Source organism: Caulobacter sp. (genome assembly GCF_017744445.1).
In the GTDB taxonomy this organism is placed as follows: Bacteria; Pseudomonadota; Alphaproteobacteria; order Caulobacterales; family Caulobacteraceae; genus Caulobacter.
Genome location: NZ_JAGIBH010000002.1, coordinates 223,510 through 281,180 on the forward strand (window position 1 = coordinate 223,510; position 57,671 = coordinate 281,180).

Genomic DNA, 57,671 nt, shown 5'->3' on the forward strand with positions numbered 1-57,671 from the left:
CCCAGGCCGCCGCCGCCCAGACCGCCGCCGCCGTGGCCGTCCAGAAGGCCAACCTGGACAACGCCCGCATCAACCTGAACTACACCAAGGTCGCCGCCCCGATCTCGGGCAAGATCGGCAAAAGCTCGGTCACGCCGGGCGCGCTGGTCACCGCCAGCCAGGCCCAGGCCCTGGCCACGGTGCAGGACCTGTCCAGCATCTATGTCGACCTGACCCAGTCCTCGGCCGAGATGCTGAAGCTGCAGCAGCAGTTCGCCAGCGGCAAGCTGGGCCGCTCGGCCTCGGCCCAGGTGAACCTGAAGCTGGAAGACGGCTCGACCTATCCGGTCCCGGGGCGCCTGGAGTTCTCGGACGTCACCGTCGACCCGACCACGGGCTCGGTGGTGCTGCGCGCCATCTTCCCGAACCCGAACGGCGTGCTGCTGCCGGGCATGTATGTCCGCGCTCAACTGAGCAAGGGCACGGCCAATGACGGCATGCTGATCCCGCAGGCCGCGGTCAGCCGCGACCCGAAGGGCAACGCCACCGTGATGGTGGTCGACGCCAAGGGCGGCGTCGCGCCGCGTCCGGTCGTCGCCGCCCAGACCGTCGGCGACAAGTGGCTGGTGACCTCGGGCCTGCAGCCCGGCGAGAAGGTCATTGTCGAGGGCCTGCAGAAGGTGCGTCCCGGCGCGCCCGTGAAGCCCGTCGTCCTCACCGCGCAAGCGCAACGCTAAGGGCGGCCCGTCATGCTTTCCCGCTTCTTCATCGACAGGCCCATCTTCGCGTGGGTCGTCGCCATCGTCATCATGCTGGCCGGCGCCCTGGCCATCCGCGGCCTGCCGGTCGCCCAGTATCCCGACATCGCCCTGCCCCAGGTCTCGATCAGCGCCGTCTATCCTGGCGCCTCGGCCAAGACCGTCGAGGACAGCGTCACCCAGGTCATCGAACAGAAGATGAAGGGCCTGGACGGCCTGGACTACATGTCGTCGACCAGCGACAGCTCCGGCGCGGCCACGACCACGCTCAGCTTCAAGGCCGGCACCAACATCGACATCGCCCAGGTGCAGGTCCAGAACAAGCTGCAGACGGCCACCGCGCTGCTGCCGCAAGAAGTGCAACAGCAGGGCCTGACCGTCGCCAAGTCGGCGCGGAACTTCCTGCTGATCGTCGGCATGTACTCGGACGATCCCAAGACCACCAACACCGACCTGGCCGACTACATCGCCAGCAACCTGCAGGACCCCCTGAGCCGCGTCGACGGCGTGGGCGAAGTGCAGCTGTTCGGCGCCCAGTACGCCATGCGCATCTGGCTGAACCCCAACCAGCTGGCCAGCTACAACCTGACCCCCGCCGACGTCATCGCCGCCATCCGGGCCCAGAACGCTCAGGTCTCGGCCGGTCAGCTGGGCGGCGTGCCCAACCTGCCGGGCATCGGCCTGAACGCCACGATCACGGCGCAATCGCGCCTGACCACGCCCGCTCAGTTCCAGGAGATCATCGTCAAGAACAGCCCCGGCGGCGCCATCGTCCACCTGCGTGACGTGGCTCGCGTGGAGCTGGGCGCGGAAAGCTACGGCTTTGGCGCCAAGTACAACGGCAAGCCGGCCGCGGGTCTGGCCATCCGTCTGGCGCCGGGCGCGAACGCGCTGAACACCGCCGACGCCATCAAGGCGCGGATGACCCAGCTGGAAAAGAACTTCCCGGCCAACTTCCGCTACGTGATCCCCTACGACTCGACGCCGTTCGTGAAGCTGTCGATCGAGGAAGTGGTCAAGACGCTGATCGAAGCCATCGTGCTGGTCTTCATCGTCATGTTCCTGTTCCTGCAGAACTGGCGCGCGACCCTGATCCCGACCATCGCCGTGCCGGTCGTCCTCTTGGGCACCTTCGGCGTGCTGGCGGTCTTCGGCTACTCGATCAACACCCTGACCATGTTCGGCCTGGTGCTGGCCATCGGCCTCTTGGTCGACGACGCCATCGTCGTGGTCGAGAACGTCGAGCGCGTGATGGAGGAAGAGGGCCTCAGCCCCGTCGAGGCCACCCGCAAGTCGATGAACGAGATCACCGGCGCCCTGATCGGCATCGCGCTGGTGCTGGCCGCGGTGTTCGTGCCCATGGCCTTCTTCGGCGGCTCGCAAGGCGTGATCTACCGTCAGTTCTCGATCACCATCGTCTCGGCCATGGCCCTGTCGGTGATCGTGGCCCTGGTCCTGACCCCGGCCCTGTGCGCCACCCTGCTCAAGCCCGTCGAGAAGGGCCACAAGGAGCACAAGACCGGCTTCTTCGGCTGGTTCAACCGCAGCTTCGACGATGTCAGCGGCCGCTATCAAGGCGTGGTCCGTGGCCTGCTCGGCAAGAGCGGTCGCTGGATGGTCGCCTATGGCGTGGTCATCCTGGTGATGGGCTTCCTGTTCATCCGCCTGCCCAGCGCCTTCCTGCCGGAGGAAGACCAGGGGACGATGTTCACCATCGTCCAGCTGCCGCCCGGCGCGCCGGAAGAACGTACGCAAGCCGTGCTGGACACCGTCCGCAACCACTTCCTGGTCGACGAGAAGGAGTCGGTGAAAGCCGTCTTCACCGTCGCCGGCTTCAGCTTCGCCGGCGCCGGCCAGAACGCGGGCCTGGCCTTCGTTCGCCTGAAGGACTTCGAGGAGCGCAAGGCCGCCAACCTCAAGGCTCCGGCCATCGCCGGTCGCGCCATGGGCAAGTTCATGCAGATCCGTGACGCCATGGTCTTCGCGATCGTGCCGCCGGCCGTGCCGGAACTGGGCACCTCGTCGGGCTTCGACTTCCAGCTGCAGGACATCGGCGGCGTGGGCCACGAGGCCCTGGTCGCCGCGCGCAACCAGGTGCTGGGCATGGCCGCCAAGGATCCGACCCTGGTCGGCGTCCGTCCCAACGGCCAGGACGACACCCCGCAGCTGAAGATCGAGATCGACCAGGCCAAGGCCGGAGCGATGGGCCTGACCACCGCCGACATCAACGCCGCGCTCAGCGCCGCGTGGGGCGGGGCCTATGTCAACGACTTCATCGACCGTGGCCGCGTGAAGAAGGTCTATGTCCAGGCCGATGCGCCCTACCGCATGCGTCCGGAAGACCTGAACAACTGGTACGTCCGCACCAGCAGCGGCACGATGGCCCCGTTCTCGTCGTTCGCGACGACGCACTGGATCTACGGCTCGCCGCGTCTGGAGCGCTATAACGGTCTGTCGTCACTGAACATCCAGGGCTCGCCGGCCCCGGGCAAGAGCTCGGGCGACGCGATCAAGGCCATGGAAAAGATCGCCGCCCAACTGCCCCCGGGCATCGGCTACGAGTGGACCGGCCTGTCGGCCCAGGAACTGGAGTCTGGCAACCAGGCCCCCGCCCTGTACGGCATCTCGATCCTGGTCGTGTTCCTGCTGCTGGCGGCCCTGTACGAGAGCTGGTCGATCCCGCTGTCGGTGATCATGGTCATCCCGCTGGGCATTGTCGGCGCCCTGCTGGCCACCACCCTGCGCGGCCTGTCCAACGACATCTACTTCCAGGTCGGCCTGCTGACGACCATGGGCCTGGCGTCCAAGAACGCCATCCTGATCGTCGAGTTCGCCAAGGACCTGTACGAGAAGGGCATGGGCCTGATCGAGGCGACGGTGGAAGCGGTCCGCATCCGTCTGCGCCCGATCATCATGACCTCGCTGGCCTTCGTGTTCGGCGTGCTGCCCCTGGCCATCTCCAACGGCGCGGGCTCGGGCAGCCAGCACGCCATCGGCACCGGCGTGATCGGCGGCATGCTGTCGGCCACCATCCTGGCGATCTTCTTCGTCCCGCTGTTCTTCGTGATCGTCGAACGGGTCTTCAAACCCAAGCACAAAGGCCACGACGAGGCGGTTGCGCATAGCGACTCGGCTCCGGAGGCGCACTGATCATGTTCCGAAATCTCACCCTGATCCTGCTGGCCTCCACGGCGGTCAGCGCCTGCACCATGGCCCCGAAGTACGAGCGGCCGACCCTGCCGGTCGCCCAGACCTGGTCCACGCCCAGCGCCGAGCCTGCCACCACGGTCTCGGCCGCCGACCTCGACTGGCGCCAGGTGCTGGTCGATCCGCGCCTGCAAGGCGTGGTCGACCTGGCTCTCAAGCAGAACCGCGACCTGCGCGTGGCGGTGCTCAACATCGAGAAGGCCCGCGGCCAGTACGGCATCCAGCGCGCCAACCTGTTCCCGGGCATCAACGGGACGCTAAGCGAACAGCGTACCCACACCCCGGCCAGCGCCACCCAGTTCGGCCAGGTCCCCGGCGCCGCCGGCGGCGCGATCGACGCCGAGATCTACAGCGCCACGATCGGCTTCACGGCCTATGAGCTGGACCTGTTCGGCCGCGTCCGCAGCCTGAACAACCAGGCCCTGCAGGCCTTCCTGGCCCAGCAGGACACCGCCCGCTCGGTGCGCGTCAGCCTGATCGCCGAGACGGCCAATGCCTGGCTGACCCTGGCCGCCGACCAGGAGCGCCTGGCCCTGGCCAAGAGCACCCTGGGCACGCGGGAAGACACCCTGCGCCTGACCCAGCAGCAGGTCGACGGCGGCGTCGGCTCGCTGGCCACCTTGCGCAACGCCCAGGTCCAGGCCGAGACGGCCCGCAGCGACGTGGCGGTCTACACCGCCCAGGTCGCCCAGGACCTGAACGCCATGACCCTGCTGACCGGCGGCAACGTGCCTGACAGCCTGCTGCCCTCGGCCGACCTGGCCAAGGCGCAGATCCTGGCCGACCTGCCGGCGGGCGTGCCCTCGGACGTGCTGACGCGTCGTCCCGACGTGCTGGCCGCCGAGCACCAGCTGCAAGGCGCCAACGCCAATATCGGCGCGGCCCGCGCGGCCTTCTTCCCGCGCATCGCCCTGACCACGTCGTATGGTTCGGCCAGCGGCGAGCTGGACGGCCTGTTCAAGGGCGGCACCAAGGCCTGGAGCTTCACGCCCTCGATCACCCTGCCGATCTTCGCCGGCGGCGCGAACGTGGCCAATCTGAATGTCTCCAAGGCCAACCGCGACATCGCCGTGGCGACCTACGAGAAGACGGTGCAGACCGCGTTCCGCGAGGTCTCCGACGCCCTGTCGGTGCGCCAGACGGTCGTCGACCGCCTGACCTCGCAGGAGCGCCTGGTTACCGCCGCCACCGACAGCCAGCGCCTGTCGCAGCAGCGCGCCGACGCCGGCCTCGACAGCGCCCTGACCCTGCTCGACAGCCAGCGCACGCTGTATTCGGCCCAGCAGGGCCTGATCACCGCGCGCCTGGCGCGCGCCACCAACCTGGTGACCCTCTACAAGACCCTCGGCGGCGGCGCGCCCGTCACCCAGAACTAACAGAGCTCCCCGGCGCGAGCCGGGGCGGTTCGCTGGCCATCATCCCCCACCCCCGATGGTCTCGCGAACGGAAGGGCGTCCTCCTCCCCCCATCCCTGGAGGCGCCCTTCCACCCGTTTTCAGACTTTACAGCCGCCCACCCATGCGCGACCGAAGGTCGATCATGTCGTTGAGGGGCGCCCCCTCCATACCCTTCTCCCCTTGCGGGAGAAGGTGTCGGCGAAGCCGACGGATGAGGGGTTGAAAGGCCTGTCCGGATAACGGAGTGCAACCCCTCACCCGGCCCTGCGGGCCACCCTCTCCCGCAGGGGGAGAGGGACAAGAGACCTACCGCTCCCGCTTCCACTCCGAGATCGGCACATTGCCGTCCGGGGCCTTGGGCACGCGCCAGCTCAGCGCGTCGCCGTTCAGCGCGTACGCCCGCCGCTGCGTCGTCCCCTCCCAGTTCTTGAACGACGCGCCTTCGATCTTGAAGACCAGTTGGTGGGTGGCTGCGTCGATCGAGATCTCGCCGTAGTGGGTCGAGGAGCCCAGGGCGGCGTCGGCATATTCTTCCGACGTGCCGCGCTTCTTGTCGCCGGAGGCGAAGCCTGTCCGCTCGGACTTGAAGATCTGCAGGCTGTAGCGACCGGTCGCGTCGACGATCAGCCGACCCTTGGGCGCGGCGCCATAGTCGTGCTCGCGCACCCCCGCCGGGGTGAGCCGGTCGGCGGCCGTCAGAGTCCAGGTCCCGGCCAGGGGGAAGTCGGCGGCCAGTAGGGCCAGCACCGTCATGGTCGTCAGCATATCGAAACCCCATGTAACTTATTTAACAGGTTACTGGCGCAAATTCGGCGAACGCCGCTAACCTGTCAATCCGGTTTCCAATGAGCGTGTCGTGACCCCCAAACCCGAAGAGACCCGCGACGGCTTCCGCTTCCGGGGCGGCCGCCTGCCCTTGGACCTGCCGGCGACCTTGGCGGGGCGGGTCAGCGGCAACCACCGCGACGCCCTGGCCGCGCCGGGCGACCTCGACCGCTGGCTGGTCGCCGCCGGACTGGCTGAAGGCTTGGCCGGCGCTTCGGCCGAAGATCTTTCGGCCGCCCGCGAGCTTCGCGAGACGCTCTACGCCCTGGCCCTGGCTCGCGCCGAAGACCGCCCGCTGCCCGATGCGCCGCGCGAGGCCCTCAACGCCTTCGCCGCCCGTCCTGCCGCCGCGCCGTGGCTGGACGCCTCGGGGACCCCACGCCTGAAAGGTACGGCCCGCGACCTGCTGACCAGCGTAGCCCGCGAGGCCATCGAGCTGCTGGGCGGCCCCGACGGCGCGCGCATCCGCCAGTGCCAGGGCCCGACCTGCGCCATCCTGTTCCTGGACACATCGCGCAAGGGCGACCGCCGCTGGTGCTCGATGAGCGCCTGCGGGAATAGGGCCAAGGTGGCGGCGTTTCGGGAGCGGGAGAAGGGCTAGAGCGGCAGCTGCACCGTGCTTTTGACCTCTTCCAGCACCGCATAGGTCCGCGTCTCGCGCACGCCCGGCATCTTGACCAGGATGTCGCCCAGGAAGCTGCGATAGGCCTCCATGTCGCGCACGCGGGCCTTGATCAGGTAATCGAAGCCGCCGGCCACCATGTGGCACTCCAGCACCTCGGGCGCGCGGCGGACGGCGGCGGCGAAGTGCTCGAAGGTCTCGCCCGTGGTGCGCTCCAGCACGACTTCCACGAAGATCAGCAGGGCTCGATCGACCTTGGCCGGATCCAGCAAAGCCGCGTAGCCGGTGATGTAGCCACGCTCGCGCAGGCGGCGCACGCGGTCGAAGGTGGCAGCCGGCGAGAGGTTGCAGCGCTTGGCCAGCTCGGCGTTGGTGATGCGGCCGTCGACCTGCAGAACCTTCAACAGCCTGCGATCGGTGTCATCTAGAGCAGAAATGGACATGGGGCGATTTCACCGAAGAAGCTTCGAAAATTAGCGCTCACAAACGGAGCACCTTCGGCAAGCTTAGCGTTACACCTCCGATCGTTCCAGCGCCGCTTGCGCTCCCCTCCTCCTGAAGGCGTGAGCGGACCGGTCAGCCACCGGCAGTCTGGAACCTACGCGACGCCCGCTCCCCCCAATAGGGCGTCGCGCAAGAGAGGAAGGGGCGTGAGCGCTCCCCCCAATAGCCGCGCCCCTTCCTCCCTCCCCACTTTCAAAGCATGCTGCCCACGCGCCGCCGCGCGCTGGAGCGGACGAACGTTTTCGGCGACTTTTCCGAAGAAGATACGGATCCGCCGATCAACAAACGAAGCACCTTCTGTCGAAGCCAAGTTAGACCGACGATATTCTAACGAAGGACCGACCATGACCGATTGGGACTCGCTCGACGCCGGCAAGTACCGCGACGAAGCCGCCGTGATCGCCGACCTGCTGGCCGCCAAGCCCTTGTCGAGCGAAGACCGCGCCGCCGTCCGCGCCGAGGCCGAGGCCCTGGTCCGCGGCGCGCGCCGCAGCGTCCGCAAGCAGGGCGTGGTCGAAAGCTTCCTGCAGGAATTCAGCCTGGGCACCCGCGAGGGCCTGGCCCTGATGTGCCTGGCCGAGGCCCTGCTGCGCACCCCCGACGACGAAACTCGCGACCGTTTGATCGCCGAAAAGATCGGCTCGGCCGACTGGGCCAGCCACCTGGGCGGCAGCGACAGCCTGTTCGTCAACGCCTCGACCTGGGGCCTGATGCTGACCGGCAAGATCGTCGAGCCCGACACCGAGGCCCAGAAGGACCTGCCCGGCTTCATCAAGAAGCTGGCCGGCCGCATCGGCGAGCCGGTGATCCGTGCCGCCGTCGGCCAGGCGATCCGCATCATGGGCGAGCAGTTCGTCCTGGGTCGGACGATCGAAGCCGCCATCAAGCGCGCCGCCAACGAAGGCGACATGTGCAGCTTCGACATGCTGGGCGAAGGCGCCCGCACCGCCGCCGACGCCGAGCGCTACGAGAAGTCCTACGCCGACGCGATTCAGACGGTCGGCAAGCTGTCCAAGGCCGCCGGCCCGGAGACCGGCCACGGCGTGTCGGTCAAGCTGTCGGCCCTGTGCCCGCGCTACGAGGCCACGCACGAGGACCGCGTGTGGGAAGAGCTCTATCCCCGCACCCTGCGCCTGGCCAAGATCGCCGCCCGCCACAACCTCAACTTCACGATCGACGCCGAAGAGGCTGACCGCCTGGCCCTGTCGCTGAAGCTGCTAGACCGCCTGTGCCGCGAGCCCGAGCTCGCCGACTGGACCGGCCTTGGCCTGGCCGTGCAGGCCTATCAGAAGCGTTGCGGCGAGGTGATCGCCCGCTTGAAGGCCCTCTCCGAGGAGACCGGCCGTCGCCTGATGGTCCGCCTGGTCAAGGGCGCCTATTGGGACAGCGAAATCAAGCGCGCCCAGGTCGCCGGCCGCCCGGACTATCCGGTCTACACGACCAAGCCGGCCACGGATCTCTCGTACCTGGTCAACGCCAAGGCCCTGATCGAGGCCGCGCCGCACCTCTACGCCCAGTTCGCCACCCACAACGCCCACACCCTGGCGGCCGTGGTGCGCATGGCCAAGAACGCCGGCGTCAAGATCGAGCACCAGCGCCTGCACGGCATGGGCGAGGCGCTCTACAAGGCCGCCGACGACCTCTATGACGGCATCACCCTGCGGGCCTACGCCCCGGTGGGCGGTCACGAGGACCTGCTGCCCTACCTGGTCCGCCGCCTGCTGGAGAACGGCGCCAACACCAGCTTCGTCCACGCCCTGCTGGACGAGCGCGTGCCGGTCGAAAAGGTCGTCACCGACCCGATCGACACCGTGGAAGCCCACCCCGACCGCCACGCCAAGATCCCGACGCCGATCGACGTCTATGGCCCGCGTCGCCAGAACAGCGCCGGCCTGGATCTCTCGGTGAAGGCCGATCGCGAGCGCCTGGACGCCGCCGTCGCCGCGCTGGACGCCGTCACCCTGTCGGCCGGCCCGCTGGTCGGCGGCAAGGTCACCGCCGGCGGCCCGCCGCTGCCGGTCGTCGCCCCCGCCGACGAGGCCAAGGTGGTCGGCGCGGTCTCGGAAGCTCAGATCCCGCAGATCGACGAAGCCTTCCGCCTGGCCCGCGCGGCGCAACCCGCCTGGGACCAGGCCGGGGGCCCAGCCCGCGCCAAGACCCTGCGCGCCATGGCCGATGCGCTGGAAAGCAATATCGACCGCCTGATCGCCATCCTGGCGCGCGAGGCCGGCAAGACCCTGTCGGACGGCATCGCCGAGGTCCGCGAGGCCGTCGACTTCTGCCGCTACTACGCGATGCTGGCCGAGGATCAGTTCGGCGCGGGTGAAGTCCTGAAGGGGCCGGTCGGCGAGACCAACACCCTGCGCCTGGCCGGGCGCGGCGTCTTCGTCTGCATCAGCCCGTGGAACTTCCCGCTGGCCATCTTCACTGGCCAGATCGCCGCCGCCCTGGCCGCCGGCAACGCCGTGCTGGCCAAGCCCGCCGAGCAAACCCCGCTGATCGCCTTCGAGGCCGTGAAGCTGTACCACGCCGCCGGCCTGGACCCGCGCCTGCTGGCCCTGCTGCCCGGCCGCGGCGAGACCGTCGGCGCGGCCCTGACCAGCCATGAAGGCCTGGACGGCGTCGCCTTCACCGGCGGTACCGACACCGCCTGGCGGATCAACCAGACCCTGGCTCAGCGCCAAGGCCCGATCGTGCCGTTCATCGCCGAGACCGGCGGCCTCAACGGCATGTTCGTCGACACGACGGCGCAGCGCGAGCAGGTCATCGACGACGTCATCGTCAGCGCCTTCGGTTCGGCCGGCCAGCGCTGCTCGGCCCTGCGCCTGCTGTTCCTGCCCGAGGACACCGCCGAGCACATCATCGACGGCCTGAAGGGCGCCATGGACGCCCTGGTCGTCGGCGATCCGGCCCTGGCCGTCACCGACGTCGGCCCGGTCATCGACACCGAGGCCAAGGACGCTCTGGAGAAGCACCAAGTCCGCCTCAAGAAGGAAGCCAAACTCCTTCACGCCCTGACGGCGCCCGCCGGCGGGACCTTCTTCGCCCCGGTCCTGGCCGAGATCCCCGCCGCCGACTTCCTGGAGCGCGAGGTGTTCGGCCCGATCCTGCACGTGGTCCGCTACAAGCCCGAGCACCTCGAAGAGGTGGCCGGCGCCCTGGCGGCCCGTCGCTACGGCCTCACCCTGGGCATCCACTCGCGGATCGAGAGCTTTGCCGCCGACGTCCAGCGCCTGGTCCCGGCCGGCAACGCCTATGTCAACCGCTCGATGACCGGCGCCGTCGTGGGCGTCCAGCCCTTCGGCGGCGAAGGCCTGTCGGGCACCGGCCCCAAGGCCGGCGGGCCGCATGCCCTGCTCCGCTTTGCCGTGGAGCGCGCGGTCAGCGTCAACATCACGGCCCAGGGCGGGGATCCGGCGCTGCTGAATCTGTGATTTGACTTAGTCGGCCGTAGGCGAGACTCTTCGCCTATGGCCGATGGCTTCGACCTTCATATCGATCACGAACAGGCTGCCCAACTGAAGGTCGCGGCGGACAGGTTCGGCATGTCCGTGTCCGAATATACGCGAGCTCTGATCGACGCGGGTCTGACCAGGACGCTTCCTAGGATCATCGATCCGGATCCCGCCATCGACGAGGCGATCGCCGACGCCGTCGAGCGCGGCGAGGAGCCAACCATCACCCTCGACGAATTCCGCGCTCATGTGCGCCGTGTGAGCGCGGCCCTGGATTGACCTTCACGGTCTCGCTCACGGTCCGCGCCAAAAGGGACTTCAACCGTCTCGTCGTCTGGCTTTCCGTCCGCGACGCCCGTGCCGCAGCCAGACTTGGCCCTCTCTTAGAAGAAGCTGTGAGCAGCTTGGTAGAGTCGCCATTGCGAGGGCGCTCCGCCGGTTCAGCGGTTCGCGAGATCAACCTTCCCTTCGGCCAGCATGCCTACATCGTCCGCTATCGCGTGCATGGCTCGCAAGTGACCGTCGTCCGTTTCCTGCACAGCTTGCAGCAACACTAGCCCTTCGCTGAATCCCGAATGGTCTACCTTCACAACAATCACGCGTAGACCCTAAACTCCCCGGCGACATCGGGGAGTCCACATGCGTTTCCTGCCTCGCGCGGTCGTCGCCGCCGCTCTGCTCGCGCCGGCCATCGCCATGGCCCAGGTCGCACCCATCGCCGGCGACTGGTACGGAACCCTCGACGTCGGGGTGAAGCTGCCGCTGGTCTTCCACCTGCAAGCGGACGGGACCGCCAGTGTCGACAGCCCGGCCCAGAAGGCGACCGGCCTGAAGGCCACCGCCACCCTGGCTGGCGATCAGCTGACCGTCACCCTGACCGCGCCGGCCGCCGCCTACGAGGGCAAGGTCGCCGCCGACCGCAAGTCGATCACCGGCCAGTGGGTGCAGAACGGCGGCCGCCTGCCGCTGACGCTGGAGCGCGCCCCGCAGGCCGTCGTGGCGCCCAAGCGCCCGCAGACGCCCAAGCCGCCGTTCCCCTATCGCGCCGAAGACGTCACCTACACGAACCCGGCGTCCGGCCTGACCCTGGCCGGGACCCTGACCCTGCCGCCGGGCGACGGGCCGTTCCCGGTCGCCCTGCTGATCAGCGGCTCGGGCCCGCAGGACCGCGACGAGACCCTCTACGACCACAAGCCGTTCCTGGTGCTGGCCGACGCCCTGACCCGGCGCGGCGTGGCGGTGCTGCGGGTGGACGATCGCGGCGTCGGCGGCTCGCAGCCCGGCGACGTCCTCAACGCGACAACCCTCGACTTCGCGACCGACGTCGCAGCCGGGGTCGCCTATCTGCGCGGCCGCAAGGACATCGACCCGGCGCGCGTCGGCCTGATCGGCCACAGCGAGGGCGGGGTCATCGCACCGCTGGTCGCCGCCAAGGATCCGCGCATCGCCTTCCTGGTGCTGATGGCCGGAACGGGCGTGCCCGGCGACCAGGTCCTGCCCCTGCAGTACCACGACATCTACATCGCCTCGGGCGCCAGCGAGAAGGCCGCCGCCCAGCAGGCTCAGCGCATCGAGGCCGCCAACGCCATCGTCCTGGCCGAGCCGGACCAGATCAAGGCCAACCCTCAGCTGCTGGCGCTGCTCAAGGCTGATCCCCAGACCGCAGCGGGCCTGACCGCCCTGATCAACTCGACCTGGTACCGCACCTTCCTGACCGTGGATCCCGCTCGGAGCCTGGCTCAGGTCCGCGCGCCGGTCCTGGCGATCAACGGCGCCAAGGACACCCAGGTCTCGGCGGCGGTGAACATCCCGGCGATCAAGGCCGCCCTGGCCGGCAATGCCGATACGACCACCCTGGTGCTGCCGGACCTGAACCACCTGTTCCAGACGGCCCGCACCGGCGCCCCGGCGGAGTACGCCAATATCGAGGAAACGATCGCCCCGTCAGCGCTCGCGACCGTCGTCGACTGGACCGTGGCGCATTCGAAGCCGCGCTGAGACCAGCATTTCTTTCATCATCTTTATTTAATCGCCTTCCCCGTCGGCGCGTGCTCGGCTAGGCTCCCGCAAAACAAGGTTACGGGGGACTCCAGGATGATCAGCAGACGCTTTCTCTTGGGCGGCGCGGCCGCCGGCCTGATCGCTGCCCCGGCCCTGGGCGCGACCAAGAAGACCCCCGCCCCGCCGAAGGGCTTCGTCACCGTCAAGGACGGCCGGCTGATGCTGGACGGCAAGCGCTATCGCTTCACCGGGGCGAACCTGTGGTACGGGGCCTGGCTGGGCTCGCCCGGGGCCACGGGCGACCATGAGCGGCTCAAGCGCGAGCTCGACAGGCTCAAGGCCCTGGGCGTCACCAACCTGCGGGTCCTGGGCGCGGGCGAGCGCTCGCCGGCCAAGGCCGCCGTCGCCCCGACCTTCCAGGAAAAGCCCGGCGTCTACGACCAGGACCTGCTGAAGGGCCTGGACGTCCTGCTGGCCGAGATGGCCAAGCGCGACATGAAGGCGGTGATCTACGTCAACAACTTCTGGGATTGGTCGGGCGGCATGCCGGCCTATCTGAACTGGGTCGGCAACGGCCCCTGGTTCCAGCAGGGCGACCCGGCCCATCCGTGGCCGGAATTCCCCGACTATTCCGGCCGCTTCTACGGCGACGAGAAGGCCAACTCCCTCTTCCGCCGCTACCTGATCGGCCTGGTCGGCCGCCAGAACAGCGTCACCGGCAAGGCCTATCGCGACGACCCGACGATCATGGCCTGGCAACTGGCCAACGAGCCGCGCCCCGGCGGCACCGAGGACTTCGGCAACAAGAACCTGCCGACCTACTACAAGTGGATCCGCGACGTGTCGGCGATCATCAAGACGCTGGACACCCGCCACCTGGTCAGCACCGGCAGCGAGGGCAGCATGGGCTGCCTGCACAGCGAGACCTGCGTGGTCGAGGCCCACAAGCCCGACACCATCGACTACCTGACCCTGCACGTGTGGCCCAACAACTGGGGCTGGATCGACGTCAAGAACCAGCCGGCGACCTATGCCGACGGCGAGGCCAAGTGCCGCGAGTACGTCACCCGCCACATAGCCCTGGCCAGGTCGCTGAACAAGCCGCTGGTCATCGAGGAATTCGGCCTGATCCGCGAGGCGCGCTCGTTCGTCCCCGGCTCGGCCACGGCCGACAAGGACCGCTTCTACAAGACCATCTACGACCTGGCCCTGGACGACATGAAGGCCGGCGGCCCGGTGGCCGGCACCAACTTCTGGGCCTGGAACGGCGAAGGCCGCGCCCAGCACGCCGACGCCTGGTTCGTGCACGGCGACAAGAGCTTCGTCGGCGACCCGCCCCAGGAGGAGCAGGGGCTGTACGGGGTGTTCGATGCGGATGTGTCGACCAAGGCCGTGATCGCGCAGCACGCGGCGGCGGTGGCGGGGCTGTAGGGAGGGCTAAATTCCCTCTCTCTTAGAGAGAGGGAGGGGCCCGCGCGTAGCGTGGGAGGGTGAGTGGTTTCACCCTCAACCGGCGTGCCGGCACATCGCTCACAACAGCGCCCATATCACTCACCGGCTCCGCCTACCCACTCACCCTCCCACCGCTTCGCGGCGGGCCCCTCCCTCTCTCCATGAGAGAGGGTGATTTCCGGCCGCTTGACGCCCACGATGACAAGTGTCAACGTTCGACTCGTTGACACTTGTCATCGATGAGACGTGACCCATGGCAGGCATGAAGATCAGCGCGGCGGAAAGCGTGGTGATGGAGGCGCTGTGGCGACACAGCCCGCTGACCTCCGAGGCCATCATGGGCGAGGTCTGCGAGCCCAACGCCTGGACCGAGGGCACCGTGAAGGTGCTGATCAGCCGCCTCCTGAAGAAGAAGGCCATCGGCGCGACCGCCGAGGGCCGGCGCTATCTCTATTCGCCGCTGGTCAGCCGCGAGGCCTATGTCGGCAGCGAGAGCCAGGGCCTGCTGGACCGGCTGTTCGACGGCCGGCTGGCGCCGCTGGTGGCGCACTTTTCCGACAGCGACAAGCTGAGCGACCAGGACGTCGCCGACCTCAAGGCCTTGATCGAGAAGATCGGCAAATGAACGACGCCCTGCTCACCCTGCTGATCCGAGGCGAACTGGCCCTGACGGTCGGCGTGCTGCTGGCCCTGGTCCTGCGCCGGCCCGTCCGTCGGGCGCTCGGCCCGCTGGCCGCCTACGCCCTGTGGCTGGTCGCGCCGCTGTGCGTAATCGCGGCGCTGCTGCCCGCGGCCGCCCCGACCGGCGCCATGGCCCCGGTGGTCACCCTGGCCGCCGACGCCGCCTGGTCGGTGCGGCCGGTCTCGCGCCAGGTGCACAAGGTCTCCGAGATCCTGACCGCGCTCTGGGTCCTCGGCGCGCTCGGCGCGGCCTCACTGTTCGCCTTGCGCCAGGCGCGGTTCGTGCGGAGCCTGGGGCGTCTCGCGCCCTCGCCCACCGATCGCGCCTTGCTGCTGGGCCAGCACACGGGAGCTGGGCCAATGCTGCTGGGCGCCCTGCGGCCACGCATCGTCGCGCCGGCCGATTTCGAGGCCCGCTTCCAAGGCTCGGCGCGGGAGCTGGTCCTGGCCCATGAGCGCGTCCACCTGGCGCGCGGCGACGCGGCCGTGAACGCCCTGGTCGTCGTCGTGCGGTGCCTCGCCTGGTTCAACCCGCTGGTCCACCACGCCGCCCGCGCCTTGCGCATCGACCAGGAGATCGCCTGCGACGCCGCCGTCGTCGAGCGTCATCCCGACGCCGCGCGCCTCTATGCCGAGACCCTGCTCGGCAGCGCCCTGACCCCCATGTCCGCACCATTCGGCTGCCACTGGCCGGCCGTCGGCGCCCATCCCCTGAAGGAGAGACTGACCATGCTGCAGACCGCCTCCACGAGCCCAGCCCGCAAGACCCTGGGCGCCCTGCTGGTCGGGACCCTGGCCCTGGCCGCCGCCGGCGCGGTGTGGGCCGCCAATGCGCCGCCCGAGCCGACCGTGCGCAATCCGCTCTGGGTCCAGCGCCCCGGCCTCGAGGACATGACCCGCTACTATCCGGAGATCGCCCACGAGGCCGGCGTCACCGCCGCTCGCGTCACCGTCGACTGCTCGATCACCGCCGAGGGCCGGCTGGAGAACTGCCTGGTCCGCCAGGAGGACCCGGCCCAGTACGGCTTCGGCGAGGCCACCATCAAGCTGGTCCGCCACTTCCAGATGGCCCCCGAGGACCGCGACGGAAAGCCGACCGTCGGCGGGGTGATCCGCATCCCGATCGTGTTCCAGGACCCGAAGGCGTAGGGCGCATGCTCGTCGCCCTCGCCCTGGCCGCCGCGCTGGCCGTGTCCTGCGCCGGCGCGCGCGACCTCGTGGCCGACGAGACCGAGATGGCCCGCGTCGTCGCGCCGGTCGTCGCCGCTCACGATGCCCGGATGAAGGCCCTGGACCAGGGCGCGGCGGGCGAGACCTTCCTGTCGTTGCAACGCCGCTATCACCAGGACCGCTTCGCTGCCCTGAAGCCCCTGGCCGAGCACGGCAATGTCGCCGCCATCTTCGCCATCGCCCGGCAATATCAGTCGGCCGACTCCGGCTTCGCCGATCCCGTCCAGTGGACCCGGCTGATGCACTGCGCCGCCGCCCAGGGCGACCCCGGCGCGCAGCTGGAGCTGATGATGGAGACCTGGCACGACAAGGGCGACGGCAGCTTTGCAGCCATCCAGCGCAACCGCGCCAGGACCCTGGACCTGATCGAGCAGGCCGCCGCGCGCGGCGAGGTCGGCGGCCTCTCGATGCTGGCCACCTACATCCGAGGCGGCCAGCATCAGTATCCGATCGACCCGGACTTGGGCCGGCGGCTGGCGCTGTTGTGCCTGCGGGTCAGCGGCACGGGCTGTCGCGAAGAACTGCTCACGAGCCTGCCAGACCCTGTGGATAACTACGCGCTGCTGGCGGACCTGGCCCGCACCCAGCCGGTCCGCTTCGCCGCGCGTCGCGACGCGGCCTGGACCAGGCTGACGCCTGAGCAGCAGACCCGCACCGAGGCGGCGGCGAATGCCTTGCGCCGTGCGCCATGGGCTGAGCTGGCGCCGGAATGGGCCACCTTGTGCGCCCGGATCGTCGCCCAGGGCGATCCCGCCTCGGTCAGTTGCCTGCGCGGACACCTCTGCCCAGCGGCTTGAATTAGTGGATTGTCACCGGTGTCACCCGTGCTACCGCTACCGGCAAATCGTGCGTTAGACGCGCCGGAGGAAGCCTCGTGGACACCGTTCAGACTCGCCGCACCCTGATCACCGGGGCCGCCGCCCTGGCCGCCTTCGCCGCCCTGCCGGGCGCCAGCTACGCGGCGGCCGAGAAGCGCTCGCCGGTGATCAAGACCACCGCCGGCAAGGTGCGCGGCTATGTCGATGGCGAGGTCAGCGTGTTCAAGGGCCTGCGCTACGGCCAGGACACCGGCGGCGCCCGCCGCTTCATGCCGCCGATCAAGCCCGAGCCCTGGACCGACGTGAAGGACGCCCTGACCTACGGCGCCTCATGCCCGCAGGGTAAGGGCGAGGACGAGGTCCAGTCCGAGGACTGCCTGTTCCTGAACGTCTGGACCCCCGCGAAGGCCAAAAAGGACAGCCTCGCCGACGGCGGCAAGCGGCCGGTGATGTTCTACATCCACGGCGGCGCCTACAACACCGGCTCCGGCAGCCATCCCTGGTACGAGGGGACCAAGCTGGCCAAGCGCAGCGACGTGGTCGTGGTGACCGTGAACCACCGCCTGAACGCCTTCGGCTACCTGTACCTGGCCCGCCTGTTCAACGACCCATCGGTGGCCGACAGCGGCAACAACGGCCAGCTGGACCTGGTCCTGGCCCTGCAGTGGGTGCGGGACAACATCGCGCAGTTCGGCGGCGATCCGGACCGAGTGCTGTGCTTCGGCCAATCGGGCGGCGGCGCCAAGATCGCCACCCTGCTGGCCATGCCGTCGGCCAAGGGCCTGCTGCATCGCGCCGTCACCATGAGCGGCCAGCAGGTCACCGCCGGCGGTCCGTTCAATGCGACCAAACGCGCGAAAGCGTTCATGGACAAAACCGGCGCCAAGGACCTGGCCGCCCTGCGCGCCCTGCCGGCCGACAAGATGGTCGAGGGCCTGCGCGCCACCGACCCGATCGCCGGCCAGGGCAGCGTCTATATGGGCCCGGTGCTGGACCAGCGCAGCCTGAACCGCCACCCGTTCTTCCCTGACGCCTCGCCGGTCGGCCTGTCGGTGCCGATGATGTGCGGCAACACCCACGACGAGACCAAGGGCTTCATCGGCTTCGACGCCAAGGTGTTCCCCAAGACCTGGGACGAGGTGCTGGCCAAGCTGCCCGGCCAGTTCGCCGGCCGCATCGACATCGATCCCGAGACGGTGATCGCCTTCTACCGCCAGACCTATCCGAACTATTCGCCGTCGGACGTCTATTTCGCCGCCTCGACGGCCGGTCGCTCGTGGAAGGCCGCGATCATCCAGGACGAGGAACGCGCCCGCGCCGGCGCGCCCGCCTATGCCTACCAGATCAATTGGAAGTCGCCCAAGGACGGCGGGATCTTCGGCGCGCCGCACACCATCGACATCGGCCTGGTGTTCGGCACGCTGGACGCCAAGGGCTCGATCGTCGGCACGGGTCCGGAGTCGGTGGCGATGTCCAACACCATGAGCGACGCCTTCGTGAACTTCGCCCGCACCGGCGACCCGAACGGCGGCGCCCTGTCCAAGTGGGAGCCCTACACCCTGCCCCGCCGCCAGACGATGGTGTTCGACACCGTCTCGCGCATGGAAGACGACCCGCGCGGCGCCGAGCGCGAGTTCTTCAACCAGGTGCCGTTCACTCAGTTCGGGACGTGAGTTCGTAGGGGAGCGTGGGCGGCAGGTGCTCGACCAGGATCCTCGCGGTCACGTCGGGCGCGGCCTCGATGGGCGGCGGCTCGCCGAACACCGCCTCCCACAAACCGATCCATGCCTGACGCTCTTCGAAGGTCACTGAAACGCTCCTGACTGAGAGCGGAATGGTCAGTGCTAACAAGAGGTTGCTGGTTAACGGCGGGGTAACCACGAAAATTGTTGTGCAGCTTTTAACCTTCACCGTCATCTCGGCCGCAGCGAAGCGGAGAGCCGGGACCCAGGGGTTGCCGCACTGCGCTTGGCCCTGGGTCCCGGGTCGGCTACGCCGCCCGGGATGACGAGCGCTATTGGACGGGAAGCTCGAACGGCGTCGCCGGCAGGCCCGTCGCGCCGAACAGATTGATGATCGGACTGTCGGCCCAGGCATAGCGTATCTTGGTCGCGTTGGCGGCTCCGAAGAGGCGCACGGTCGCCCCCTCCACCGTTGCATCGACGAAGCGGCACGCCGCCTCGCAGACCTCGAACCCGATCGGCCGCGCGGCGCCATAGACCACCGCCGGCTGGTCCAGCGTCACCACCACGTCCGCACCGTCGCGGTGAACCGAAACCGGCGCCGGACCCGCCGCCAGCACGGCTTCGCCATAGGCGATCTTGCGCGCCAGCAAGGCCAGGCGTTGCCCGACCCGCGTCTTGTCGGCCGGGTGGATGTCGTACGGCGAGCCGATGTCGACCGCGCTGGCCATGCCGACCTGCGGATCAGCCGCCTCCACCCGGCGCTGGACGTCGCGCAATGCGGCCCAGTCGGAGTTGGCCACGCCTGGCTTCTGCGCCCCGAACGCCGCCAGTTGCACCAGCAGGAACGGCTGCGCCCCGAACGCCTTGCGCCAGTCGGCGATCATCGCCGGCATCAGGCGGGCGTACTCCGCCGCCTCGGTGACATTGGCCTCGCCCTGGTACCAGGCGAAGCCCTTCAGGCCGTATGGGACCAGCGGCGCGATCATGCCGTTGCGCAGGGTCGAAAGGCCGCTGGCGCCGAGCCACGGCGCGTTGGGCGGGACGGCGGTCTGCGACAGGGGCGCGGCGATCTTGTAGCGCCAGGTTCCGCTGAGCGGCACGACACTGCCGTCGTCAAAGCGCAGCCCCTTCTCCGCCGCCTCGCCCCAGGTCCCACCGCCGCCGCCGGTGTCGATCGCCCGCACGGCCAGGACGTTGCGGCCAGCCTTCAGCACGCCCGGCGCGATGCGGTAATTGCGCGAGCCGTTCCAGCTTTGGGTCGCGCCCACTTCGCGGCCGTTGACGAAGGTGGTGTCCATGTCGTCGACCGACCCCAGCGCCAGGATCGCGCCTTGCGCTGCCTGGGCCTTGGCCAGGGTGATCTCCGTGCGCAACCAAACGGTCCCGTCGAAGCCCTCCAGGCCGGGATAGCTTTCCCAGAAGTTCTCCATCGGCCCGGTCTTCCAGGCCCGGTCGTCCAGGTCGGGCTTCATGCCATCGTTGGCCGCACCCAGCTTGGCGGCCGCCCAGCGGTCCAGCATGGCCGCCCACTTGGCCTGGCCCACGGCTGGGTCGCGGGCGTAGTCGTCGAGGACGCTAAGGCCGTCGTCATAGGTCTTCAGCGCCGAGAGCCCCTCGCGGCTGATCCAGTCCTGGATCACCGAGCCGCCCCAGGTGGCGTCGATCAAACCGATCGGGACGTTCGCGGACTTGCGCAGATCCTTGCCCATGAGGAAGCAGGCGGCGCTAAACTCGGCCACGCTCGTGGGCGTGGCGGCCTTCCAGACGACGCTGGCCGGCAGGGCCTCCTGCGGCGCGGGCATGCTGATCTTGCCGGTCTGCAGCAGGCGGATATTGGGGTCGGCGGCCGCGGCCATCTCGCTGTCGCCGGCCAGGGTGCGGCGCAGCGGATATTCCATGTTCGACTGGCCCGAGCACAGCCAGACATCGCCCATGACGAGGTCGGAGACGACTTGGCGCTCACTCTCCGCCTGGACCGTCAGCGTCAGGGCCGGACCGCCGCCCGGACGGGCCGGCAGCTCGGCGCTCCAGCGGCCGTCCGTACCGGTGGTGGCGCTGACGGACGCGCCGGACAGATCGACGGCCACCGAAGCGTTCGGCGCCGCGCGGCCCCAGACCCGGATGGGCTGGTCGCGCTGCAGCACCGCATGATCGCTGAAGACGGAGGCCAGCGGCCCAGCGAGAGCCGGACTGGAAAGGCCCAATGCGGTGGCCAGGACGAGAGCTTTCAGCCGCACAGGTTCTCTCCTTATCTCCCCCACCACCGTCTCCCCGGCGAAAGCCGGGGCCCAGATTCAGCCTGAGCTTCGATCCAGTCCGGAACCGCTCAGCCTTGCGATCTGGGTCCCGGCTTTCGCCGGGAAAACGGGGGCGTGGGTTATTCCTATTGCGTGGCCTTGGGCGGACAGACCGCTCCGGCCGGGTCGGCCGTCAGCTTCACGTTGGCGATCGAGACCTGGAAGGTCCCGGCGGTTCCCAGGTCGAACGGGGCGACCACCTTGGTCACATCGGTCCCGGCGGCCTGGAAGCACTTCAGCGGGATCTTGACGCTGGCCCACTGGCCGGTCGGCGCGCCGGCCGGCGGGGTGACGTCCAGCTTGCCCGCGCCGATGGCCAGGATCACCGGCTTGGTCGCCGGGGCGTCGATCCGGTACTCGAAGCTCAAGGCCATCTCGGCATTGGTCTGGAACGACAGATCCAGCGGCTTTTCGCCGACGATCGTCGCGCGGCCCATCTTATCGCCGGCATAGGTGATCTGGCGGCCGGCTTCCTGGACGTTGCCGGCGTCGACCGGCGCGATCTGCACCGACGACGAGGGCGAGGCCTTGAACTCGAACGGCGGCGGGGTCTTGCCGCCGATGAAGTAGTTGACGGCGTTGTCGGCCACCGGCTTCACGCCCGAGACCTCCGACAGCTTCCCGACCTTGCCTGGACGGGCGTAGCTCAGGCCATAGCCATAGGCGAACTGCGGGTCGTAACCCTTGTCGCCCTTGTTCAGGCTGAACTGGGCGGCGGTCTTGGGCCAACTGAACGACAGCTTGCCCCGGAAGTCGTTGCGAGCCTTGCCGGCCTTGTCGCCCACCAGCACGTCGGCGATCCCGCCGCCTTCCGAGCCCGGCAGCCAGGCGGCGACGAAGGCGTCCGAGGCGTTGATCTCGGGGTTCACCCACAGCGGACGGCCCGACAGGAACACGACCACCACCGGCACGCCCTTGGCCTTCAGGCTCTTGAGCAGGGCCAGGTCGGTCTTGGCGCCAGGCTGGTACTCCAGCGTGGTCTTCAGGTCGCCGACACCTTCCGCATACGGATTTTCTCCGAAGACGACGATGGCGACGTCGGGTTTCTTGTCGAACGAACCATCGACCGACAGCGCCGCCGAACCGCCGCCGGCCTCGACCGCCGTCTTGATGCCGGCATAGATCGACTCCGCATTGGGGAAGTCGGCATTGGTGTTGCCTGTGCCCTGCCACGACAGGGTCCAGCCGCCCGACTGCTTGCCGATATCGTCCGCGCCCGAGCCGGCGACCAGCACGTTCGCGCTGGCCTTGACCGGCAGGACGCCGTTGTTCTTCAGCAGCACCAGCGACTTGCGCACCGCCTCGCGGGCGACGGCGCGGTGCTCGGCATTGCCGATCACGCCCTCGCGGCCCTCATAGGGACGGGCGGCCTGGAACAGGCCCATCTTGGCCTTCACGCGCAGGATGCGGCGGACGGCATCGTCCAGGCGGGCCATCGGGATCACGCCCGACTTCACCTCGGCCAGGGTGTTGGCGTACAGGGCCTTCCAGCTGTCGGGGGCCATGAACATGTCGAGGCCCGCATTGATCGACTGCGGGCAGTCGGTCGGCTTGCAGCCCGTGACCTGGCCGTGGCCGTTCCAGTCGCCGACGACGAAGCCGTCGAAGCCCATCTTGCCCTTGAGCACATCCGTCAGCAGGCTCTTGTTGCCGTGCATCTTGACGCCGTTCCAGCTGTTGAACGAGGCCATGATCGTCAGGGTCCCGGCATTGATCGCCGGCACATAACCCTGGGCGTGCAGGCGGACGAGGTCCGCCTCCGACACCTTGGTGTTCCCCTGGTCGACGCCGTTTTCGGTGCCGCCATCGCCCAGGAAGTGCTTGGCGCTGGCCGCAACGTGGCCCTGCTGGATCACGCCGCCTTGGGAGACAGCCCCTTGCAGGCCCAGGATCATCTCGCCGGCATATTGCCGGATGATGGCGGGGTCCTCGGAGTAACCCTCGTAAGTGCGGCCCCAGCGGTCGTCGCGGGGCGCGGCCAGGGTCGGGCCGAACGCCCAGTCGAAGCCGGCGGCCGAGGTCTCGTAGGCCGTGGCCTTGCCGATGCGGCGGATCAGCTCGGGATCGTGCGCCGCGCCCAGGGCGATGTTGTGCGGGAAGAGGGTCGCGCCGACGACGTTGTTGTTGCCGTGCACGGCGTCGATGCCGAACATCAGCGGAATGTGCGTCCCGCCCGGGCGCTGCGCCGCGCCCTCGCGGAAGGCTTTCGCGGTATCGACCCACGGCTTTTGCGGCGAGCGGTCGGGCGCGCCGATCGGCGGCGAGCTGCCCCCGCCCAGGATCGAGCCCAGGGGATAGGTCTTCAGCTCCTCGGGCTTGATCTGGCCGATATCGGCCTGGATCAGCTGGCCGACCTTCTCTTCCAGGGTCAGCTTGGTCAGGAGACTCTCGATGAAGGCCTCCGTCGCCGGATCGACCAGGCCCTGGCTCTTGGCCGCGGGCCAGTTGGCGGGATTGGCCGTGTTCTGCGGGCCCGTCTGCGCGAACGCCGCGCCGGACAGAACGGTCGACGCCAGCAAGGCGACGCACAGGGTCCTGGTGTTCATACTCCCCAACTCTTCTTTCGTTGTCGCCAAGTTCGACTGGGACAACGTTGTCATACCCCTGGACGGCGATCCATAGCTTGCCTAGTTTGTATGACAAATAGCCAGAACAAGATCGGGTTGGAAACTCCAAATGCAGGCTCGCGGCCAGTTTTTGACAGCGCTAGCAACCAGCGCGTGGGTTGGATGCCTGGCCAACGGGGCCGGCGCGGCAGAGCAGGTCGTGACCTCGCCAGGCGGCCAGGCAGAAATCCGCATTTCAGATGAAAGTGGTCAGGCCAATTTCTCGTTGAAGTTCAAGGGCCAGACCCTGGTCGCGCCGTCGCCGCTGGGGCTGATCTTGGACAAGGGCGGGCTGCTGTCGCGGAGTCTGAAGATCGCCTCGGCCAGCACGCGCCAGGTCGACGAAACCTATGACCTGGCAGTCGGCAAGACGAAGACCGTGCGGGATCGCTACGCCGAGACGACCGTAGAATTTCTCGAAACGAGCGGCTTGCAGCGGCGGCTGAAAATCGTCGCCCGCGCCTATGACGACGGCGTCGCCTTCCGCTACGTGCTGCCCGATCAGCCGAATCTGGCCGGCGTGGCGGTGCGTGGCGAGGAGACCAAGTTCGCGCTGTCCGGCGACGAGCGCTGCTGGGCGCTGAACCTGGGGCGCTTTGGCACCTCGCACGAGGGCGAGTACGACCCGATCCCGGCGAAGTCATTCCGCGCCCAGGCGCTCTATGAGCTGCCGGTGGTCTGCCAAACCAAGACGGCGGCCTTCGCCTTGGCCGAGGCGGACCTGAAGAACTGGGCCGGTCTCTACCTGACCGGCCGCGAGGACGGAGGCACGGGCCTGCAAGCCAAACTGTCGCCGCGCCTGGACGATCCGACCAAGGCCGTGACCACGCGGATCGGGACCGACACGGTTTCATCCTGGCGCGTGGTGATGATAGGTGACACGCCGGGCGACCTGATCAGCTCCAACCTGATGACCAGCCTCAACCCGCCGACGCCCCTGACCGACACCAGCTGGATCAAGCCCGGCAAGGCCGCCTGGGACTGGTGGAACGGCTCCAAGGTCGCCGGCGCGGAAGGCATGAACGACGCCACGATGAAGGGCTTCATCGACTTCGCCGCCGCCAACAAGCTGGAGTACATGCTGATCGACGACGGCTGGTACGCCGGCTCGGGCCAAGCGCCGCAGGTTCTTCCGGGCACGGACGTTACCCGCGCCATCCCCGACATCCACATCCAAGACCTGATCGCCTACGGCCGCGAGCGGGGCGTCGGTATCATGCTGTGGGTGCACTGGAAGGCGCTGGACGCCCAGATGGACGAGGCCTTGGCGGCCTACGAGAAATGGGGCGTGAAGGGGATCAAGGTCGACTTCATGGACCGCGACGACCAGCAGATCGTCGACTACTACCACCGCCTGCTGGAGAAGGCCGGCCAGCATCACCTGATGGTCGACCTGCACGGCGCCTATCGCCCGACGGGCCTCACCCGCACCTATCCGCACTATGTGACGCAAGAGGGCGTGCTGGGGGCCGAGTACAACAAGTGGAGCCGCCGCGTGACGGCCACCCACAACGTCACCCTGCCCTTCACCCGCATGCTGCTGGGGCCGATGGACTACACGCCCGGCGGCTTCCGCAATGTGCGACCGCAGGACTTCAAGGACCAGTTCCTGCTGCCCACGGTGCAGACCACGCGCGGCCAGGCGCTGGCCATGTACGTGGTGTTCGACAGCCCACTGACCATGGTCAGCGACAGCCCCATCACCTACGCCGCCTCGCCCGCGGGCCTGGACTTCATCAGCACCGTCCCGACCAGCTGGGACGAGACCCGCGTGCTGTCGGGCGAGATCGGCCAGTCGATCGTCATCGCCCGCCGCAAGGGCGACGACTGGTGGGTCGGGGCCATGACCAACGAGACGGAGCGGACGGTGAAGGTCCCGCTGGGGTTCCTGGGGAATGGCAGCTTCAAGGCCGAGATTCGCGAGGACGGCGCCGAGCCGACGGCATTGAAGACGCGGACCCAGGCGGTGACGGGCAAGCAGAGCCTTACCCTGACGCTGGCGCCGAGTGGTGGCGGGGTGGTGAGGCTGACGCCTGCCAAATGAGACCCAAACAAACCCCGCCTTCCTGGGCCTTGTGCCCAGGACCCATGCCGGAGGCAGGCTCGGCATCTGGCCAGCCTGCGGAGCGGCAAGTCCGCGATCCCCCTCCAAACTCAAGACCAGCTGAACCATGGGTCCTGGGCACAAGGCCCAGGAAGGCAAGATTTAGGGGTACTCGCTCGTGACCGTCACCCGACGCGACATGCTGGCGGCGACGGCCGCGCTCTCCGCCAGCCCCGCCCTCGCCGCGCCGCGTTTCCAGCCGTCTTGGGACTCGCTGGCGGCCAGCTACACGGTCCCCGACTGGTTCCGCGACGCCAAGCTCGGCATCTGGTCGCACTGGGGGCCGCAGTGCGTGCCCGAGTTCGGCGACTGGTACGGCCGGCAGATGTACCAGCAGGGCAACCGCTTCTACGAGCACCACCTGAAGACCTGGGGCCACCCGGCCGATTTCGGCTTCATGCAGTTCATCCCGCGCTGGAAGGCGGAAAACTGGGATCCCGAAGGCCTGATGAAGAAGTACGTCGCGGCCGGCGCGAAATACTTCATGTCGATGGCGAACCACCACGACAATCTCGACATGTTCGCCAGCCGCCACCACGCCTGGAACACCATGCGGGTCGGTCCGAAACGCGACATCGTCGGGACCTGGGCCAAGGTCGCGCGGGCGCATGGCCTGCGGTTCGGCGTCTCCAACCACGCCGCCCACGCCTGGCACTGGTGGCAGACGGCCTATGGCTATGACGCCGAGGGCCCGCGTCGGGGCCAGCGCTACGACGCCTTCAACCTGACCAGAGCCATGGGCAAGGGCCAGTGGTGGGAAGGCCTGGATCCGCAGGAGCTCTACACGGGGCAGAACATGGTCATCCCCGACGGGATCGACACCATCAAGGCCGCCAATGCCTGGCACGACGCCCATGACGGCGAGTGGCTGGATACCCCGCCGCCGAACAATCCGGGTTTCGTGAAGACCTGGCTCGACCGCCAGAACGATCTGGTCGACCGCTATCGGCCCGACCTGGTCTATTTCGACAATTACGGCCTGCCGCTGGGCCAGGCGGGCCTGGACGCCACGGCGCACTACTACAACCGCCAGAGCGGCGACGTCGTGGTGACGGGCAAGAAGCTGTCGCCCCTGCAACGCCGGGCCATCGTCGAGGACGTCGAGCGCGGCTTCTCCGACCGGCTGCGGCCCGAGCCCTGGCAGACCGACACCTGCATCGGCAGCTGGCACTACGACCGGCCGCTGTACGAGCGCGGCGGCTACAAGTCCGGGCGCGACGTCATCCAGCGGCTGATCGACGTGGTCAGCAAGAACGGCTGCCTGCTGCTGTCCATCCCCCAGCGCGGCGACGGCTCGATCGACGACAAGGAAGAGAAGGTCCTGGCCGACATGGGCGCGTGGATCGCCGTCAATGGCGAGGCGATCTACGGCTCGCGGCCCTGGCGCATGTTCGGCGAAGGCCCGACCAGGCTGGTCGAGGGCATGCAGAACGAGGGCGGCGCCAAGCCGTTCGAGGCGGCCGACATCCGCTTCACCACCAAGGCCGGCGCGCTCTACGCCCTGCCGATGGCCTGGCCCGAGGGGAGCTTGAAGATCGAGAGCTTAGCGGGCGCGCCGGGCGAGGTGCGGCGCGTGACCCTGCTGGGCGGCGATGATCCCCTGCCCTTCCGGCTCGAGGCCGGCGGGCTGGTCGTCGAGCTGCCGCAACGGCGGCCGGCGTTCACGCCGGTTCTCAAAATAGAAGGACCAGGCCTGACCTAGATCCCCCTTCATTGCCTCCCTAGGCCTTGTGCCTAGGGCCCATGGTTCAGCCGCCGCTTTCTTGAACCCGTGTGCGCCCGCACCGGCGGAGAGCTCCGTCCCTCGCCGAGCCCAGCCGCACCAGGGGTCCTCGCCACATGGGCGAGGAAGGCGAAATTTTGGAGCAACCAAGAAAAAGGGGCGAGCCTCGCGGCTCGCCCCCAGCCTTTCCAGGCGACCTTTACGCGGTCGCCAGGGAACCTCTCTTAGCGGAACAGGCTCAGGATCGACGAACTGGATTGGTTCGCGATCGATAGGGCCTGGATGCCCAGCTGCTGCTTGGTCTGCAGCGACTGCAGCTTGGCGCTTTCCTTGGCCAGGTCGGCATCCACCAGGTTGCCGACACCGGCGTCCAGGCTGTCTTGCAGCTTGCCGACGAAGGTCAGGTGGGTGTCCAGACCGGTCGAGGCGGTGCCCAACGAAGCCAGCTTGTTGGTGGCGGTGCCGATGGCCTTGTCGATGGTGCTGATCATCGTCTTGGCGTCGCTGGCGTTGGCGAAGGTCGGGACCGTGGTCTTGTCGATGCCCAGGCCTTCCAGGGTCAGGGACTGCGCCTTGACCGTGAAGGTCGAACCGTCGGTGTTGGCCAGGAACATCAGGTTGGCGGTCTTGCCGTCGGCGATGCTGATGCCGTTGAACTTGGCATTCGTGGCGGCCTTCTCGACCTGCTCGCGCAGCGAGTTGAAGTCCGACACCAGGGCGTTGAACGACGACGTGTTCAGCGAGGTGTCGGAAGCGGCCAGGGCCTTTTCCTTCATCTTGCCCAGCAGGTCGGTGATGGTGTCGCCAGCCGCCAGAGCCACATCGATGGTCGATTGACCGCGTTGCAGCGAGTCCTTGACCGCGTTCAGCGACGAGGCGGTGGCCGACTGGTTCTTGGCCATGGCCCAGATCGCGCCGTTGTCCTTGGCGTTACCGACCTTCTTGCCGGTGTTGATGCGCTGCTGGACGGTTTGCAGCTCGCTGTTGGTCGAGTTCAGGTTTTGCAGGGCGATCATGGCCCCGCTGTTCGTGTTGATGCTGTTCAGCGCCATAACGAAACATCTCCTATTCGAGGTGTTCCGGTGTCTTTTTGACGACCGGTGGGCATTTTACCCACCGCGACATTATGACGCCGACCTTTCGATACCCTTTATGAGTTGTAGTTACTTCCTTAACAACCAAACTAATCCGTTAAATACTTTTAACTGTGAGTCTAACTAGACTCACGAATGAGTCTGATCAGACTCATTCCTCCTGACGAATACTGGCCCCATAGAAAAAGGGCGGACCCGAAGGCCCGCCCCTCTCGACGACCAAAATCGCCGAAGTCAGCTTTAGCGGAACAGGCTGAGGATCGACGAACTGGATTGGTTCGCGATCGACAACGCCTGGATGCCCAACTGCTGCTTGGTCTGCAGCGACTGCAGCTTGGCGCTTTCCTTGGCCAGGTCGGCATCCACCAGGTTGCCCACGCCGGCTTCCAGGCTGTCTTGCAGCTTGCCGACGAAGGTCAGGTGGGTGTCGAGACCGGTCGAGGCCGTGCCCAGCGACGCCAGCTTGTTGGTGGCGGTGCCGATGGCCTTGTCGATGGTCGTGATCATCGTCTTGGCCGCGCTGGCCGTGGCGAAGGTCGGCGACGCGGTCGGATTGATCCCCAGACCGGCCAGGCTCAGGGACTGCGCCTTCACGGTGAAGACCGAGCCGTCCGTGTTGGCCAGGAAGGTCAGGTTGGCGGTGCTACCGTCAGCCACGCTGGCGCCGTTGAACTTGGCGTTCGTGGCGGCCTTCGAGATCTGGTCGCGCAGCGAGTTGAAGTCCGACACCAGGGCGTTGAACGAGGCGGTGTTCAGCGAGGTGTCGGAAGCGGCCAGGGCCTTTTCCTTCATCTTGCCGAGCAGGTCGGTGATGGTGTCACCAGCCGCCAGAGCCACATCGATGGTCGATTGACCACGTTGCAGCGAGTCCTTCACCGCGTTCAGCGACGAGGCGGTGGCCGATTGGCTCTTGGCCATGGCCCAGATCGCGCCGTTGTCCTTGGCGCTGCCCACCTTCTTGCCGGTGTTGATGCGCTGTTGGGTGACTTGCAGCTCGTTGTTGGTCGAGTTCAGGTTTTGCAGGGCGATCATGGCCCCGCTGTTCGTGTTGATGCTGTTCAGCGCCATAACGAAACATCTCCTATTCGAGGTGTTCCGGCGTCGTTTTGACGGCCGGTGAGCGTTTTGCTCACGTGCATCCTCACATAATAGGACTAAGCGTTCGTTGAGATTTCAGTATTCTACAATTAAGATTTTGGATTATTTTGTTAATTATTAAATGAAGACTACTTCTATGCCTGTATCAAAATGGCACAACCTCAACTCAACTTGGGTACATCTTAAAGTATAGAACCGCTACCTTAGGGTCAGCGATCGGCCAGGTAGAGGCGGGGCGAACGATAGTGCTTGGCGATCGCCCGGATGGTGATCACGAAGACGAACCCTTTCCACAGGTCGGCGAAAAAGCTGCCGCGACGACGCATGACGAGACTCCTTGTTTTGAGGTGGAACGAAGAAAAGGCCGACCGGCTCCCTGGGAGGGGAGAGAGCCGGCCGGCCTCTTACGACCGGTCGCTGGGGGAGAGGCGACCGGTTACGACCTCAAGCGCGATCAGCCGTGCAGCTTGATCGCGGTCTCGGCGATGCGGCGACCCTGATAGCGGGCGCCGTCCAGCTCGTTGGCGCTGGGCTGACGCGAACCGTCGCCGCCGGCGATGGTGGTGGCCCCGTACGGGCTGCCGCCGGTCACTTCGTCCAGGGTCATCTGGCCGGCATGGCCATAGTCCAGGCCTACGATCGTCGTGCCGAAATGCAGCAGGTTAGTGATGATCGAGAACAGGGTGGTTTCCTGGCCGCCGTGCTGGGTCGCCGTCGAAGTGAAGGCGCCGGCCACCTTGCCGTGCAGGGCGCCGCGAGCCCACAGGCCGCCAGCCGCGTCGAAGAAGGCCGCGACCTGCGAGGCCATGCGGCCAAAACGGGTCGGAGCGCCGACGATGATGGCGTCGTAGTTGGCCAAGTCTTCCACGGCCGCGACCGGGGCCTCCTGGTCCAGCTTGAAGTGGGCGCCCTTGGCGATTTCGAGCGGCACGGTTTCCGGCACGCGCTTGATGTCGACGGTCGCGCCGGCTTCGCGGGCGCCCTCGGCGACGGCCTTGGCCATCGTTTCCAGGTGACCGTAGGACGAATAGTAGAGAACCAGAACCTTGGCCATGACGGCTAATCCCTTGCCTTGATGCTTTGGCGAGAGCAGCTCGCCCCCGTCGTTGGCGGAGGTTTTGGCGCCGCTTAGGCTTGCGCGGTATCCGAATAAAATCGTCTATGACGTTCGATATTTTCGAATGACGAGAAAGAACGTGAGAGAGCCTGGCGCGCCCACCCTGGACCAGCTGACCGTGTTCCTGACCATCGTCGAGGAAGGCGGCTTCGCCGCCGCCGCCCGGCGGCTGAACCGGGCCAACTCGGTGATCAGCTACGCCATCGCCAATCTGGAGGCCCAGCTGGGCCTGGCCCTGTTCGACCGCGACGCCGCCAAGAGCCCGGTGCTGACCGAGGCCGGCAAGGCGATGCTGGCCCGCGCCCGGGTGATCGCCGGCGACGTCGCCGCCCTGCGGGCACAGGCCAAGGGCCTGCTGCAGGGCCTTGAGGCCGAGGTGCATCTGGTGCTTGACGTCATGCTGCCGAGCGCACGGGTGGTCGACGCCTTGCGCGCCTTCCAGGCGGCCTTCCCGACCGTGACCCTGCGCCTGCATGTCGAGGGCCTGGGGGCCGTGACCCAGATGGTGCTGGACCGCCGCGCCACCCTGGGGATCGCCGGACCGCTGGACGTCGTCCACGGCGGCGACGAGCTGGACTACATCGCCGTCGGCGCGACCTTGCTGATCCCGGTGGCGGCCCCGGACCATCCGCTGGCGAAAGGTCCCAACGCCCCCGGCGCGGGCCGCGACCACACCCAGCTGGTGCTGACCGACCGCTCACACCTGACCGAAGGCCGCGACTTCGCCGTCGCCAGCGCCCACACCTGGCGGCTGGCGGACCTGGGCGCCAAGCACATCCTGCTGAAGGAGGGCCTGGGCTGGGGCAACATGCCCGAGCCGATGGTGCGCGAGGATCTGGAGGCCGGCCGTCTGGTTCGGCTGGACATGGCCGAGATGAACGGCGCGCACTACACGCTGCACGCGGTGCATCGCAGCGATACGCCGCCGGGGCCGGCGACGGCGTTTCTGATCGAGCGGTTCAAGGGGCAGACGGACTAAAGCCCTCTCCCCTTGCGGGAGAGGGTGGCCCGCGAAGCGGGTCGGGTGAGGGGTCGCGCGGCGGCGCCGAGAAACCCCTCATCCGTCAGCTTCGCTGACACCTTCTCCCGCAAGGGGAGAAGGAAGCTACTTCCGCGTCACCACCACCGCGTCGCCGGCATACTCCACCGTCGCGTCGGCCGTCGCCGCGAAGTCCGCCGGCTTGGCGCCAGCCCCGATGAACCGCACCTTGAACGTCCGCTTGTCCACCATCCCGTCGAACTTGCCCGACCGCGCCCCGATCACCACCCGCCCGGTGGCGTTGTCGTAGCTGATCGGGATGCGGCTGTAGGCCCCGCGCTGGTAGGCCATGGTCAGGCCGTCGTCTTCATAGAGCTCGTACTTCCCGTCCCTGCCCGTGTAGATGACGAGCGTGATCGGCAGGTCGGGCTTTTCGCCGACATATTGCTGGACCTCGGTGGTCGGCACGATCGCGCCGGCCTTCACGAACAGCGGCATGCGGCCCAGCGGGGCGTCGGCCTTGATCGACTGGCCGCCGGCGTGGGCCTTGCCGGTCTCGAAGTCGTACCAAGTGGTCCCGGCCGGCAGGTACACCGACCGCGAGCGCGCCTTGAACTCGGTCACCGGGGCGACCAGGAACGCCGAGCCGTACAGGTACTCGTCATCGACGTTCCGGGCCTTCAGGTCATTGGGATAGTCCATGACCAAGCCGCGCATGATGCTGCCATCGCGGTGATAGGTCTCGCCCGCCAGGGTCAGGGTGTAGGGCATCAGCCGGTAACGCAGCTGGTCGTACCAGACGAGGCTGTTGTAGACCTCGGTCCCCTCGTCGGCGAGGTTCCAGATCTCGCGGAAGGGCTCCTCGCCGTGGCTGCGGAACAGCGGCGAGAAGGCGCCGAACTGGAACCAGCGCAGGGTCAGCTCCTGCCACTCGGCCCAGTGCTTAGGATCGCGCTTCTCATAACGCTCCTCGACCGAGAAGCCGCCGATGTCGGTGGTCCAGTTGGGGATGCCCGACATCGACAGATTCACCCCGGCCGAGATCTGGTCCCGGAAGTCGTCCCAGCGGGCCACGACGTCGCCGCTCCACAGCGCCACGCCCTGGCGCTGGATGCCGCCAAAGCCCGAGCGCGAGAAGATGTACGAGCGCTTGTTCGGATCCCGCTGATGCTCGCCGTCGAACACCGCCTGGGTGTGCAGCAGCGGGTAGGAGTTGAAGAACTCCGCGCCTGGCCCCTTGGTGGTCGGCCCCATGCGCAGGGTGCGCTCGGGAATGTCGAGATTGGAGTGCATGTCCGGCTCGTCCGAGTCCATCCACCAGGCGTCGATGCCGATGCCGCCCAGGTTCTCCTTGACCTGGCGCCAGTAGATGTCGCGCGCTTCCTGGGTATAGGGGTCGTAGAACGAGTTCAGGTAACCCGGCCCCACCCAGTCCAGCGCGCCCTGCTCGACGTTGCGGCGGTACATGTACTCTTTGGCGTCCAGCTCCTTGTAGTTCTTGGTCGTCGGATAGAACTTGGGCCAGATCGAGATCATGAAGTGGGCGTTCTCGTCGTGAACGTCCTTCAGCATCTTTTTGGGATCGGGGAAGCGGGTCTTGTCGAACTCGTGGCTGCCCCAGCTGTCGTCCTTCCAGTAGCGCCAGTCGAGGACGATGTTGTCCAGCGGGACCTGGCGCTTGCGGTACTCCTTGACGACTCCGACCAGCTCGTCCTGGGTGTTGTAGCGCTGGCGGCTCTGCCAGAAGCCATACGACCAGCGCGGCAGGGCCTGGGCCTTGCCGGTCAGCTCACGATAGCCGCTGACGACCTGGTCCAGGTTGTCGCCCGAGACGAAGTAGTAGTCGATCGTGTGCGCGACCTCGGACGTCAGGGTCAGTGACTTCTGCTGCGCGACCGGGATCGGGTCGTTGTGCAGCAGGGCGAGGTAGCCGTCGTTGGGATCCCACTCGACGCGCACCTTGTGCTTCGTTCCGGCCTTCATCGGGACGGTGAAATTGTGGAACCACGGGTTCCAGTTCTGCCGCCAGCGGTCGATCTTCAGCTGCCCGTCGACCCAGATCTTGGCGTAGCTGGACGAGTACAGCTTGAACTTCTGCACGCCGCCGGCCTTGGGCTCGACGTAGCCCTCCCAGACCACGGTCACGCCCTTGACCGGCTTCTTGTCGGCGGTCTGTAGCTCGGCCGGCCAATTGGGCAGGTCGTCCAGGTACTGGTAGTCGATGTCCTTCTCGGTCCGGGTCAGCTTCAGCTGCCCCCCGACATAGTACTTGGCGGTGAAGCCGCCGGGCTTGCCGCTGGCGTCAGTGATCTTCAGGTCGCGCGAGGCCAGGGCGTAGGGCGTCGGATCGCCGAAGCGGGTGATGCTGTTGTTGTCCCACAGGACGCCGTAGTTGCGCGTGGACAGCACGAACGGCACGGCGATGTCGCGATTATACTGGGCCAGCTCGACGTCCTGGCCGTTGTAGTTCATCTGGCCGTTCTGGTGCTGACCCAGGCCGTAGAAGCCTTCGTCCGTGGACGGATTGAAACGCTGCGAGATACCGTAGAAGCTCTTGCCGTCGATCGTCACCGGCTTGAACGCCGCCCGCCCCTGCTCGGCCAGGACGGTCTTGCCGGCCGCGTCCTTGAACGAGACCGCACCGTCTTTCAGCGTCACCTCGGCGGTGGCCTTGCCGGCCTTCAGCACGACCTTGCCGGCCGCTTCGGACACCGTGAAGCCGGAGGTCTTGGGCTGCGCGATCACCATCAGGCTCTGGGGCGCGTCGATGCTGTCGGTCGGCGAGGCGGTGACGCGGATGGTCCGGTCGTTCATCACCTGCAGCCGGACCTTCTTGGCCGGGCCGGAGGCGGGGGTGACGACGACGCCGTCGGCGGTCTTCTCGAAGCCGCCGTCGAGAGCGAAGGCGGACGTCGAGGCCATGAGCGCGAGGCTGAAGGCGGAGAGAACAAGAGTGCGCATGGCTGATCCCGTCAGTAGGTGGCGAGCTTGACCCGCAGGATCTGCGCGCCGCCGGTGAAGTTGAGGCCGTAGTCGGTCTGGTCGCCGTTCCACAGGCGGTCGAAGACCCATTGGCCGCTCTCGAAATGACCCTCTTCCACGCGGGCCATCAGCATCGGCTTGTTGTCCTTGAGGGCGCGGCCGAACTCGAAGCGGACATTGCGGCCGGTGACCAGGAATTCGTCGGGCGACAGCTGGGCGACGATGCCGCCACCGTCTGGGCCTTGCGGGCCAGGCGGGCGATCCTTCAGCCAGGCCCAGTCCGACGCCCCGAACTGCCACTTGCCGTAGCGCAGGGTGACGGTCCAGGCGCCCATGGTCGTCGTCTGGGGCGCGCGGTCGTCGGGCTCGGAGCCGCCGAAGACCTTGTTCTCGAACGAGAGCTTGGCCCACTCACGCGCCATGGGCCCGAGCAGGCGGTAGTTGGCCGCGAAGGCCTCGATCGTCGCCTCGTCCAGCTTGGCCGCGCCCAGCGGGAAGTTGGCGTAGCCGGTATAGTCCATGCCGAACGGCGAGAAGCCGATGCCCTGTCGGCCCAGGGTGTCGAACACGTAGCGCGCATAGACCGGATCGTTGCCGGTCTCGGCCACGAACAGGGCATTGCCGGGCCGCTTGTAGTGGGCCAGGGCGGCCGAGTACTTGACCGACTCCTTCATGTAGATGTCAGGCGCGATCAGGTCGACGGAGGGCGCGGCGGCCTTCCAGACCCCGATGACGTTGTCGGTCGGGCCGCCGGCCGAATAGCTCTTGGGCTCGCCCGGCTTGATGGGATCGCGCAGGGCGGCGTTGACGTACATCGGCAGCGGATAGACGGCCTTGCCGGCCGCCGTGACCTGGTCGACGAAGCGACCGATGTGCCAGGCGTGGAAGAATTCATCCGCGTCCTTGCCGAAGGCCTGGCTCCACGTACCGGGCTTAGCCCCGACGGCCTTGACCAGCGCGGCGGGCGCCGGGCCGTCGAACACCTTCTGGGCGGCGGGACCGAAGTCGCGGACCGTGCCGTAGGTGCCGGTCTCGTTCTCGACCTGGACCATGATGACCGTGCGCTCGGCCGCGTCCTTGGCCTTCAGGTGGGTCATCAGGGCGACGAAGGCCTTGCGGTCCGCATCGAGCGTCGATTGGGCCAGCGGCGACATTGAATACGAGCGCTGGCCGTCCTCCTTCTTCAGGCGCGGGAAGCGCTTGTCGTCCAGCTTGACCCACTCGGGGGCGTAGGACGGCGAGCTGTTCTTCCAGGTGCCGAACCACAGCAGGACGAGGCGCACATTGTGCTCGCGAGCCTGGGTCAGCAGCAGATCCAGGTACGAGAAGTCGAACTTGCCCTCGACCGGCTCGATCTGCTCCCAGGCGATCGGGACCTGGACGGTGTTGGCGCCCATCCTGGCGACGGCCGGCCAGACCTTGGCCATCTGCGAGGGCCAGGCGGACGAGTTGTTGACCTGGGCGCCCAGGATCAGGAACGGCGCGCCGTCGACCATCAGGGCGTGACGGCCGTCCTTCTCGACCAGGCGCGGAATGTCGGCCGCGAGGGCGCTGCCAGCCAGGCCCAGGGCCAGCGCCGAAACCAGACCCGCCGTGAAGCGTGAAAACCCCATCCGCCTCCTCCGTCCGCAGCGCCAAATCGATGTTAGCGCTATCAATTTTATGGTCGGATCGTTGCCCCGCCGGAGGGCGCGAGCAAGTCCGCTTGGCTCAAAAAAATCCGCGCACCGCCGCAGGTGACGATGCGCGGGGAAAGACGTCGCGCGACCTCGGGGAGAGGTGTCGCGCGAGGTGTAAGCCGAGGCCATGAAACCCCTCGCCACGCCGCCTAAGCTAGCCAGACTATAGTCGTATAATTCAGACCAACAAGCCGTTTTGATAGCGTTGTCATGCCCTTTTGACAGGACATGCTGTCGACCAAACCCAACACCGATCATCCCCGCGAAAGCGGGGATCCAAGCCGAGCTCGCGGAAGAATTCACGGCCGAACCACACCCTGAAAGTCAGCTTGGGTCCCCGCTTTCGCGGGGATAGTCGGATGAGGGGGAGCTTGGCCAGACACCATCCCTAATCCGCCACCGCATCCGCCCGGCACGCCGCCGCGATGAACGCGTCATGCGTCGGCAGCCGCGCGACAATCTCGGCGTTCATCCGGCCGATCCGCAGCAGCGCGCCGGCCACCTCGTCATAGGCCGCCACATCCGCCAGGCGGTCGTAGTCGCGCGGCGTGATCCCCTGCCCCAGGAACACCGCCAGCCAGCTGGGCTCGGCGAACAGCTGCTCGTCGAAGCGAGCGATCTTGGCGCGGCTTTGGAAGAGCTCGATCTTGTGGGCCAGGCTGTCGGGCACGGCCATGTCGCGGCAGTAGCGCCACAGCTCGGCGTCGTCGCGTTCGGTAGCCTTGTAGTGCAGGACGATGAAGTCGCGGATCTGCTCGTATTCGATCTCCGTCAACCGGTTGAACTCGACCTCGGCCGCCGGGTCGTAGCCGCCGATCGGCAGCAGCGACAGCAGGCGCATGGCCCCGGTCTGGATCAGGTGGATGCTGGTCGACTCCAGCGGCTCCATGAAGCCGCCGGCCAGGCCCAGGGCCACCACGTTCTTGCTCCAGCTCTTCTTGCGGCGCCCGGCGGTGAAGCGCAGCGGGCGCGGATCGGCCAGGGCCTTGCCGTCGAGGTTGGCCAGCAGAGTCTGGGCCGCCGCGTCGTCGCTGATATGGCTGCTGCAATAGACATAGCCATTGCCGGTGCGGTGCTGCAGTGGGATCCGCCACTGCCAGCCCGCCTTGCGCGCGGTCGAGCGGGTGTAGGGCGTCAGCGGATAGGCGTTCTCGCACGGCACGGCCAGGGCGCGGTCGCAGGGCAGCCAGTGCGACCAGTCCTCGTAGCCGGCCTCCAGCGCCTGCTCGATCAGGAGACCCCGAAACCCCGAACAGTCGACGAAGAAGTCGCCCTCGACCCGGCGGCCGTCGGTCAGGGTCAGCCCCGTGACGAAGCCGCTCTGCGCGTCCTGCTCGACCTTGGCGATCTTGCCCTCGGTGCGCTTGACGCCGCGCTGCTCCGCATAGGCCCGCAGGTACTTGGCATAGAGCCCGGCGTCAAAGTGGTAGGCATAGCCCAGCCCCGGCACGCCCGGCGGCAGATCCTTGGGCGGCAGGGCGAACTTGCCGGCCTTGGCGGCTACGGTGGACAGGGCGTAGCTGTCCAGGCTGCCGCCCTCGCCCTGCTCGCGCAGGCGCAGCCAGTAGTGATGGAAACCGACCCCGTCGATCGGCTGGCCATAGACGCCGAAGGGATGGAAGTACTCCGCCCCCAGCTTGGCCCAGTCGCGAAACTGGATGCCCAGCTTGAAGGTCGCTTGGGTCTTCCGGATGAAGTCGATCTCGTCGATGCCCAAGAGGCCGTTCAGGAACTGGATCGGCGGGATGGTGGCCTCGCCGACGCCGACCGTGCCGATCTCGTCGGACTCGATCAGCTCGACCTCGCCGACCTTGCCCTTCATGGCCTGGATCAGGGTCGCCGCGGCGATCCAGCCGGCCGTGCCGCCGCCGACCACCACGAACTTGCGATAGGGGAGATCGGTCATGAAGCCTGCTTCTCAAAAACAAGGTCGTCATCCCGGCCGCACCCCGGCGAAAGCCGGGGGAAGAGCCGGGACCCAGGGCAACCGCACTGCGCCCGCCCCTGGGTCCCGGGTCGGCTACGCCGCCCGGGATGACGAGGTTAGGTGTGCGTAGAGCAGGACGCTAGAACGTCCCCCGCAGCACCACCGAGTAGCGGCGATCGGCCACCACCCAGTTGTGACCCGTCAGGCCTTCTTCCGGACGGCCAGGATAGCTGACCAGGATCTTGGTCTTGGTGTTGGTCAGGTTCACGGCCTGGAAGCCGACCTTCAGCTTGTCGTTGAGGGTGTAGAACACCGAGCCGTCCAGCTGGCCGTAGTCGTCGTACCAGGCGGGGATGTTGATGTTGGCCGCCGTGGTGGTCAGCAGGTAGCGCTCACGCCAGTTGTAGGCCAGGCGGGCCGACACCTTGCCCAGGTCGTACAGGGCCGCGAGGTTGTAGCTCTTCTTCGACAGGCCCTCGAGCGGCATCTCGTCGCCGTGGGTCGTGATGTTGGTCAGCTGGCTGTTGTCGTACGGGTTGGAGGCGGCGTTGCGCGTCCCCTTGCTGTCGACATAGGTGAAGTTGGCCTGCACGCCGAAGCCCTTCAGCAGGCCCGGCAGGAAGTCGTAGTACTGCTGGTAGGCGACCTCGAAGCCTTTGATCGTGCCGTGGCCGCCGTTGTAGGTCTGGACCACCTGGACGTTGCGCGTCACCCCGTTGTTCGTGAACGACAGGTTCCGCGAGCCGTTGGTGATGAAGTTGTAGATGTCCTTGTAGAACACCGTCGCCGTGACGCTGCCGGTCGGGGCGAAGTACCATTCCCAGGCCAGGTCGTACTGGGTGGAGCGGGTCGGCTTCAGGTCCGGGTTCCCGGCATTGGCCGTGTACTGATAGACGCAGTTGGCCTGCGCGCCGCCGGGGATGGTGCTGGAGCAGGTCCCGCCGCTCAGATAGCCGTTGGTCGGCGCGATGGTGTAGTTCGGCTGCAGCTGGGCGAAGTCGGGTCGCACGATCGCCTTGGCGGCGGCGAAGCGGACGAACATCTCCGGCGTCACCTTCAGGCGCACGTTCAGGCTGGGCAGGACGTTGACATAGTCGCGGCCGCCGACGAACGGGCGCCGCGCGCCGTTGGCGAAGGCTAGGTCCGCCGCCGGGATCAGCGGCGCCGGGTTCGAGGCCTCCGAGTTCAGGCTGTAGCCCTGGACGCCCTGGCTGGTGGTCTCGGTCTTGACGACCCGCAGGCCCAGATTGCCGTCCAGCTCGCGTTCCTCGCCGCCGATCGACACGTCGTGGCCAAAGCGCAGCATGGCGTACGCCGCCAGGGTCTTTTCCTTCTGGTGGTTGGTGCTGCCCTTGCCGCCGGTCTGGGCCTGGCTTTCGAAGTCGCCCGCGAACGGACGCCAGCCGCCGTCATTGGCCGCCGCGATCTTGCCGATGATCTGGGAGAAGCTGGCGTAGTCGTGCACGAAGTCGGCGTTCGGCATGACGAAGGTCGCCGGCAGATTCACCGCGCCACGGAAATAGTTCTCGAACGGATAGAGCCCGTAGTGGCCCTGATAGCCATCCAGGGTGGCGATCGGCTTGACCGTTCCGCCCAGGCCCCAGCTGGGGGCCACGGTATCCCAGCGATAGGCCGTCTCGCGCGTCGTCGTCTGGCGATAGGTGCTGCGGACGCCGAACTTCAGCGACTTCAGCCAGCCGCCGTCGTCGAACTCATAGGCGCCGTCCAGTCGCGTGGCCAGCTCGCTGCCCTCGTTGCGGTCGTGATGGTCCATCACGGCCTGCAGGTAGTAGCTGGCCGGGTTCGAGGTGAACGCCTTGTCGTTGTTCATCGTGATGGTCGGCAGGTCGCTGGTCAGGTCCAGGCTGGCCGGCGAGGCGTCGGCGCTGAGCGCGTTGAACGCGGTCGTGTCGACGGTCTTGGTCTTGGCGTAGATGTACTGGACGTCGCCGCTGAACGACCACTTGTCGCTCGGATTGTACTTCAGGTTCAGCGAGTAGTCCGAGGTGACCGAGCTGCGCTCTGCATAGCGGGTGTCGATGGTCGACGAGCCCAGGCTGGTTCCGCCCGGCGTCTGGGCCAGCGTGCCCTTGGTGAAGTGGCCGCCGTTGTCGTAGGCGAAGGTCGTGCCGGCGGCCGGACCGTTGCTGGAGCCGACATTGAAGCCCACCGCGTGCTCGGACGAGGCCATCAGGGCCGACGAGCGCAGGAACTGCAGGGTCGCTTCCCACTGGTCGTTCGGGCGCCATTGCGCGACGGCGTCGATGCCCTTGCGCTCGCGATCGAAGTCCAGGCTGCGATAGCCGAAACCGCCGGGGACATAGACCGTCTTGCCAGGAACGAGATCCGTGCGGACGAAGAAGGGGTCGACCGAGATGGTGTCGGTGCGGCTCTTCAGCTTGGAGTCCGACAGGTCGATCAGGAAGCCGACCTCGCCGATGCCCGTCTGGAAGCGGTCGCTGTAGAGGATCGAGCCCGAGGGCTTCCACTTTTTGGCGAGGTCGCCGTACGAGCCGTCGATCGAATAGGCGATGATGCGCTTGGCGCTGTCGAACGGCAGGCGGGTGCGCAGGTTGACCGTGCCGCCGACGCCGCCCTCGATGATGTCGGCCGAGGGGTTCTTGTAGACGTCCACGCCAGCCATCAGCTCGGGCGGGATGTCCTCGAAGCTCAGGGTGCGGCCGCTCTTGGCCGAGAAGCTGTCGCGGCCGTTCAGTTCGCCGCGCACCCAGCTGAGGCCGCGGACCTGCACGCCCGAGCCTTCGACCGACAGGCGGTCGGCGTCGCGGCCGTCCGAGGTGCGGCCGATGGTGACGCCGGCGACCCGTTGCAGGGCCTCGGTGACCGAGCGGTCCGGCAGGGCGCCGATGTCGGTGGCGGTGATCGAGTCGACCAGCTGCTCGGCGTTCTGCTTCAGTTTCTGGGCCGACTGGATGGCGGCGCGCTGGCCGGTGACGACGATCTCGTCGACGGCCGTGCTCTCGACCTGCTGGGCGAAGGCCGCGGGCGCGGCGGCGCACAGGACCAGGGCCGAAGCGCTGGCCAGCATGATGTTACGACGTGACGAAGCGAGGCGCTGCATGCGCGGTTTCCTTCCCCTTTTGGGAGCCGTCCCGGCACGTTCTTGAGCGTCCGGTGACGTGCGGCCGACAGGTCGCGCGCTCCATGTCGGTAGCTATAATCGTATAATTGATACCTTCAAGCCGAAATTGATAGCGCTATCAATTCTGAGATGACAGCGTTGTTTCAGCCACACCAAAGGTGATGACACCGCGATCAATGGCGGCGGATAGGGGAAGCGCTTCCAAAGCTGGGCTGTTCGGCCAGCCGATTGCCTCGATCATTATTATATTATAAATGACCCCATAATTCTGGGAGGCCGGGCCAGTAGCCCGCGTTAGGGACGGACATGAGCGACGACACCGCGGGCAAGCGCCTGCGCAGCGGCGGGACCTATGGCAAGCTGGATCGGGACGGGTTCATCCACCGATCCTGGATGAAGAGCCAGGGCCTGCCCGACGACGTGTTCGACGGCCGGCCGGTGATCGGCATCTGCAACACCTGGTCCGAGATCACTCCCTGCAACGCTCATCTGCGCGAGATCGCCGAGCACGTGAAGCGCGGCGTCTGGGAGGCTGGCGGCCTGCCGCTGGAATTCCCGGCCATGTCGCTGGGCGAGACCCAGATGCGGCCCACCGCGATGCTGTTCCGCAACCTGCTGGCCATGGAGGTCGAGGAGTCGATCCGGGGCAATCCGATCGACGGCGTCGTGCTGCTGGGCGGCTGCGACAAGACCACGCCCGGCCAGTTGATGGGCGCGGCCAGCGTCGACCTGCCCACCATCGTCGTCTCGTCCGGTCCGATGCTGAACGGCAAGTTCCGCGGCAAGGACATCGGCTCGGGCACCGACGTCTGGAAGTTCTCCGAGGCCGTCCGCGCCGGTGAGATGTCGATGGCGGACTTCATGTCGGCCGAGAGCGGCATGAGCCGCTCGCCGGGCACCTGCATGACCATGGGCACGGCCTCGACCATGGCCGCGATCATCGAGGCCATGGGTCTGTCCTTGCCCTACAACGCCAGCATCCCGGCTGTGGACGCCCGCCGCCGCGCCCTGTCGCACGAGACCGGCCGGACGATCGTGCGGATGGTCAAGGAAGGCCGGGCCCTGTCGCAGGTCGCCACCCGCGCCGCCTTCGAGAACGCCCTGCGCGTCCACGCCGCGATCGGCGGCTCGACCAACGCCGTGGTGCACCTGCTGGCCCTGGCCGGCCGTCTGGGCGTGACGCTGGAGCTGGAAGACTTCGACCGCCTGTCACGCGACGTGCCGCTGCTGGTCGACCTGCAGCCGTCGGGCCGGTTCCTGATGGAGGACCTGCACTATGCCGGCGGCCTGCCGGCGGTGATGAAGCAGCTGGAGGCGGTGCTCGACCCGAACGCCCCGACCGTGGCCGGCCACCGCATCGGCGCCCAGTACGAGGCGGCCGAGGTGTTCAACGCCGAGGTCATCCGCACCATGGCCGATCCGGTGAAGCCCGACAGCGGCATCTGGGTGCTGCGCGGCAACCTGGCCCCCGGCGGCGCGGTGATGAAGCCCAGCGCGGCCAGCCCCGAGCTGCTCAGCCATCGCGGCAAGGCCGTGGTGTTCGAGACCATCGAGGACTTCCGCGCCCGCATCGACGATCCGGACCTGGATGTCGACGAGACCTCGATCCTGGTCTTGAAGGGCTGTGGTCCCAAGGGCTATCCGGGCATGCCCGAGGTCGGCAACATGCCGCTGCCTCGTAAGCTGCTGGAGAAGGGCGTCAAGGACATGCTGCGGATCAGCGACGCCCGGATGAGCGGCACCGCCTATGGCGCGGTGATCCTGCACGTCTCGCCCGAGTCCGACGCCGGCGGCCCGCTGGCCGTGGTGCGGAGCGGCGACGAGATCGTGTTCGACGGGCCTTCGCGCTCTCTGAGCCTGGCCATCAGCGACGCCGAGCTGGAGAGCCGCATCGCCGCCTGGCGCGCCGATCCGCCGCCGGCCAAATACACGCGCGGCTACGCCAAACTTTATGTCGATCACGTGCTGCAGGCCGACCAGGGCGCGGACCTGGACTTCCTGGTCGGAGCCTCGGGCTCGGTCGTCACCCGCGAGAGCCACTGATGGACCAGGACATCGTCATCGTCGGCGACTGGGGCACCTCGCGCCTGCGCCTCTGGCTGCGCCAGGGCAAGAGCGTGATCCACCGCCGCGATGGCCCGGGCGTCTCGGCCCTGACCGACACCCCGGAGAAGACCTTCCTGGACCTGGTCGGCGACTGGCGCGAGGCCAACCCAGTCGGTGCCCTGATGTGCGGCATGGTCGGCTCGCGCATCGGCTGGAAGGAAGCGCCCTACGCCGCCTGCCCCGCCGGTCCGGCCGACGTCGCCGCGAAGGCCCTGCGGTTCGAGGCCGACGGCCTGCCGGTGACCCTGGTTCCCGGCCTGTCCTGCGCCAACCCGCTGGGCGGTCCCGACGTGATGCGCGGCGAGGAGACGCAAGTCTTCGGCGCGCTGGCGCTGGACGGGACCTTGCGCACCGGCCGCCACCCGCTCGTTTTGCCCGGCACCCATAACAAGTGGACCGTGGTCGAGGACGGCCAGATCATGGGCTTCGTCACCGCCCCGGTTGGCGAGACCTTCGCCCTGCTCAAGCAGCACTCGACCCTGGCGGCCGGCGGCGGTTCGCAGGCAGACGGTTCGGCGGAAGGCTTCGCCCTGGGCCTCTCGCGGATCGCCGAGCACGGCGCCGCCCGCCTGCCCCACCTGATGTTCGAGACCCGCAGCCGCCAGCTTCTGGACGGCATGAGCCCGGCCGACGCCATGGGCTACCTGTCGGGCCTGCTGGTCGCCGCCGACGTCGCCGCCGCGCGCGACTGGTTCGGCCCGATGGACGCCGTGACCGTGATCGGGGCCGGCGCCCTCAGCGACCTCTACGTCCAGGCCCTGGCCAAGGTCGGGACCTCCGCCGCCGTCGTCGAAGGCGACGCGGCCGTTCTCGCCGGGCTCGCGGCGATCTCCAGAGTTCAAGGATAAGCTTATGACCACCGCCGCTCCGCCTCCGATCGTGGCCATCCTGCGCGGCGTGAAGCCGACCGAGATCCTGGACATCGCCGCCGCTCTGGTGGCCGCCGGCATCCAGGGCATCGAGGTGCCGCTGAACTCGCCCGATCCGCTGGAGAGCATCGGCAAGCTGTGCGACGCCTTCGGCGACCAGGCCCTGTGCGGGGCCGGCACGGTCCTCAGCGCCCAGGCCGTCGACGACGTCGCCAAGGTCGGCGGCAAGCTGATCGTCACGCCCAACACCGATCCCGAGGTCATCGCCCGCGCGGTCGAGCTGAACCTCACCGCCATGCCAGGCTTCGCCACGCCGTCGGAGGCCTTTGCCGCCGTCAAAGCAGGCGCGAAAGCCCTGAAGCTGTTCCCGGCCGGCACCTTCGGTCCGGGCCACATCAAGGCGATCAAGGACGTGCTGCCCAAGGACATCGCCGTCTACGCCGTGGGCGGCGTCGGCGCGGCCAATCTCGAGCCCTGGCGCGCGGCCGGCGTGGCCGGCATCGGCGTCGGCGGGGAGCTCTACAAGCCGGGCTATACGGCCGCGGAGGTCGGCGAACGCGCCGCCGCCCTGGTCGCGGCCTGGAACGCCTAACGACAACAAGAACGAAGGGGGAGGACCATGAACCTAGCCACGATCGATATCGCGGTGCTGGCGATCTACGCCGTCGCCATCTTCGGCCTGGCCCAGTGGGTCAGTCGCGACAAGGGCGGCCATCAGAAGGACTCGACCGACTACTTCCTGGCCGGCAAGGCCCTGCCCTGGTGGGCCATCGGCGCCTCGCTGATCGCCGCCAACATCTCGGCCGAGCAGATCATCGGCATGAGCGGTTCGGGCTACGCCATCGGCCTGGCCATCGCCTCTTACGAGTGGATGGCGGCGCTGACCCTGCTGATCGTCGGGAAATACTTCCTGCCGGTGTTCCTGAAGAACGGCGTCTACACCATGCCGCAGTTCCTGGAGCAGCGGTACGGCCCCAGCGTGCGCACGCTGATGGCCGTGTTCTGGCTGGGCCTGTACATCTTCGTGAACCTGACCTCGATCCTGTGGCTGGGCTCGATCGCCATCCACACCGTCACGGGCCTGGACCAGATGTGGGCCCTGGCCGCCATCGGCGCCTTCGCCCTGGCCTATCAGATCTGGGGCGGGCTGAAGGCGGTGGCGCTGACCGACATCGTCCAAGTGGCCTTGCTGGTCACCGGCGGCCTGATCATCGCCTGGCTGTCGCTGGGCAAGATCGGCAACGGCGACGTCGTGGCGGGCTTCCACCACCTGACGACCCAGTTCCCCGAGAAGTTCGACATGATCCTCGCCAAGGACAACCCGCACTACAAGGACCTGCCCGGCATCGCGGTGCTGGTCGGCGGCCTGTGGATCATGAACATCAGCTACTGGGGCTTCAACCAGTACATCATCCAGCGCGCCCTGGGGGCCAAGGACCTGAAGGAAGCCCAGAAGGGCATCGCCATGGCGGCCTATCTGAAGCTCTTGATGCCGGTGATCGTGGTGCTGCCGGGCATCGCCGCTCTTGTCCTAGCCCCGCAAGGCATCAAGCCCGACCAGGCCTATCCGGAGATGATGAAGCTGCTGCCGCCCGGCCTGCTGGGCCTGGTGTTCGCGGCGCTGGTTGCGGCGATCGTCGCGTCGCTGGCGGCCAAGATCAACTCGATCGCCACGATCTTCACCCTGGACGTCTACGCCAAGGCGCGCCCCGGCCAGAGCGAGAAGCAGCTGGTCACGATCGGCCGCCTGACCGCCGTGATCGCGGTGATCATCGGCGTCCTGGCCGCCAAGCCGTTGCTGGGCGGCGCCGAGCAGGCCTTCCAGTTCATCCAGGAGTTCACCGGCTTCTTCACGCCGGGCATCGTGGTGATCTTCATCCTGGGCATGTTCTGGAAGAAGGCCACCACCGCCGGGGCCCTGACCGCCGCCATCGGCTCGGCCGTGCTGTCGGCGTTGTTCTGGTGGCTTCAAGAACAGGCGATCTATGCGATGCCCTTCATGAACCGCGTGGGCGTCGTCTTCCTGCTGTCTCTGGCTGGGGCCGTACTGGTCTCGCTGGTCGCGCCGCAGAAGAAAGAGGTCAGCGTCGTCACCCTGGAGGGGGTCAGCTACAGGACCTCGACCGGCTTCAACATCGCCGGGATCGGGGTCATCCTGATCCTGATCGCGCTGTACGCCACCTGGTGGTGAGACGAGATGGGCGGCTCTCCGGAGTCGCCCATTTTTTCGTTTTGGTCAGACCTCCAGCCTGAACGCTCTTGCCGAACGCTCCCGGCGCGGCTGTATTCAGCGCAACCGCTCCATTCGCGAGCGGAGCAAATCAAGTTAGACAGCGGCGACCGCGTTTTTCGTCCCGCCGCAGGAAAGAAGATCCGCCGATGCGCACCCAGCCCGGCCTGAGTTTGACCTACGGTCTGGTGGAGCAACTGGGTCAGGCCATCGTGACCGGCGAATACGCCGAGGTGGGCTTCCCGACCGAGGGCGAACTCTCCAAGCAGTTCGGCGCCAGCCGCACCGTCACCCGCGAGGCGGTCAAGATGCTGACCGCCAAGGGCCTGCTCAGCGCCCGCCCGCGCCACGGCACCGTGGTCGAGCCGGAAGCCGAGTGGAACATGCTCGATCCGGACGTGCTGCGCTGGCTGCTGGAGCGAAAGTTCAGCCTTCGCCTGCTGGCCGACTTCACCGAGATGCGGCTGGGCATCGAGCCGGCCGCCGCGGCCCTGGCCGCCCGCAACGCCGACGAGGCGGGCCTTGAGGAGATCCGCAAGGGCCTGCGCCGGATGAAGGCCGCCGCCCAGGGCGAGGATGATCCTCTCACCGCCGACATCGCCTTCCACATCGCCATTCTCAGCGCGACAAAGAACCCGTTCTATCGCGAGCTGCACGAGCTGGTGAACACGGCCCTGCGCATCTCGATCCGCTTTACCAACCGCATCAAGGGCCGCACCGCCTCGATCCCCTCGCACGAGGACGTGGCCGAGGCGATCATCGCCCGCGACGCCGACAAGGCCTCGGCGGCCATGCGCGAGATCATCGTCGACGTGCTGGAGCTGATCCGCGCCGCCTCGCCGTCCACCGAAAGCGAAGCGGCGCGACGCGAAGCCTGACGCTCGGCGCTTGCTTTTCGGGCGAAGATTGACAACGTTGTCAAACAACGGCCGTCAGAGCCGTCTCTGGGAGCTCGCCATGGTCTCGATCCGCAAAATCCTCGCCATGGGCGCGCTCGCCGCCGCCCTCCTCGCCCTGCCGGCCGCCGCCCGCGAGATCTCGCCCGAGGCGCAGGTCGCGGCCATGAAGCGCGGCGTCAACATCATCGGCTACGACCCGCTGTGGAAGGATCCCGCCAAGGCCCGCTTCCAGCTGGACCGCCACTTCAAGACCATCAAGGTCGGCGGCTTCGACACCGTGCGGGTCAACCTGCAGGCCTTCGCGCACATGGACGCCGAGGGCCGCCTGGACCCGCAGTGGCTGGCGACCCTGGACAAGGTGGTCAAGGAAGCCCTCGCCGCCAAGCTGACCGTGATCCTCGACGAGCACGACTTCGACGTCTGCGAGAAGGATCCCGCCGCCTGCAAGCCGAAGCTGACCGCCTTCTGGAAGCAGATCGCCGAGCGCTACAGGACCGCCCCCGATGGGGTGGTATTCGAGCTGCTGAACGAGCCCAGCCGCCAGCTGGACCCGCTGTGGAACGACTGGGTCGTCGACCTGCTGGCCACCGTCCGGGCCAGCAACCCGACCCGTAACGTCATCGTCGGCCCGCCGCAGTGGAACAGCTTCCGCCGCCTGGCCGACCTGAAGCTGCCCAAGGCCGATCGCCACCTGATCGTGACCTTCCACTACTACGATCCGTTCCCGTTCACCCACCAGGGCGCGTCGTGGGCCAGCCCGGTTCCGCCGGTCGGCGTCAGCTGGGGCACGGTGGAAGAGCATGCTCGCATCGACAAGGATTTCGACACGGTCGTCGCCTGGGCCAAGGCCGAGGGCCGCCCGGTGCTGCTGGGCGAGTTCGGGGCCTACGACAAGGGTCCAATCGACTCCCGCATCGCCTATACGCAAGCTGTCGCCCGCTCGGCCGAGCGCCACGGCTTCGCCTGGGCCTACTGGCAGTTCGACAGCGACTTCGTCGTCTACGACATCAAGGCCGACGCCTGGAACGCCCCCATCCACGACGCTCTGATTTCTCAATAGACCAGATGACCTTCAGCTAGGGCTTTCCCAAAACCGATCATCCCCGCGAAAGCGGGGACCCAAGCTGCCTCTCAGTCCGTGACATCGGTTGGAAGCAGCTTTCGAACACCGCTTGGATCCCCGCTTCCGCGGGGATAGGCGGAGATAAGAATGGGCGACGGTGTTAGCTGTCGCCTCCGATTAAGAGGACCTCTCCCGTGCAAGCTCCCTACGTCGCCGCCGCCGACCGCTACAAGTCGATGCCCTATCGCCGCACGGGCCGCAGCGGCCTCGATTTGCCGGCGATCTCGCTGGGCCTGTGGCAGAACTTCGGCGGCGCCGACGTGTTCGAGACCGGCCGCGCCATCCTGCGCCGAGCCTTCGACCTGGGGGTCACCCACTTCGATCTCGCCAACAACTACGGCCCGCCCTACGGCTCGGCGGAAGAGAACTTCGGCAAGGTGCTGAACGACGACTTCAAGGCCCATCGCGACGAGCTCGTGATCTCGACCAAGGCCGGCTGGGACATGTGGCCGGGTCCCTATGGCGGCATCGGCGGCTCGCGCAAGTACCTGATCGCCAGCTGCGACCAGAGCCTGAAACGCATGGGCGTCGACTATGTCGACATCTTCTACTCGCACCGCGTCGACCCGACGACGCCGCTGGAAGAGACCATGGGCGCGCTGGCCCACCTGCACCGGCAGGGCAAGGCGCTGTACGTCGGGATCTCGTCCTACTCGCCCGAGCTGACCCGTCAGGCCCACGCCATCCTCAAGAGCGAGGGCGTGCCGCTGCTGATCCACCAGCCGTCCTATTCGATGGTCAATCGCTGGATCGAGGACGAGCTCTTGGACACTCTGGAGACCCTGGGCGTCGGCTGCATCGCCTTCTCGCCGCTGGCCCAGGGCATGCTGACCAGCAAGTACCTGAACGGCGCGCCGGCCGACTCCCGCGCGGCCAAGGGCGGCTCGTTCGGCGGCCACCTGCTGACCGAGGACAACCTCGCCCGCATCCGCGCTCTGGACGCCATCGCCAAGCGCCGCGGTCAGACCCTGGCCCAGCTGGCCCTGTCGTGGGTGCTGCGTGATCCGCGCGTCACCTCGGCCCTGATCGGCGCCCGCACGGTGGCCCAGCTTGAGGACAGCCTGGCCGCGCTGAAGACCCTGTCGTTTACCGCTGAAGAGTTGGCGCAGATCGACACCCATGCCTCAGAAGGCGGCGTTGATCTGTGGAAGGTGTCGTCGGAACTCGCAACTGGCGACCTGCCGTAACCATAATAGCAAAGGTTTAATGTTCCGGCGGCTTGTCGGCGGCGCGCGTTCGCATAAGGTTCTGCGCCATGGATAAGGGCGATCCTACCCTGTCTGACGAGGCCGTCGGCCTCGACCGCCTCACCGAGCGTGAGCGCGAATGCCTTCGCCTCGTCGATCGTCACATGAGCTCCAAGGAGATCGCCCGCGAGCTGGGCCTCTCCAAGCACACCGTCGACTGGCACCTGGACAAGGCCCGCCGCCGCCTCGGCGCGGCGGACCGCTACGACGCCGCGCGGCGGGTCTTCGACAGGGGGGCTGCCCCCCCTCCGACGCCCGCTCCCCCCCCTCCGATCGCGTCGGGGTCCGACACGGCCCGGCTAGGCGAACACCCCTCCTCACGGTCAGCTGACCTCATTGAGGAAGGAGTTCCCAGTGAACGAGTTGACCCCCCATCAGAAGGACGCGATCGGCCGAGCCGCGCATCTGCGCCAGGAAGTGTCGAGCTTCCAGGACATGTGGCCCCGGCTGAATTCGGCCGAGCTTATGCCCCCGATCACGTGGAGCGAGCTCGAGCGCCAGCTCATGAGCCTGGCGGTCACCCCGACCGCGGCCTCGATGGTGCCGGACCTGGTGGCCGCCACGCGCAAGCAGGCTTCGTTCAAGCCGACCGAACTGGTGATGCGCGAGATCCTGTGTATCGCCAGCGCGGTGATGGACGAGACGTTCCTGTCGGACTCCTCCTCTTTGGACTCGGAGGAGGACGACCTAATCACCTGAGCCTTCCCCTCCGACTGGCCTTCATCGCGGCCGTGATGATCGTGACCGCCCTTGCGTTCGGTTCGATCCTGGCGGGTCTCCACGCGCTGGAAAGCCTGTTCCCGCTCCCCTAGAGCGGCCAGCTTAAGACCGACTAGCCTGTAAGAACGGCAAGCCCGCGGAGCCGGGCGCCCCATTCCCCACCTCATCAACATCTGGCAACGCGCCGACACCGTCGGCGCGAGGGAGACTTCGTATGCTCAAGCAACGCCGTGAAGCCGCCGAGACCGTCGCCGAAGCCCTGTTCGCCGCGGAAAAGGCCATCGACGCCGCCATCGCCACCACCGCCACCCTGGCGGCCCTGATGCCCACCAGCCGCCAGGCCGCCCGCGTCTCGGCCCTGATCGGCCAGGACGCCATCATGTCGGCCATCAACACCATGCAGGCCCTAGGCGTGGCCCGCGAAGGCATCGTCACCACCCACAAGCACCTGTCGGTCGCCCAGCACGACGTCGGTCTGTCGGCCGTGTCGTTCGGCGAACCCGCCGTGAAGCCGGGCGACGAAATCCCCAAGACCGGCCGCCTGACCGTCGCCGCCTAAGGACGGCCACCATCCTTCCCCTGGCGCTCCCGCGCCGCGCGACCCTCGTCGGTTTTGGCCGGCGAGGGTTTTGCCGATCCGGGGTCGTTGCAATCTGAAAGAATGGCGCCACCCTGAGGTGATGATCTTCCTGTATCAATGGGCCAGCCTCGCCGCGCTGCTGATCTCCAGCGGCACGGCCCTGTGGCGTGGCGGATGGCCCGAGCGCCTGGCCGCGATGGCCATGATCCTGGCCTGGCTGGCCACCGGCCTGTTCTACAAGACCCAGCTGTGGTTCGGCCCGCAGACGGCGGTGTTCTTCGTCGACCTGGCCCTGCTGCTGGTGCTGCTGTTCATCGCCCTGCGGTCGGACCGCTGGTGGCCGATGTGGGCCAGCGGCTTCCATGCCCTGACCCTGATCCTGATGCTGGCTACCCTGCTCGACACCCGGATCTCCAATCGCGCCGGCTACATCGCCGGCGGCGGCGTCTTCAGCTACATGGTGATGGCCGCCCTGTTCTTCGGCGCCCTGCACCGGCGACGTTCGCCAACCCCGCTGAGCCCTGACGCCGCGTCACCGCTGACATAGCCTCGAACGCCTGTTTCACTCTTCTGAACAAGAGGAGGAACCGATGGGTGAAGCCTATATCGTGGCGGCCGCGCGGACGGCCGGCGGGCGCAAGGGCGGCAAGGTCTCGGGCTGGCATCCGGCCGATCTGGGCGGGGCGGTGCTGGACGCCCTGGCCGCGCGCACCGGCGCCGACCCGGCCCTGATCGAGGACGTGATCATGGGCTGCGTGGGCCAGGTCGGCGAGCAGGGCCTGAACATCGCCCGCAACGCCATCCTCGCCTCCAGCCTGCCCGAGAGCGTGCCAGGCACCTCGGTCGACCGCCAGTGCGGCTCGTCGCAGCAGGCCATCCACTTCGCCGCCGCCACCGTGATGTCGGGGGCCATGGACATCGTCATCGCCGCCGGCGTCGAGAGCATGAGCCGCGTGCCGATGGGGCTGTCGTCGCAGCTGCCTTACAAGAACGGCTTCGGGACCTACAAGAGCCCGCGCATCGAGGACCGCTATCCCGGCATCCAGTTCAGCCAGTTCACCGGCGCCGAGATGCTGGCCAAGAAGTACGACCTGTCGCGGGCCGAACTCGACGCCTACGCGCTGAAGAGCCACCAGCGCGCCATGGCCGCGACCAAGGGCGGCAAGTTCGCCGCCGAGATCGTGCCGATCGACGTGACGCTGGAAGACGGGACCACCGTCCGCCACGACGCTGACGAAGGCATCCGCTGGGACGCTACCCTGGAGTCGATCGGCGCGGTGAAACTGCTGGCCGAGGATGGCCGCATCACCGCCGCCACCTCCAGCCAGATCTGCGACGGCGCGGCGGGCGTGATGATCGTCAACGAGCGAGGGCTTAAAGCTTTGGGTGTCTCGCCGCTGGCTCGAATCCACAGCATGACCGTGATCGGCCACGACCCGGTGATCATGCTGGAGGCCCCGATCCCGGCCACCCTGAAGGCCCTGGATCGGGCCGGCATGAAGATCGGCGACATCGATCTCTACGAGGTCAACGAGGCCTTCGCCTCGGTGCCGACCGCCTGGCTGAAAGTCACCGGCGGCGATCCCGACAAGCTGAACGTCAACGGTGGCGCGATCGCGCTGGGGCACCCGCTGGGCGGGTCGGGGGCGAAGCTGATGACGACCCTGGTGCACGCGATGCAGGACCGCGGCGCGCGGTATGGGCTGCAGACCATGTGCGAGGGCGGTGGGCTGGCGAACGTGACGATCGTGGAGCGGCTGTAGGATTCAGCACTTGCCCCCTCCGGATGCTGCGCATCCTCCTCCCCCGGAGGGGGAAGAAGGGCGCGGCGTCATCTTCTTCCCCCTCCGGGGGAGGAGCGCCGCAGGCGCGGAGGGGGCCAGTAACGCCCTAGCAGCCCTTCGAACCATTTTATCGTCTTACGGCAAATTAACTCAGCGACCTCCGGTTTGTCGGCTAGAACCCCGTCGGGCTCTAACTGTCGCTGGGGATTATCGTGCTTTACCGGATCAATGGGCGCCGCCCGACTTTGAGCGCGCTGGTCTTGGTCCTGGGCGTGAGCGCGATCGCTCTGTCAGGCTGCGGCGACAAGAAGCCGAAGAAGGCCAAGGCCTCGCCCTCCGCATCGGCGACCGTCAGCGTCGTCACGGTGACCAGCCAGCCGATCGCCCGCCAGATCAACGCCACCGGCACGATCTCGCCCTGGGAAGAGGTGCCCGTGGGCGCCGAGACCGGCGGCCTCACCGCTGTCTCGGTCAATGCCGAGGAAGGCCAGGTCGTCCAGGCGGGCCAGGTGCTGGTCCAGCTGAACAGCGCCGTGCTGGCCGCCCAGTTGCGCCAGCAGGACGCCAGCGTCGCCAGCGCCAAGGCCACCCTCGCTGAAGCCAGCGCCGCCCTGAACCGCTCCCGCGAGCTGAACGCCAAGGGCTACCTGTCCCAGGCCGGTCTCGACACCGCCACCGCCCGCCAGGGCACGGCCGCCGCCAACCTGGCCGCCGCCGAGGCCGCCCGGGGCGAGACCGCCGCGCGCGTGGCCCAGACCTCGGTCCGCGCCCCCGTCGGCGGCCTGATCAGCCGCCGCAGCGTCACCAAGGGCCAGATCGTCTCGGCGGGCTCGGAGCTCTTCCGCATCGTCCGCGACAGCCGCCTGGAGCTGGACGCGGACATCCCCGAGACCGACCTGGCGGCCGTGAAGGCCGGCATGCCGGCCAAGATCTATTCCGAGAAGCTGGGCGAGGCCACCGGCCGCGTCCGCATCGTCACCTCGGAGGTCAACGCCCAGACCCGCATCGGCACGGCGCGCATCGCCCTGTCGTCGATGGGCGGCTTCCGTCCGGGCATGTTCGCCCGCGCCACGATCGACGCCGGCGACCAGCCCGCCCTGGTCGTGCCGTCGGCCTCGGTGCTGTACCGCGAGAACCGCCCCGGCGTGTTCGTGGTCGACGCCGCCAAGAAGGTTCACTTCCGCCGCATCGCCATCGTGGCCAACACCGGCGACCGCGTCGCCGCCACCGGCCTGACCGCCGGCGACAGCGTGGTGGTGGACGGCGCGGGCTTCCTGGGCGAAGGCGACCTGGTTCGCATCGCCGCCAAGCGCTGAGGACCGGCCGATGCGCAACATCTCGTCCTGGGCGATCAAGAACCCGATCCCCGTCATCCTGCTGTTCGTCCTGCTGTGCTTCTCGGGCCTGGTCGCCTTCAAGGGCATGCGGATCAACAACAATCCCGACGTCGACCTGCCGCTGGTCGTGGTTACGGCCGTGCGCCCCGGCGCCGCGCCCAGCGAGCTTGAGACCCAGGTCACCCGCCTGATCGAGGACTCGATCGCGGGCCTAGGCCAGGTGCGCCACATCAACTCCACCGTCGTCGACGGCGCCTCGACCACGGTCATCGAGTTCGAGCTGGGCGTCGACCACGAGCGCGTCACCAATGACGTCCGCAACGCCATGTCCAACCTGCGGGGCGACCTGCCCCAGGACATGCAGGAGCCGACCGTCACCCGCGTCGACATCTCGGGCGACGATCTGATCACCTATGTGGTCAAGGCTCCGACCCTGACGCCCGAGCAGCGCAGCTGGTTCGTCGACAACGACGTTTCCCGCACCCTGCTGGCCATCCGCGGCATCGGCGAGGTCAACCGCCGGGGCGGCGTCAGCCGCGAGATCGAGGTCGCCCTGGATCCCGACCGCCTGGCCGCGCGGGGCGTCACCGCCGCCGCCGTCAGCCAGGCCCTGGTCAGCTCCAACGCCGACCTGCCCGGCGGCCGCGTGACCATCTCGGGCGCCGAGCGCGCCATCCGCACCCTGGGCGCGGCCGGCTCGGTCGAGCAGCTGCGCGAGACCCGCGTGCCCGTCACCGGCGGCGGCACCGTGCGCCTGGCCGACCTGGGCGCGGTCACCGACCACTGGGCCGAGCCCCGCTCGCGCGCCCGCTATGACGGCCAGGAAGTCGTGACCTTCTCGATGATCCGCTCGCGCGGCGCCTCGGAAGTGCAGACCGCCGAGAAGGTCCGCAAGGCGGTCGAGAAGCTCGACAAGGAGCACCCCGAGGTCCAGATCGAAGAGATCACCTCGAACGTGAAATATATCGAGGAGAGCTATCTGGCCTCGATGGAAGCCCTGGTCATCGGCGCGGTCCTGGCCGTGCTGGTGGTGCTGCTGTTCCTGCGCGACTGGCGCGCCACCCTGCTGGCCGCCGTGGCCATCCCGATGTCGCTGTTCCCGACCTTCGCGGTGCTGGCGCCGATGGGCCAGTCGCTGAACGGCATCACCCTGCTGGCCCTGTCGCTGACCGTCGGCATCCTGGTCGACGACGCCATCGTCGAGATCGAGAACATCGTCCGCCACATGCGCGGCGGCAAAAGCCCCTATGCGGCGGCCATGGAGGCGGCCGACGAGATCGGCCTGGCGGTCGTGGCCACCACCTTCACCATCGTGGCGGTGTTCGCGCCGGTAGGCTTCATGCCCGGCATCGTCGGCCAGTTCTTCAAGGCCTTCGCCCTGGCGGCCTGCGTCTCGGTGCTGTTCTCGCTGGTGGTCGCCCGCCTGCTGACGCCGCTGATGGGCGCCTACATGCTCAAGGCCGACAGCAAGCACGAAGACAAGGACCCGCCGTGGATGGGTCCCTATCTGAAGAGCCTGAGCTGGGGCCTGCGCAACCGCTGGAAGGTCCTCTTGATGGGCATTCCGATGTTCATCGTCTCGATCCTGCTGGCCATGGCCCTGCCGTTCGAGTTCCAGCCGCAGGTCGATCGCGGCCGGGCCCAGTTCTCGGTCGAGCTGCCCCCCGGCGCGACCCTGGACGAGACCGACGCGGTGCTGCAGCGCGTGACCCGCGAGCTGCTCGCCCGAAAGGAAGTCCTCGCCGTCTACAGCTCGGTCGGCAGCAACAACGCCGTCAACAAGGGCTCGGTGACCGCCGACCTGACCGACAAGGGCCAGCGGATCAGCCAGAAGGTGTTCAGCCGCCAGATGGTCGACCAGTTCGCCCAGATCCCGGGCGCGCGGATCGGCATCGGCGGCAACAACGGCGGCGGCCCCTCGGACGGCAGCGGCTACACCCTGAGCCTGGTCAGCGACAACGGCCCGGCCCTGGAAGCGGCCGCCCGCAAGGTCGAGGCCGAGATGCGCGCGGTCCCGGGCCTGGCGCACGTGGTCAACACCGCCTCGATCGCCCGTCCCGAGATCGTCGTCACGCCCAAGCCCGACCAGGCCGCCCGCGCCGGCGTCTCGGCCGGCGCCATCAGCCAGGCCGTGCGCGTGGCCACCATCGGCGACGTCGACCAGAACCTGCCCAAGTACAATCTGGGCGACCGCCAGGTGCCGATCCGCCTGCGCCTGAACGACGACGCGCGCGGCGACATCGCCGTGCTGCAGACCCTGCAGGTGCCGTCGGCCAACGGCCCCGTGCCGCTGAGCGCGGTGGCCGACATCCGCTTCGGCGCCGGCCCCTCGCAGGTCGACCGCCGCGACCGCTCGCGCGTGGCCACCATCACCGCCGAGCTGGACGGCATCGTCGTCGGCGAGGCCGCCAAGCGCGTGCACGCCCTGCCCTCGGTCAAGAACCTGCCGACCGGCGTCAAGGAAGTGGCGGCCGGCGACGCCGAGTTCATCCAGGAGATGGTCACCGGCTTCCTGGGCGCACTGATCACCGGCATCCTCCTGATGTACGTCGTGCTGGTGCTGCTGTTCCGCAGCTTCGCCCACCCGATCACCATCATGGTGGCTCTGCCGCTGGCCATCGGCGGCGCCTTCGGTCTCTTGGTGCTGGCCAAGTCCAGCTTCTCGATCTCGACCCTGATCGGCATCCTGATGCTGATGGGCATCGCGGCCAAGAACTCGATCCTGCTGGTCGAGTACGCGATCATGGCCATGAAGGAACACGGCATGGACAAGCGCACGGCCATCATGGACGCCGCCCACAAGCGGGCGCGGCCGATCCTGATGACCACCGTGGCCATGGGCGCGGGCATGCTGCCCACCGCCGTCGGCCTTGGCGCCGAGGTCGAGTTCCGCGCCCCGATGGCCATCGCGGTCATCGGCGGCCTGATCACCTCGACCCTGCTGTCGCTGCTCTACATTCCGGTGGTGTTCATCCTGATGGACGGCCTGTCGGTGCGGACCGGCAAGCTGATGCACCGCATCTTTGGCGGCCAGCACCACGTGGCGGCGAAGAAGCCGATTATCGAGTAAGCTTTCCCACCATCCGATTTCCCGGCGAAAGCCGGGACCCAGATCGAACCCGGAGCGCCCTTCGTCGACCCTCGGCGGAGGGCGCTTTCACATCTGACGCACAGGATGAATCTGGGCCCCGGCCTTCGCCGGGGAAACGGGGGCTATTTAGGCGCGCTATGCCTTCAGCGCCTGCGCGACCACCGGCGCCAGCCGATCAGCGATGATCCGCGCGCCCTCGGCATTGGGGTGGATCCCATCCCGCTGCATGTAGCGCGACACCCCGATCACGCCGGTGAAGAAGTCCGGCGCGTAGAACACCCCCTGCTCCTTGGCCAGCTCCGGATACAGCGCCGTGAAGCGCCGGGCATAGGCCACGCCCAGCAGCGCCGGCGCGGTCACCC

General features: G+C 67.7%; 42 protein-coding genes and 1 pseudogene (2 of these 43 only partly in view). 30 read left to right on the plus strand and 13 right to left on the minus strand.

The window, feature by feature from the left end:
• The 3 genes in view from J7528_RS04450 to J7528_RS04460 are tightly spaced (at most 12 nt apart) and all read left to right on the plus strand, a layout consistent with a single transcriptional unit that may run on beyond the window.
• Positions 1 to 716, plus strand: partial view of an efflux RND transporter periplasmic adaptor subunit gene (locus tag J7528_RS04450; RefSeq protein ID WP_291871736.1) — the 3' portion only. It extends 442 nt beyond the left edge of the window; only the last 716 of its 1,158 coding nucleotides appear in the window; its start codon lies off the left edge, out of view; its stop codon occupies positions 714 to 716.
• A 12-nt stretch (positions 717 to 728) separates the two neighbouring features.
• On the plus strand, positions 729 to 3,887 hold the full coding sequence (locus J7528_RS04455) for an efflux RND transporter permease subunit (protein ID WP_291871737.1): 3,159 nt from the start codon (positions 729 to 731) through the stop codon (positions 3,885 to 3,887).
• Between the two features lie 2 nt (positions 3,888 to 3,889).
• A complete protein-coding gene (locus tag J7528_RS04460; RefSeq protein ID WP_291871738.1) occupies positions 3,890 to 5,320 on the plus strand; it encodes an efflux transporter outer membrane subunit in 1,431 nt (476 codons plus the stop codon).
• A gap of 327 nt (positions 5,321 to 5,647) precedes the next feature.
• On the opposite strand, the gene J7528_RS04465 is transcribed toward J7528_RS04460, so the two are convergent.
• Positions 5,648 to 6,106, minus strand: coding sequence for a lipocalin-like domain-containing protein (locus J7528_RS04465; RefSeq protein ID WP_291871739.1), 459 nt, complete (start codon positions 6,104 to 6,106; stop codon positions 5,648 to 5,650).
• 91 nt (positions 6,107 to 6,197) lie between these two features.
• Here J7528_RS04465 and J7528_RS04470 point away from each other — a divergent pair, with 91 nt between their 5' ends.
• On the plus strand, positions 6,198 to 6,767 hold the full coding sequence (locus J7528_RS04470) for an ABATE domain-containing protein (protein WP_291871740.1): 570 nt from the start codon (positions 6,198 to 6,200) through the stop codon (positions 6,765 to 6,767).
• Here J7528_RS04470 and J7528_RS04475 read toward each other — a convergent pair.
• Positions 6,764 to 7,231 carry an Lrp/AsnC ligand binding domain-containing protein gene (locus tag J7528_RS04475; protein WP_291871741.1) on the minus strand — a complete coding sequence of 156 codons (468 nt, stop codon included), beginning with the start codon at positions 7,229 to 7,231 and terminating at the stop codon, positions 6,764 to 6,766. The genes J7528_RS04470 and J7528_RS04475 overlap by 4 nt on opposite strands.
• A 405-nt stretch (positions 7,232 to 7,636) precedes the next feature.
• Here J7528_RS04475 and putA point away from each other — a divergent pair, with 405 nt between their 5' ends.
• The 9 genes from putA (at position 7,637) to J7528_RS04520 (ending at position 18,602) form a co-directional block, all read left to right on the plus strand.
• On the plus strand, positions 7,637 to 10,726 hold the full coding sequence (putA, locus tag J7528_RS04480) for a bifunctional proline dehydrogenase/L-glutamate gamma-semialdehyde dehydrogenase PutA (RefSeq protein ID WP_291871742.1): 3,090 nt from the start codon (positions 7,637 to 7,639) through the stop codon (positions 10,724 to 10,726).
• Positions 10,727 to 10,762: 36 nt separating this feature from the next.
• Entirely contained in the window at positions 10,763 to 11,026 is a 264-nt protein-coding gene (locus J7528_RS04485) for an antitoxin (protein ID WP_291871743.1), read from the plus strand.
• Entirely contained in the window at positions 11,023 to 11,304 is a 282-nt protein-coding gene (locus tag J7528_RS04490; RefSeq protein ID WP_291871744.1) for a type II toxin-antitoxin system RelE/ParE family toxin, read from the plus strand. Before J7528_RS04485 ends, J7528_RS04490 begins: the two co-directional genes overlap by 4 nt.
• 82 nt (positions 11,305 to 11,386) lie before the next feature.
• Positions 11,387 to 12,745, plus strand: a complete 1,359-nt coding sequence (locus J7528_RS04495; protein ID WP_291871745.1) for an alpha/beta fold hydrolase — start codon at positions 11,387 to 11,389, stop codon at positions 12,743 to 12,745.
• A gap of 96 nt (positions 12,746 to 12,841) precedes the next feature.
• Positions 12,842 to 14,179 (plus strand): mannanase, encoded by a 1,338-nt coding sequence (locus J7528_RS04500; protein ID WP_291871746.1) that lies wholly within the window; start codon positions 12,842 to 12,844, stop codon positions 14,177 to 14,179.
• Between the two features lie 283 nt (positions 14,180 to 14,462).
• A complete protein-coding gene (locus J7528_RS04505; protein WP_291871861.1) occupies positions 14,463 to 14,825 on the plus strand; it encodes a BlaI/MecI/CopY family transcriptional regulator in 363 nt (120 codons plus the stop codon).
• Positions 14,822 to 16,030: a TonB family protein gene (locus J7528_RS04510; RefSeq protein WP_291871747.1), complete on the plus strand. Its 1,209-nt coding sequence runs from the start codon at positions 14,822 to 14,824 to the stop codon at positions 16,028 to 16,030. Before J7528_RS04505 ends, J7528_RS04510 begins: the two co-directional genes overlap by 4 nt.
• 5 nt (positions 16,031 to 16,035) lie before the next feature.
• Entirely contained in the window at positions 16,036 to 16,908 is an 873-nt protein-coding gene (locus J7528_RS04515; RefSeq protein ID WP_291871748.1) for a hypothetical protein, read from the plus strand.
• Positions 16,909 to 16,985: 77 nt separating this feature from the next.
• Positions 16,986 to 18,602, plus strand: coding sequence for a carboxylesterase/lipase family protein (locus J7528_RS04520; RefSeq protein WP_291871749.1), 1,617 nt, complete (start codon positions 16,986 to 16,988; stop codon positions 18,600 to 18,602).
• Here J7528_RS04520 and J7528_RS04525 read toward each other — a convergent pair.
• The 3 genes from J7528_RS04525 to J7528_RS04535 all read right to left on the minus strand — a co-directional run bounded on the left by J7528_RS04525 (position 18,583) and on the right by J7528_RS04535 (position 23,466).
• Entirely contained in the window at positions 18,583 to 18,738 is a 156-nt protein-coding gene (locus J7528_RS04525; RefSeq protein WP_291871750.1) for a hypothetical protein, read from the minus strand. The genes J7528_RS04520 and J7528_RS04525 overlap by 20 nt on opposite strands.
• A 205-nt stretch (positions 18,739 to 18,943) precedes the next feature.
• Positions 18,944 to 20,851, minus strand: coding sequence for a sialate O-acetylesterase (locus J7528_RS04530; protein WP_291871751.1), 1,908 nt, complete (start codon positions 20,849 to 20,851; stop codon positions 18,944 to 18,946).
• Positions 20,852 to 20,997: 146 nt separating this feature from the next.
• Entirely contained in the window at positions 20,998 to 23,466 is a 2,469-nt protein-coding gene (locus J7528_RS04535; protein WP_291871752.1) for an exo 1,3/1,4-beta-D-glucan glucohydrolase, read from the minus strand.
• 121 nt (positions 23,467 to 23,587) lie between these two features.
• Here J7528_RS04535 and J7528_RS04540 point away from each other — a divergent pair, with 121 nt between their 5' ends.
• Both J7528_RS04540 and J7528_RS04545 read left to right on the plus strand, forming a co-directional pair.
• A complete protein-coding gene (locus J7528_RS04540) occupies positions 23,588 to 25,561 on the plus strand; it encodes a glycoside hydrolase family 97 protein (RefSeq protein ID WP_291871753.1) in 1,974 nt (657 codons plus the stop codon).
• 199 nt (positions 25,562 to 25,760) lie between these two features.
• On the plus strand, positions 25,761 to 27,323 hold the full coding sequence (locus tag J7528_RS04545; protein WP_291871862.1) for an alpha-L-fucosidase: 1,563 nt from the start codon (positions 25,761 to 25,763) through the stop codon (positions 27,321 to 27,323).
• Between the two features lie 245 nt (positions 27,324 to 27,568).
• Here J7528_RS04545 and J7528_RS04550 read toward each other — a convergent pair whose 3' ends face one another.
• The 3 genes from J7528_RS04550 to wrbA form a co-directional block, all read right to left on the minus strand.
• Positions 27,569 to 28,396, minus strand: a complete 828-nt coding sequence (locus tag J7528_RS04550) for a flagellin (RefSeq protein ID WP_291871754.1) — start codon at positions 28,394 to 28,396, stop codon at positions 27,569 to 27,571.
• Between the two features lie 282 nt (positions 28,397 to 28,678).
• Positions 28,679 to 29,506, minus strand: coding sequence for a flagellin (locus tag J7528_RS04555; RefSeq protein WP_291871755.1), 828 nt, complete (start codon positions 29,504 to 29,506; stop codon positions 28,679 to 28,681).
• A 484-nt stretch (positions 29,507 to 29,990) separates the two neighbouring features.
• Positions 29,991 to 30,590, minus strand: coding sequence for an NAD(P)H:quinone oxidoreductase (wrbA, locus tag J7528_RS04560; RefSeq protein WP_291871756.1), 600 nt, complete (start codon positions 30,588 to 30,590; stop codon positions 29,991 to 29,993).
• 142 nt (positions 30,591 to 30,732) lie between these two features.
• Here wrbA and J7528_RS04565 point away from each other — a divergent pair, with 142 nt between their 5' ends.
• Positions 30,733 to 31,632, plus strand: coding sequence for a LysR family transcriptional regulator (locus J7528_RS04565; RefSeq protein ID WP_291871757.1), 900 nt, complete (start codon positions 30,733 to 30,735; stop codon positions 31,630 to 31,632).
• A 126-nt stretch (positions 31,633 to 31,758) separates the two neighbouring features.
• Here J7528_RS04565 and J7528_RS04570 read toward each other — a convergent pair whose 3' ends face one another.
• The 4 genes from J7528_RS04570 to J7528_RS04585 form a co-directional block, all read right to left on the minus strand.
• Entirely contained in the window at positions 31,759 to 34,704 is a 2,946-nt protein-coding gene (locus tag J7528_RS04570; protein WP_291871758.1) for a TIM-barrel domain-containing protein, read from the minus strand.
• Positions 34,605 to 36,227 (minus strand): DUF5597 domain-containing protein, encoded by a 1,623-nt coding sequence (locus tag J7528_RS04575; RefSeq protein WP_291871759.1) that lies wholly within the window; start codon positions 36,225 to 36,227, stop codon positions 34,605 to 34,607. The genes J7528_RS04570 and J7528_RS04575 overlap by 100 nt, the downstream gene beginning before the upstream one ends.
• A gap of 454 nt (positions 36,228 to 36,681) precedes the next feature.
• Positions 36,682 to 38,199, minus strand: a complete 1,518-nt coding sequence (locus J7528_RS04580; protein WP_291871760.1) for a tryptophan halogenase family protein — start codon at positions 38,197 to 38,199, stop codon at positions 36,682 to 36,684.
• Positions 38,200 to 38,359: 160 nt separating this feature from the next.
• Complete coding sequence (locus J7528_RS04585; RefSeq protein WP_291871761.1) at positions 38,360 to 41,302, minus strand: TonB-dependent receptor; 2,943 nt, start codon at positions 41,300 to 41,302, stop codon at positions 38,360 to 38,362.
• Positions 41,303 to 41,629: 327 nt separating this feature from the next.
• Between J7528_RS04585 and J7528_RS04590 the strand changes: the two genes are divergently transcribed.
• The 14 genes and pseudogenes from J7528_RS04590 (at position 41,630) to J7528_RS04655 (ending at position 57,288) form a co-directional block, all read left to right on the plus strand.
• On the plus strand, positions 41,630 to 43,366 hold the full coding sequence (locus tag J7528_RS04590) for an IlvD/Edd family dehydratase (RefSeq protein WP_291871762.1): 1,737 nt from the start codon (positions 41,630 to 41,632) through the stop codon (positions 43,364 to 43,366).
• A complete protein-coding gene (locus J7528_RS04595) occupies positions 43,366 to 44,277 on the plus strand; it encodes a 2-dehydro-3-deoxygalactonokinase (protein ID WP_291871763.1) in 912 nt (303 codons plus the stop codon). The genes J7528_RS04590 and J7528_RS04595 overlap by 1 nt, the downstream gene beginning before the upstream one ends.
• Positions 44,278 to 44,281: 4 nt before the next feature.
• Positions 44,282 to 44,890, plus strand: a complete 609-nt coding sequence (locus J7528_RS04600; RefSeq protein WP_291871764.1) for a 2-dehydro-3-deoxy-6-phosphogalactonate aldolase — start codon at positions 44,282 to 44,284, stop codon at positions 44,888 to 44,890.
• Positions 44,891 to 44,917: 27 nt separating this feature from the next.
• Positions 44,918 to 46,489, plus strand: a complete 1,572-nt coding sequence (locus J7528_RS04605) for a sodium/sugar symporter (RefSeq protein WP_291871765.1) — start codon at positions 44,918 to 44,920, stop codon at positions 46,487 to 46,489.
• Positions 46,490 to 46,677: 188 nt separating this feature from the next.
• Positions 46,678 to 47,406, plus strand: a complete 729-nt coding sequence (locus tag J7528_RS04610) for a FadR/GntR family transcriptional regulator (RefSeq protein WP_291871766.1) — start codon at positions 46,678 to 46,680, stop codon at positions 47,404 to 47,406.
• Between the two features lie 79 nt (positions 47,407 to 47,485).
• Positions 47,486 to 48,487: a glycoside hydrolase family 5 protein gene (locus tag J7528_RS04615; RefSeq protein ID WP_291871767.1), complete on the plus strand. Its 1,002-nt coding sequence runs from the start codon at positions 47,486 to 47,488 to the stop codon at positions 48,485 to 48,487.
• A 197-nt stretch (positions 48,488 to 48,684) separates the two neighbouring features.
• Complete coding sequence (gene mgrA / locus J7528_RS04620; RefSeq protein WP_291871768.1) at positions 48,685 to 49,737, plus strand: L-glyceraldehyde 3-phosphate reductase; 1,053 nt, start codon at positions 48,685 to 48,687, stop codon at positions 49,735 to 49,737.
• Positions 49,738 to 49,901: 164 nt separating this feature from the next.
• Positions 49,902 to 49,955: pseudogene (locus tag J7528_RS04625) on the plus strand (hypothetical protein); the annotation flags it as partial.
• A 178-nt stretch (positions 49,956 to 50,133) separates the two neighbouring features.
• Positions 50,134 to 50,496, plus strand: coding sequence for a hypothetical protein (locus tag J7528_RS04630; protein ID WP_291871769.1), 363 nt, complete (start codon positions 50,134 to 50,136; stop codon positions 50,494 to 50,496).
• Positions 50,497 to 50,731: 235 nt separating this feature from the next.
• Positions 50,732 to 51,076, plus strand: a complete 345-nt coding sequence (locus tag J7528_RS04635) for a hypothetical protein (RefSeq protein ID WP_291871770.1) — start codon at positions 50,732 to 50,734, stop codon at positions 51,074 to 51,076.
• Positions 51,077 to 51,197: 121 nt separating this feature from the next.
• On the plus strand, positions 51,198 to 51,644 hold the full coding sequence (locus tag J7528_RS04640; protein ID WP_291871771.1) for a hypothetical protein: 447 nt from the start codon (positions 51,198 to 51,200) through the stop codon (positions 51,642 to 51,644).
• 43 nt (positions 51,645 to 51,687) lie between these two features.
• Entirely contained in the window at positions 51,688 to 52,860 is a 1,173-nt protein-coding gene (locus J7528_RS04645) for an acetyl-CoA C-acetyltransferase (protein WP_291871772.1), read from the plus strand.
• A 293-nt stretch (positions 52,861 to 53,153) separates the two neighbouring features.
• Positions 53,154 to 54,197 carry an efflux RND transporter periplasmic adaptor subunit gene (locus J7528_RS04650; RefSeq protein ID WP_291871773.1) on the plus strand — a complete coding sequence of 348 codons (1,044 nt, stop codon included), beginning with the start codon at positions 53,154 to 53,156 and terminating at the stop codon, positions 54,195 to 54,197.
• A gap of 10 nt (positions 54,198 to 54,207) precedes the next feature.
• Positions 54,208 to 57,288, plus strand: a complete 3,081-nt coding sequence (locus J7528_RS04655) for an efflux RND transporter permease subunit (protein WP_291871774.1) — start codon at positions 54,208 to 54,210, stop codon at positions 57,286 to 57,288.
• Positions 57,289 to 57,444: 156 nt separating this feature from the next.
• Here the strand turns inward: J7528_RS04655 and J7528_RS04660 are convergent, their stop codons facing one another.
• A protein-coding gene (locus tag J7528_RS04660) for an arylesterase (protein WP_291871775.1) crosses the window boundary here: on the minus strand, positions 57,445 to 57,671 show its 3' portion. It continues 454 nt past the right edge of the window; only the last 227 of its 681 coding nucleotides appear in the window; its start codon lies beyond the right edge, outside the window — the gene reads right to left on this strand; the stop codon is at positions 57,445 to 57,447.

Bases quoted from the DNA above. Each gene is read 5' to 3' on its own strand.
- J7528_RS04455 (WP_291871737.1), top strand. From the start codon at position 729: ATGCTTTCCCGCTTCTTCATCGACAGGCCCATCTTCGCGTGGGTCGTC.
- J7528_RS04460 (WP_291871738.1), top strand. From the start codon at position 3,890: ATGTTCCGAAATCTCACCCTGATCCTGCTGGCCTCCACGGCGGTCAGC.
- J7528_RS04465 (WP_291871739.1), bottom strand. From the start codon at position 6,106: ATGCTGACGACCATGACGGTGCTGGCCCTACTGGCCGCCGACTTCCCC.
- J7528_RS04475 (WP_291871741.1), bottom strand. From the start codon at position 7,231: ATGTCCATTTCTGCTCTAGATGACACCGATCGCAGGCTGTTGAAGGTT.
- putA (WP_291871742.1), top strand. From the start codon at position 7,637: ATGACCGATTGGGACTCGCTCGACGCCGGCAAGTACCGCGACGAAGCC.
- J7528_RS04485 (WP_291871743.1), top strand. From the start codon at position 10,763: ATGGCCGATGGCTTCGACCTTCATATCGATCACGAACAGGCTGCCCAA.
- J7528_RS04495 (WP_291871745.1), top strand. From the start codon at position 11,387: ATGCGTTTCCTGCCTCGCGCGGTCGTCGCCGCCGCTCTGCTCGCGCCG.
- J7528_RS04500 (WP_291871746.1), top strand. From the start codon at position 12,842: ATGATCAGCAGACGCTTTCTCTTGGGCGGCGCGGCCGCCGGCCTGATC.
- J7528_RS04505 (WP_291871861.1), top strand. From the start codon at position 14,463: ATGAAGATCAGCGCGGCGGAAAGCGTGGTGATGGAGGCGCTGTGGCGA.
- J7528_RS04510 (WP_291871747.1), top strand. From the start codon at position 14,822: ATGAACGACGCCCTGCTCACCCTGCTGATCCGAGGCGAACTGGCCCTG.
- J7528_RS04515 (WP_291871748.1), top strand. From the start codon at position 16,036: ATGCTCGTCGCCCTCGCCCTGGCCGCCGCGCTGGCCGTGTCCTGCGCC.
- J7528_RS04540 (WP_291871753.1), top strand. From the start codon at position 23,588: ATGCAGGCTCGCGGCCAGTTTTTGACAGCGCTAGCAACCAGCGCGTGG.
- J7528_RS04545 (WP_291871862.1), top strand. From the start codon at position 25,761: ATGCTGGCGGCGACGGCCGCGCTCTCCGCCAGCCCCGCCCTCGCCGCG.
- J7528_RS04550 (WP_291871754.1), bottom strand. From the start codon at position 28,396: ATGGCGCTGAACAGCATCAACACGAACAGCGGGGCCATGATCGCCCTG.
- J7528_RS04555 (WP_291871755.1), bottom strand. From the start codon at position 29,506: ATGGCGCTGAACAGCATCAACACGAACAGCGGGGCCATGATCGCCCTG.
- wrbA (WP_291871756.1), bottom strand. From the start codon at position 30,590: ATGGCCAAGGTTCTGGTTCTCTACTATTCGTCCTACGGTCACCTGGAA.
- J7528_RS04570 (WP_291871758.1), bottom strand. From the start codon at position 34,704: ATGGGTCTTCGACCGCCTGTGGAACGGCGACCAGACCGACTACGGCCT.
- J7528_RS04575 (WP_291871759.1), bottom strand. From the start codon at position 36,227: ATGGGGTTTTCACGCTTCACGGCGGGTCTGGTTTCGGCGCTGGCCCTG.
- J7528_RS04580 (WP_291871760.1), bottom strand. From the start codon at position 38,199: ATGACCGATCTCCCCTATCGCAAGTTCGTGGTGGTCGGCGGCGGCACG.
- J7528_RS04585 (WP_291871761.1), bottom strand. From the start codon at position 41,302: ATGCAGCGCCTCGCTTCGTCACGTCGTAACATCATGCTGGCCAGCGCT.
- J7528_RS04590 (WP_291871762.1), top strand. From the start codon at position 41,630: ATGAGCGACGACACCGCGGGCAAGCGCCTGCGCAGCGGCGGGACCTAT.
- J7528_RS04595 (WP_291871763.1), top strand. From the start codon at position 43,366: ATGGACCAGGACATCGTCATCGTCGGCGACTGGGGCACCTCGCGCCTG.
- J7528_RS04600 (WP_291871764.1), top strand. From the start codon at position 44,282: ATGACCACCGCCGCTCCGCCTCCGATCGTGGCCATCCTGCGCGGCGTG.
- J7528_RS04605 (WP_291871765.1), top strand. From the start codon at position 44,918: ATGAACCTAGCCACGATCGATATCGCGGTGCTGGCGATCTACGCCGTC.
- J7528_RS04610 (WP_291871766.1), top strand. From the start codon at position 46,678: ATGCGCACCCAGCCCGGCCTGAGTTTGACCTACGGTCTGGTGGAGCAA.
- J7528_RS04615 (WP_291871767.1), top strand. From the start codon at position 47,486: ATGGTCTCGATCCGCAAAATCCTCGCCATGGGCGCGCTCGCCGCCGCC.
- J7528_RS04635 (WP_291871770.1), top strand. From the start codon at position 50,732: ATGCTCAAGCAACGCCGTGAAGCCGCCGAGACCGTCGCCGAAGCCCTG.
- J7528_RS04640 (WP_291871771.1), top strand. From the start codon at position 51,198: ATGATCTTCCTGTATCAATGGGCCAGCCTCGCCGCGCTGCTGATCTCC.
- J7528_RS04645 (WP_291871772.1), top strand. From the start codon at position 51,688: ATGGGTGAAGCCTATATCGTGGCGGCCGCGCGGACGGCCGGCGGGCGC.
- J7528_RS04655 (WP_291871774.1), top strand. From the start codon at position 54,208: ATGCGCAACATCTCGTCCTGGGCGATCAAGAACCCGATCCCCGTCATC.